A 57,671-nucleotide genomic window follows, 5' to 3' on the forward strand; every position below is an offset into this window, starting at 1 on the left:
TCACATCTACCCAGGGGATGACTATGCTCATGAGACTAATAACACCAATTCGTCCACTGATAATGCAGGTCTGTTTTTTTATTATCTGGTTAAGCGGTGTGGGAAATAGCTATGCGAAAAATGATGAATTAGTAATAGCGACAACATTTTCACCCGAAGCGACACAAGCGATTGTCACAAATTGGAATGCGCGAGAGGATGCTATACCTATTCGCACGATAAACCGAACCAGTGCGTCATTAGAGCGTTTGTTAGATACCTATGCTTTGGAAAATGTGGATCTGATACTGACCTCCTCACCGATGCTGATGCACCATTTACAGCAGCATAATCGGTTGAGTGCATTGCCGGATATTCCTGAGTATTCCCAGCGCTTAATTCCTGAATCTTTAAAAGGTTCTGTTGCTGCGGTGGCATTTTCTGGATATGGCATTTTGACTAACCGAAAATGGATGGAGCAAAACAAATTGCCCATTCCCAAGACATGGGATGACCTGACAAATAGCCAATATCAAGGCTCATTACTGATAAGCAGTCCATCTCGCTCTGATACTTATCATTTAATGATAGAGTCGCTATTACAGCAGCGAGGGTGGGAAGATGGATGGCGTATTTTACTGGGAATGTCGGGGAATTTAGCCACTGTTTCATCCCGCAGTTTTGGCGTTGCCGATAAAATCAAAGTGGGGCTTGGCGGGGCTGCACCGATTATTGATAACTACGCAAATGTGCTATTAGCCGACCCTGAACTCGAGTTTCATTATCTGCCTGATTCAGCCACATCACCGACGTTTATTGCGATCACTCGCCACAGTTTAGCGCCAGAAAAAGCACGAAAACTGATTGATTTTTTACTCAGTGAACAAGGGCAAAAAGTGTTTGCAGACAGCAGCACAGGAAAATACCCAGTTACTCCTCTTGAGGATGATAACCCTCGAAAAGCGCAGCAAAATCAACTGTTAGATTCACCTAAACCCCTGGATGTTCATTTGGTATTACAGCGTCAGCGGTTAGTTCAGCAACTGTTTGATGCGGCTATTACATTTCGTTTAACGGAATCGAAAGATGCTTGGCGCGCGGTGTATATGGCGGAAGCGAAGTTAAAGCATTCTTTACCCGAGGTTCGAGCGTTACTGACGGCGATGCCAGTCAATGCGAAAGAAAGTGAGGATCCCGCTTACTATTCGCGCTTTGAAGATAATCGCAAAGCGGAAGAGGAATATATGCGCTGGCAGCATTTCTTTCAGGAGCAGCAACGCCAAGCCATCAGTGTATTGGAAGCGATTAAATGAAAACATCGATAGTGAAATTGATGGGGCGCTTCAGCATTACGGCTATTTTACGTGGCGCATTTATTGCAGGAGCCTTGATGACACTGATCGTCAGTTGCGTCAGCTTGTATGCATGGCAAGAGCAAAATAAGCAGATCCGCTACGCTCTTGGGGACTATTTTCCCAAAATGCAGGCTTCATTCTTGATTGAAGGGCAGCTAAATACCTTAGTTAATGAATTAAACGAGTTTTTAAAAGCGCCAAACACAGCAACAAGATTGCAATTACGTAACCAGATCACAGCACATTTAACGCAAATAGCCGCATTTAATCAACAGTTAAATGGGCAAGATCAGCAGCAAATTTCTGCCATTTTGACGCAAAGTCAGGATCTTTTGCAGCGATTGGATAAGGCACTATATGCCCTGTTTTTAGCACGGGAAAAAATTAATACATTATCTTCTCGGATCAACTGGTTACATGACGATTTTAGTACGGAGCTTAACTCGTTATCGCAAGATATCAGCCTACAACAAGGCTCTTTACTGGACAAAATTGAACAAGACCCATTGCAAGCCAAAGGGCTGCAAAGTCGGTTACGTAACGTGCAAGGGGAATTGCAGTTAATTTATACACTGGCACGTTTGGAAGAGCAGATCACTAATATTTTGACGGGACGTTTGAAGGATATACAAGGGGATAATGCTTTTGATGACCCCATCGATATTGGCGGTTATGCCCGTTATTTAGGGTACTTAAAAACAAATTTTGCAGCCAATGAAGAGGCGTTGAATTTATATCCAAGTTCAGTAACGCTGCGTCAAACCATCGATGAGTTATTAGATATCGGCCTTTCTGATAACCAAATGCTTGAAGTCCTACAAAATTATCAAACAGCGCAAAGAGCCTTAAATGAAGCGACGACCAAAAAGGAGAAAATTTTGGCTGATTTTCGCTCTCAGCTTGATTTGCAACTTGGAAGTAGCCACTTTCAGCTACAAACGCTAAACCAGCGTTTAGCGAACATTATGTCGTGGAGTGGCACAATTATTATTATTACTGCAGGTTTGGCATTACTGCTGGTATTGCTGTTCAATATGCTGTTTATTCGTCCTCGCTTAGTCAAACGCTTTACCGCATTAAACCAAGCTGTAGCTCGGATCAGTATTGGGGATTTGACGACCCATATTCCCGTCGAAGGTCGCGATGAGTTAGGGCGGATTGGTACACTGCTACAACGCAGCATTGCTCAAATTAATCAACAAAAAACTCAGTTAGAACAAGAGATTGCAGAGCGTAAGGAAATAGAAGAAAACTTACGAACTACGCAAAATGAGCTGATTCAAACGGCAAAACTTGCCGTAGTGGGACAGACGATGACCACTTTAGCCCACGAAATTAATCAACCGCTAAATGCTCTCTCGATGCACCTGTTTATGGCCAAAAAAGGGTTGCCAGAGCATGGTAATGACACCTCGTTGATAGCGATAAATAAGTCAGAGCAACTTGTGGCTCGAATGGATGGTATTGTGCGTTCACTGCGCCAATTCGCTCGTAAGCGTGATGATAATGAGCAATTACAACCGGTGAGTTTACGTCAATCTATTCAAAGCGCTTGGGATGTTCTGAAGCTTCAACATAAAACCCGCAAAGTGATATTAAGTTATCCCGATATATTGCCTAAGGTACTGGGGGATGAAATTGGCATTCAGCAGGTGTTGGTTAACTTGCTTTCTAACGCGCTTGATGCCAGTCCCACAGAGGCAGAAATCACCGTTGATTACAGCGAAATCGCCGATAAGCTGCTATTGACCTTGTGTGATAACGGAACGGGTTGGCCACTGCATTTAGCGGATACATTAATGAAACCCTTTACGACAAGCAAAGAGATTGGGCTGGGGGTTGGGTTATCCATTAGCCAATCGATTATGCAGCAAATTGGTGGTGAGTTGAGAATCGCTTCTACGTTGCGTGGCAATGGGTGTGTAATTTTAGAATTTAAAAAGGTACTTGAAGATGCTTGATGACAACCATGACATATTGCTGATTGATGATGATAAAGATGTATTGGAAGCGTATTGTCTATTACTCGAACAAGCGGGGTACCGAGTTTATGCGTGTGATAACCCATTGACAGCAAAAGAGTTAGTCCACCGCGATTGGTGCGGCATTGTTCTTAGCGATGTGTGTATGCCGGAATGTTCGGGTATCGAGCTGATGACACTATTTCTCGCCAAAGACAAACATCTCCCTGTGGTATTGATCACTGGGCATGGGGATGTACCAATGGCGGTGGAAGCGGTCAAAATGGGGGCATGGGATTTTCTACAAAAACCGATTAACCCGGAATATCTTTTAGAACAAGTCGCCAAAGCGTTGGTGGCGCGTAAGCAGCGTGTATTGCAGCGTCGGTGGGGCAAAAATCAATTGATGCTCAATTTTGTCGGGAGCAGTGAATGGTCACTGCAAGTTCGCGGGCAGCTTCAAGGTTTATCAGAAACCCTTGCCGCCGTATTCTTACAAGGAGAGTTAGGTAGCGGTCGCACTTATTTAGCTCGCTACCTGCATCAAATCAGTACACCGCAGCATGCGCCATTGGTGATCAAAACATTATTAACTGAGCAAGAAATTCCTGTTGAAACATGGATCTCGGAGGCACACTCAGGAACGTTAGTGATTAAGAATATTGAGTTACTCCCTGTGAACCAACAACGTTATTTAGTTCAGCATTTACAGCAAGACCAACGGGGATTTCGCTTGATTGGGATTTCGGATAAGCCGCTGCTCACATTGACTAAACAGCAGCAAATCATCGCTGAACTTTATTATTATTTTTCATTAACCCAAGTGAATTGCTTGCCACTATCCCAGCGTAAGGCGGATATTTCGGTTTTATTCCAGTACTATTTAGAGCTGGCTTGTGCTCGATTGAATCAACAATTGCCTGAACTGGATGAGTCTTTTGTTAAAAAACTGAGCCGCCGTCATTGGCCAGGAAATGTGACGGAGTTAGCCAACGCAGCGGAGCTATATGCGGTTGGAATTATGCCGATGGGGGAGACCGCGAATCCGTTATTAACGTCGGTAGCGCCAACGGCATTAGATCAGCAAATTGAAAATTATGAACGGCAGATTATTACGGAAGCGCTGAATATTCATCAAGGGCGAATTAACGATGTATCGGAATATCTGCAAATGCCACGGAAAAAACTCTATTTGCGGATGAAAAAATATGGGTTAGACAAGCACCATTATCGGACTTAAATAGAGACAGTTGCAGGAATTAACCTGCAACTTGAAATTTCAGTGAATTACAGAAGGGGAATGGTCTCTTCGATGGCGTTTAACAGTAAGTTTCTATCATGGCGATAAGGAACATCATCCGCCTCTAATATTCGTTGAGTCACTTTGCGCTCTTGGCGGATTGTCGTAACATCGGTACGTGGCCCAACAATCACCGCATCGATTTTTTTGCGTCCAATATAACGCTCCATCATCACTAATTTTTCAGGGAGTGTAAGGCTGGCGGCGGAGGTGCTAATTTCCTTCCCTAAATTACCGATATACACCATCGGCGCTTGGCTCTCTTTCAGGGCGCAGGCAATATCATCGAGTAATAACAGAGGCATTAAGCTGGTAAAAAAACTTCCGGGGCCGATTAAAATCAAATCTGCTCGATGGATAGCCTCAAGGGCTTCGATGGTTGCTTTAACGGGAGGGTATAAACGCAACTCTTGCGGTAACTCCTGCAAAGCATCTACGTTAACTTCACCGTAGACTTCATTGCCCATATCATCAATAGCCATCAGGTCTACTGGCGATTCAGACATCGGAATTAATTGCGCATCCACTTTCAGCATATTGCGGATTAAATTGATAGCTTCAAGTGGGCGAACACTTAAATGATCAAGGGATTTCAGCATTAGGTTACCGAGATTATGCCCTGATAATTCCCCTGTACCCGCAAATCGGTATTCAAACATCTTAGAGGCAATCGATGGCTCAGTAATCAACTGATTCAAGCAATTACGCATATCACCCCAAGCAATTCCCCCTTCAGAACGACGAATTCGCCCTGTAGAGCCACCATTATCCGTGGTGGTGACAATGCCAGTTAAACGGGAGCCTAAAGATGAGAGAGAAGACATCACTCGACCAAGTCCATGTCCACCGCCAAGGGCAACGACGTGATTAAGATTTGTCAAACTACGGTTTGGCATAGTGTTCCTATTTAAACTATCAATCTAGCTAAATTATCAATCTAGAATCAGTGCTAAAACAAAATTGGCGCTAATCTATCATAAAACACCATCTGAAGTTTACTTACTGTGATAAAAAACAATAAAAGAGAAACTTTTGGATTTTTCAGATGTTTGCACCAAAAATACAGGTTGCTAGTTCCCATTTGATGTTAATAATTATAGTATGTAAATAATTCTCATTTACATACTTGGTGTTATGGCTTGATATGTCAGATTCAGAGTTACAATGCCTGTTTGCTCGTCACTCTTCCTCACTATGCCGTTATCTTAATGGTTATCTTAAAGACTATAATTTAAGTATGGATATCATGCAGGAAAGCTTTGTGCGTATGGCGGAGTTAATGAAACATTCCCCCATTCAGGATGTGGATGCTTATCTTTATCGAACCGCTAAAAACTTAATGATTGACTATTTTCGTCAACAGAAACGACACTCAGCCACCTCCATCAGTGAGGTGCAATGGGAATCCGTACCTTCTAAAATTAAAAGCCTTGAAGCCCAGACAATTCGAGAGCAACAAATTCAGCAAATCCAAAATATTATAGGAACATTGCCCCAGCGAACTCAGGAAATTTTCCGGTTACATCGCGAAGATGGAATGACCCAAAATGAAGTGGCGGAAGCGTTAAATATTTCATTAAGTACCGTTGAAAAACATTTAGCCAATGCGTTAGCTATGCTCATCCATAAATGGAGAGATTAATGGAGAGTCAACATTCAAGTAAACCCTCTGAAATTGAGGAAGTCGCCGCTTTCTGGGTTATCAAAACGACACAAAAAAACTTAACCTCCCAAGAAGAGCATGATTTTCAACAATGGGTTACGACATCAGAACAACATCGGAACGCCTATTTTAAAGCTCGGCAACTGTGGGGATTAACCTCTGAGATCGCATTATCCGTTCCAAAAGGATCCAGCCGAAAAACGGGCAATATAAAATTTACGCCTCGTTGGATTGCGATGGCATCGGTCTTCATTTTAAGTGTGTTCTCATTCGCAATTTGGCCGTTTTTAAACCAAGAATCTGTGGATTATCAAGCTAAAAATGGTGAAATCTCACACATTATATTACCCGATGGTAGCCATGTTGATTTAGACAGCGGAGCTGCGATAACGCTCGAATTTAATGAGGGTTATCGGCAAGTTAATTTACTTTCTGGTCGAGCTTACTTTTCAGCATCTCCTATTTCAACTCAAGAACCGCGACCTTTTCGGGTAAAAGCTAAAAATGGAACAGTTCAAGCCTTGGGAACGGAATTTGAGATTGACTCCCAAGAGAAGCAGGTCAATGTTGCTGTCTATGAACATCAGGTACAAATTACCTTATTGTCTGGGGAGACTCAGCGGGTCATCGCGGGAGATAGGGCATCTTATCAGCAGCATATATCGCCAATGGTACCAGCTAACATTCAGCATGGAGTTTCGTGGAGAAAAGGGCTAATTATTTTCCAGCAAAGCAGTGTTGCTAATGTTATCCATGAACTGAGCCGGTATAGAGAAAAACCTATAATTTTATTGGGTGATCCACCCCAAGCCATGATTAGTGGGGTTTTCCAGATTGATTCTGTCGAAAATGCGTTATTGACTGTCACCAGTGCGAAAGGGTTATCAGTCTCTGAATTACCCTTTTTTACTCTAGTTTATTGATATTAAATATTTTAATTATTTTCATAACAAATTATTCAAAATTTATTTACGGGTTTTAGGTTATTTGTCGTCTTAATCTAAGTGATTATGATTTTCATTACCATTATCATTTTTAGGATTGAGAAATGACAAATAACAAGTTTGATTATAAAAAAGCAGTTCTGGGGATTCACCTTGCATTAATGGCGCTACCCGCCATCTCTTTTTCTAGCTATGCGCACGCCAATAAATTGAGCCAGACAGCTTCACTTTCTATTCCTGCTCAACCCCTTGATTCAGCACTGCTCCAATTTGCCCAACAAGCTAATATGGAGATTTTTATTGATAGCCAAGAGATTAATGGACTGAACAGTCAAAAAATACAAGGCAATATGTCGATTCAAAAAGGACTAGACCAGTTAATTGGCTCTAATCCTATTCTGTATCAAATTGATGGAAATCGAATCTCGATTCAACGAATTAATAAAGCAGTGGATGATAATTCAGTCATTGTGCTGGATAAAATTACGGTGACGGCTGCACCTCACCAACAAGGCGATTGGGTTTATAGCTCTCCATCATCCGTCAGTGTAATCAGTAAAAAACAAATTGAAGATAAGCCTCCAAAGCACATCGCTGATTTACTGGAGTTAACGACAGGGGTCTATTCTAGTGTGAGTCAGCAAGATCCCTCACTGTCTGTCAATATTCGTGGGATCCAAGATTATGGACGGGTCAATATGAATATTGATGGAATGCGCCAAAATTTCCAAAAAAGTGGTCATGGGCAGCGTAATGGCACCATGTATATCGATTCAGAACTTCTTTCTGGTGTTGAGATTCAAAAGGGAAATAGTAATGGAATGGGGAGCGGAGGCACATTAGGCGGCGTCGCGACATTCAACACAGTGAGTGCATCCGATTTTTTATCTAAAGATAAAACGTTTGGAGGAAAGATCCATGCAAGTACCGGAACCAACAACACCCATTTTATTGGTAGCACCGCGTTAGCGCTAGGGAATGAACATGCCGATCTTTTATTTGCAGCCAGTGAACGTCGATTAGGTGACTATAAACCTGGTGTACATGGGGATATTGGCGATATTCGGATAAACAATGACACCGGGCATTATGACCAACTGGTTCATGATCTAAAACATAGCCGTATTACGGACAGTAATTATCAAATGACGTCCTACTTGGCAAAAGCCGGTTGGAATTTTAGTGACTCCCAACGCCTACAACTCAATTACCTTGAAACCAAAGTTGCGACACCAAATGCAGGCACACTCACCAACCTATCAGGAACATGGCCATACAAATTAGGTTGGAAAAGTAGTGGGTTTAGTGATGTGACGACAAAAAACTACGCACTGGATTATAGCCAATATAGTGAAAGCCCATGGAGCTTTGAATTAAAAGGAAAAGTGTATTTCGTTGATACCAATGATGACACGCAAACCTACTCAACCAGTAAGGTTTTTAACAATGGCTATCAAATGAATACCCGTGTGAAAACGATAGGATTACAGTTAGAAAATTACTCGGAAATTGAATTTAACTATAACCATGTTTTAAAAGCACATTATGGATTAGAGGCTTTTCAGGATAAGGCCAGCAGTGATTCCACCAAGGTGTCTGCAAATGGGGTGACACCAGACGGTAAGCGTTCCTTAAGTTCACTATTTGCCACATTAACCTATGAACATGATGATTGGCTCACTTTAGAAGGTGGGCTGCGTTATGATTATTATCAGTTAAAAGGGCAGACCAGTATGCGCTATCGAGTTTTTCCTTATACGAAAGACAACCCATGCAAAGCATCAAGCCTACGTAATTGTAAAAGTGTTGAAGTTAATCGCGTATGGGATGTGGATGATGCCCAAGGCGAATTTTCACCTAACATAAAGTTAGCGATTCGACCTAACGTCGAATGGTTGGAACTGTATTCAAGCTATGGGCGTTCTTGGCGTCCACCCGCTATCACGGAAACATTGACGTCGGGAAGTGCGCACAGCTCATCTACTCAATTTCCCAATCCTTATCTAAAACCTGAAAAATCGAATTCTTGGGAGGTTGGCGTCAATGTTAACTATCCAAATTTAGTGCTCGAAGAGGATCGTTTATTAGCCAAAGTTGCCTATTTTGATACGCGGGTTGATAACTATATCAACCTTGCGATTAACCGAACAAAACCGGGAATGGTGAGTCCGAGTATTGGTAATGCGGCGTACAGCAATAATCTTGTAGCGACTCGTTTTAGGGGCTTTGAGTACCAAGTTAATTATGATGCTGGCTTTGCTTACGCGGATTTAACGTTCACCCACATGATCGGCAAAAATGAGTTTTGCGCTCGCCGTGCTTGGTTGGGGGGCGTTCAGACATTTACTAAAGAAAATCGCCCTGGAAATTGGTACGCAGAAGATGATGTTCAACAAAATGATCATGTGAATTGTGATGGCGCGGCAGTGTTTAGTAGTGCTGCAAATTTACCGGGTGATAGAGGCTCCTTCACATTAGGTGGTCGCGCTTTTAATCGAAAACTCGATGGTGGAATGGTTATTCGCTTTACACCGGGATTCCAAGACCATTCTGCACAAAGCAATCAGCCCTATTTGGCCGATTGGCCTAAATACACATTGGTGGATCTGTATGCGAGTTACGCGTTAACCGATGATTTAATTATTCGGGGAAATGTCGAAAACTTAACCAATAGAGCTTATGTTGTGAGCTACGGCGAAAGTCTTTCCAATACGCTAGGGCGTGGAAGAACGATTAGCGGTGGCATTGAATATCGTTTTTAATGCTGATATCAAGGTATGGGGAATTTCTCCATACCGATTTAGGAATGATAATTTGGTGAGTATGATTGATTAAATTAAAAATTATCAGGCACTCATTGTTTTTGAACTCGCTGAAAATTAATTTATCCCGTACCTTCCTCTCCGTTATTTAACATCATTTTTTATTTTACTCTTGGTGTTTATCAGAATTTTAATAGCTCAATGTACGGTATTGATGTCATTGAAATTTGGTTCACGATAAAAGTGATCTACAACAAACAAAGTGCATTGAATTAACGTTGCTTTGACAACAACCTGACACTTAATTTCCGAAAACTTCAGAGAAATAATGAAAAATTATCCATAATAATAAGGACTTCTGAGACTCCGGTTTATAAAACGCAAATCGTTGTATAATAAGGTATATATCGTATTCGAGTTCGCTTTTTACTTTGCAATAGGCTAAAATCCTTACAGAAAATAAGTGAACCTAGTGACTATGATGTTTTTAACTATTTAAATTCAATTTAGTTACCAGGCTCCTGTAAAACTCCTAGCCTTTGCATCTAAGTTCAGTGACTGAATATGATGTCTTGGCCGTGACCTCAGAGTCACCAGGGTGCGAGATAGAAATGTCTGCATCTCCCGTATTTGGAAAGGTGTGAATATGCAGCAACTTGTCGATCAATTTGACCGAAAATTTTACTATCTTCGTTTATCTATCACTGATGTTTGCAACTTCCGTTGCACATATTGCCTACCTGATGGTTACAAACCAAGTGGCCGCCATGAATTTCTGACGCTTGATGAAATCCGTCGAGTGAGCCGCGCTTTTGCTGAGTTAGGGACTGAAAAAGTCCGTATCACTGGCGGTGAGCCAACCATGCGTAAAGACTTCACCGATATCATCGCGGCTATCAAAGAAAATAACTCCATCAAAAAAATCGCCGTAACAACCAATGGTTATCGGATGGCGCGTGATGTGCAAGCATGGCGTGATGCGGGTTTGAATGCCGTGAACGTGAGTGTGGATAGCCTTGATCCTCGCCAATTTGCCGCGATCACAGGGCAAGACAAATTTTTCCAAGTCATGAAAGGGATCGATGCTGCATTTGATGCTGGCTTCGAAAAAGTTAAAGTCAACGCGGTCTTGATGAAAAACGTCAATGATATCGCCCTCAAATCTTTCCTCAATTGGATCAAACATCGTCCAATTCAACTGCGTTTTATTGAACTCATGGAAACAGGGGAAGGCAGTAACCTATTCCAGCGTTACCATGTGTCTGGTGAAACCGTTCGTGATCGCCTCATTGCAGAAGGCTGGTATATGCAGCCACGTTCTCGTAGCGATGGTCCAGCTCAAGTCTTTAGTCACCCTGATTACCAAGGGGAAATTGGGTTGATCATGCCGTATGAGAAGGACTTTTGCCAAAGCTGCAACCGTCTCAGAGTGTCTTCTTTAGGTAATCTGCATTTGTGTTTATTTGGTGAAAATGGCATTCCACTGCGTGATTTACTGGGTGATGAAAATCAGAATGAAGCCCTAAAAGCACGTATCCAAAGTGGCTTAATGTCTAAGCGCGAAACCCATTTCCTTCACCAAGGCGACAGCGGGATCACCCCGAATCTTTCCGTTATCGGCGGTTAATAACTTTTTGATTTTCAGGAGTAATTATGTCCCAACTGACCCACCTCAATGCGTCGGGCGAGGCGCACATGGTTGATGTATCAGCCAAAGTGGAAACGGTCCGTGAAGCACGCGCAGAAGCGTTTGTGACGATGGACCCAGAAACCTTAGCCATGATCGTGGATGGCAGTCACCATAAAGGGGATGTCTTTGCGACAGCTCGTATTGCAGGGATCCAGGCGGCAAAAAATACGTGGCAGTTGATCCCGCTGTGCCATCCTTTGCTACTGACCAAAGTGGAAGTCACCCTTGAAGCTGAGCAAGCCCATAACCGTGTGCGCATCGAAACTTGTTGCCGACTGACTGGGAAAACGGGCGTCGAGATGGAAGCGTTAACGGCGGCCTCTGTTGCGGCATTAACTATCTACGATATGTGCAAAGCGGTACAAAAAGATATGGTTATTGGTCCTGTGCGTTTATTAGAAAAAACGGGTGGAAAATCCGGTCATTTTAAGGTGGAAGCATGATCACAGTCCTCTTTTTTGCTCAAGTTCGTGAATTAGTTGGCACTGACCGTTTAGAGTTAGCGGCACAGTACCCAACGGTAGGATCTCTGCGCGAGGCATTAACTCAAAAAGGTGATCGTTGGGCATTGGCTTTGGAAGATGGAAAATTATTAGCTGCGGTTAATCAATCGTTTGTTTCTGCTGATCATCCCCTGAATGCAGGTGATGAAGTGGCTTTTTTCCCACCAGTCACTGGGGGATGATCATGGACAATACCCATATTGCGGTACAAACTGAGAATTTTAGTGTTGGCGAGCAGTATGCGTGGCTTGCTGAATGTGACAGTGATGGTGCCGTGGTGACATTCACAGGTAAAGTTCGTAATCATAATTTGGGGGACAGCGTAGCGGCACTGACTCTTGAACACTATCCCGGAATGACGGAAAAAGCCTTAGCGGACATTGTGATGCAATCTCGTGAACGCTGGCCACTGCAACGCGTGAGTGTGGTCCACCGTATCGGTACTTTACAACCCGGTGAAGAGATTGTATTTGTGGGTGTGACCAGTGCACATCGTAATGCTGCATTTCAAGCAGCTGAATTTATAATGGATTACCTGAAAACCAAAGCACCATTCTGGAAAAAAGAGTCTCTCCCTGATAATGAACGCTGGGTGGAAGCCAAAGAGAGTGATGAAGCTTCTGCAAACCGTTGGTAGTCTTAAATTGTTAAGCAGAAAATGCGAATAAGCCGAATGGTAATGTCAAAATATTGTGATAAACTTTGGAACAAATTTGTCCGATCACAGTAAGGATTACTCTGTTGGTGGTTTTGCTGGGTCGATTTTTCTTAAAATGGAAGGGTAACCATCATGGGTCAATTTGATCAACGTAATGATTCTCTTGTCCAGAATGCCAGCACTGGCGTTCAGGCATTTATGTCACAAGTCTACGGTTGGATGACCGTCGGATTATTGCTGACGGCTTTTGTTGCTTGGTATTCTTTAAGCAGCGGTTTATTTGTCACTATCGCAACCAATAAAGTATTATTTTTCGGAATGATCATTGCTGAACTTGGTTTAGTTATGGGTCTGTCATTCTTACTGCCGAAAATGAGCGGTGCCATTGCAACGGGTATGTTTATGCTGTACGCGTTGTTAACGGGCTTAACCATCTCCGTGATCCTCGCGGTTTATACTGGTGAGTCTGTTGTTGGAACATTCATCATTACTGCAGTGATGTTCGGTGCTCTAAGTTTCTACGGTTACACGACTAAGCGTAGCTTAACAGGGATGGGTAACTTCCTGTTTATGGCGCTGATTGGTCTGGTTGTCGCTTCTCTGGTTAACATCTGGCTGCAAAGTTCCATGATGTACTGGGTGATCACTTACGGTGGTGTGTTACTGTTCGCTGCATTAACCGCATATGACACTCAAAAGCTGAAAGAAATGGGTGAGCAAATCAACCAAGATGACAGAGAAAATATGCGTAAATACTCCATTATGGGTGCATTATCTCTGTATTTAGACTTCATCAACCTGTTCCTGATGTTACTGCGTATTTTCGGTGATCGCCGTTAATTGTTGATTAAATAGGCGGAATACATCCGTATTATGCCGTTTTTTCTACCTAAATCCCTCGTTTATACACGAGGGATTTTTATTTTATATTTCCCTTATTTTTCATCAACTTTCAAATAAATCCCTTCAAATTAGCAAGTCCTAATCTTCATCAGATATTTATGTTTTGGGTTTAATTCAAATTATTTTCGCTTTTGACAAATGTCATAGGGAAATGGTTTTTTTTCTACTATTTTATGCCTCTAAATGAAAATGATAACCATTACTATTATTGGGGTAAATATATGTCTTATCCACTAAAACAGCATAAATTAGCGCATTGTACTGCTCTGATTTTTGGGTTGAGCTCGTTGACTTTCTCTATAGCTGCACCAGCAGAACGAGATACGCTGATTGTGACCTCGTCAATGGGACACAGCCGTTTAACGCCCACTGAGCAGCAGGAAAAAGAAAAACTTGAGAAAGTGGCAGGGGGAACCAATTTAGTTGTGATCGAAAAAGATACACGCCTTGCTACATTACAAGATGCATTGGATTACCAACCCGGATTGGTGATCCAAAACTTTTTTGGTGGTATTGACCAACCTCGACTAAATATTCGTGGCTCAGGGGTACAAAGTGCGCCATTAGCTCGAGGCGTTTTATTGTTACAAGATGGCCTACCTGCAACAGATGCCGATGGTAGCTTCCATATCAGTACATTGGAAATGCGTGATGCACGGATGGTGAGTGTGCGTCGTGGGGCAAATAGCTTAAATCCGCAAAGTAATAGCCTTGGTGGCGAGCTGGATGTTTTGTCCTATACAGGACGAAATGAGCAGGGACGGCTGCGCTATGAGTATGGATCTTATGGGCGAGAAGGGCTACAAACTGCATTTGGTGGTGTGTCTGATGACGGATCACTTGATGCGCGGGTGAATTTTACTTATGACCACTTTGATGGCTACCGTAAACATTCTGCATCTCAACGAAAAACATTACGTAGCAATTTTGGCTATGTCACAGATAATTTTGAAAACCGCACGTGGTTAAATTGGACGGATTTACGTTTTGATGTTGCAGGTCCTGTTTCTGAAGAGGTACTGAACAATAACCCAACAGATGTTTACCCGATGGTTTGGCTGCGCGATCCACATCGTAATGTAGAGCAGTTTCGAGTCGCTAACCGGTCTGACTGGCAAATTGGTAATCAAGCAATTGGCGCGGGGGTATGGCACATCCGTACACATGATAACTTTACAACGCCAGCATACTACCGTTTTAGCCAGAGCCACAGTGAAGGATTGCAGCTCACTTATAATATAGAAACTGAGCCTGTGACTTATCGCACTGCATTAGCGTGGGATCAAATGACGCTACAAACTGATTTAATGCAAAACCGCAAAGGGACACCAGCAGATAAGAAAAAAATAGGTAAGTATGATGGGCACGCTGAAAATATGTATGGCAGCGTGGGAGTTGATTTACATGTTACACCAACGGTAACTGTCAATTTTGATGTGAAAGCGACTCATGCTCGCCGTGATGTAGAAAAACGCCAAAGTGCCATATCATTAGACCAAAGTTGGACATTTTTGACCCCAAAAGCTGGTATTGTTTGGCGTCCAACGGAAAGCCAGCGCTATTTTGCTAATATCAGTGCGAGTGAGGAACCCGCCACATTTTGGGAAATTATTAATTCCAGCGATGGCAAGTTGACTAAGTTGTCACCACAAAAGTCCATTACTTATGAAATTGGTGGTGAAGGCGATGTGACCGAGGGATTGAAATGGAATCTTGCGCTATATCGTAGCCAAATTAAAGATGAATACATTACAACCTATGATAGTGCTGGCACTGTTGTTGGTGTGTTCAACTATGCGGCTAAAACCCGCCATCAAGGATTTGAAGCTGGGCTTACAGGGCGAATTGGTGCAGGTCCTGGGGATATTAACTACCGTGCATCTTGGACTTACAATGACTTCCGCTTTATGGGCGGAGAATATAAGGGAAACTACATCGCGGGTATTCCTCGTAATATTGTGGCCGCCGAAGTGTTATATGAGCTAGGTGATTGGAGTTTCGGTCCTAATATTCATTGGGCACCAACAGATATGGCTGTTGATCACCAAAACAACCTCGATATTCAAAAACGAAAACATTATGCAGTTTTAGGGGTAAAAGGCAGCTATAAACCCACGGAACAATGGTCAGTTTACGTATCAATGGATAACTTAACGGATGAACGTTATGCAACGACATCGGTGGCTAATCAAACCGTGACAGCCAAGGACAGTACATTATTCCCAGGTATGGGCTTTAATGTTAACGGCGGCGTTACTTTCAATTTCTAACTGATAATTAGCGCATTATATTGAAATAATGCGCTAACCTTAAAAGGGGCGCTGGGCAGAAATAGACAGTTGAGTGAGGTAATTTTCGTTATTAATTCGTACTATGTCTTTTTCGATATCAATAAATCCTTTTTGACGCCAGCCGGAGACTAATCGACTCAAGGTTTCATAACGCATACCCAATTTTGCTGCTAGCTGCCCTCGAGATAACGGTAAAATAATATTCGGCGTTAATTGCTTGTTTTTTAAATCAAGAATGTAAGCCGCAAGCCGTTGTTCTGCTGAGCTCGATGTAAGCCAATCAATATGGTTAATGTTTTCATACAATTTAGTACTAAACCGCATGAGTAATTTTTCCATAATCTGTGGGCAAGCATGGCAAAGCCGCAAAATATCTCGTTTATCCAGTAGAAGTGAGTCCCCGTCTGTTTTTGTGCGTAAACTCATTGGATAACGGTTATGTGGCATAAAAACGGCGGCAATTGCTACAATTTCCCCTTCTGTAAATAACCCAAAGATTTTCTCCTCACCTAAATAAGTGTGTCGATACACTTCCATCTGCCCATTGATAATTAAAGGGCAATATTTAAAAACATCACCTTCATAGTTCACAATTTCGCCACTTTTAAATTGAATATAGCCACAATTTTCAAGTAATAACGCTAATTTTTGCTCTTCAATATCAGAAAATAACGGACATTTTATAAGCGCTTCGATCGATTGAGTGTAGGGAAAAGCATTTTTGACAAATGTCATAGGTCATCCTCTTCGGGCACCTTAGAATAGCTTGAGTATAAATGATAATCATACACATTATCAATTAAGTTATTGGCGGAGAGTTGAATAACCATATGATAAATAATGTTTTTAAAATGACAGTGCCATTTTTGATGCTTGGGTCAATGGTCAATGCGAGTGCATCTCAAGCAGTTGATTTTACGGATATGTCTGGCGATAAAATTCATTTATCTGCCCCTGCAAAACGCATTGTTGTGATCCCCATTCCTGCGGCGTCAATGCTAGTGGGCATGGATGAAAGTAGTGAAAAATTAGTCGGTATGCACCCCTTTGCGAAAGTCGCGGCTCGGGAAGGAATGCTTGGAAAGATGTTTTCGCCTGTGTTGCAGGTTAATTCGAATGTTGTTGGCAATAATTTCACGCCGAATATTGAAGCATTGCTCAATGTTGAGCCTGATCTAGTATGGCAATGGGGGCATCGAGGGGACGATATTATTTCCCCGATGCGAGATGCGGGGCTGACTGTTGCAACACTAGGCTATGGGCAAGAAAGTTATACCCAAGAGTGGATCCGATTAATGGGACAAACTTTAGGGCATAACGAAAAAGCCAATGAGATGATCCTGTGGCGTCAACAAGTGGTGAACTCGCTTTCCGCTACTACGGCGAAAATTCCTGAATCAGAGCAACCTAAAGTTCTTTATCTGTCTCACTTTAATCAAAGTATTCAAACATTTGGTTCGACATCTCACAACAATGCCGATTTTGCACTAGCGGGAGGGGTGAGCTTAAATCGGGATTTAACGGGTCCAAGAACCCTGAATATTGAACAAATCCTACTTTGGGATCCCGATATTATTTTACTCGGTAATTTTGAAGAGGGTTTATCCCCTGCGGATGTATATCGTAACCCAATGTTGAGTGACGTTACCGCAGTTAAAAATCAACGAGTTTATAAACTGCCGATTGGCGGTTTTATTTGGGATGCACCAAATCAAGAAACCCCATTATATTGGCAATGGTTATCAATGGTATTTCACCCTGAAGCTGCCAATATTCCTTTACGTGAAGAAATTCGTCAACGTTATCAGCAGCTTTATGGTTATCACGTCACGGAAGAACAAATTGATGGAATTTTACAGATTGAGCTAAATAAAAATAGCCAGCATTACCTTTCTCTCATGGGGAAGCCAAATGCGTAGCCCTTATATGCTATGGATGACGTTTGGGATTTGTTTCCTTTTTATGTTTTTGTTGGCATTGAGCCTTGGGCGTTATCCGGTCTCATTTTCTTCTGTATTTCATATTCTTTATGATGCCATTTTAGGGAACGAAAGCGGGGGAATTTATAGCCGTACAGAACAAAATGTGGTGCTGAGTGTTCGATTACCTCGAGTTTTGATTGCCGGTATTGCGGGGGCTGGTCTTGCCGTTGCAGGAGCCGCTTTGCAAGGTATCTTCCGTAACCCTCTAGTCGGACCGCAAATTATTGGTGTTTCTTCTGGCGCTGCGTTAGGCGGAGCTTTAGCTATTTTATTGTTTTCCTCACTGTTGATAACTATCTCATTTGCTTTTATTGGTGGGCTGGTGGCGATTATGTTGGTTTTTTTATTAGGTATGAATCGTCAAGGGAGCCCGCTACTGATGCTGATCCTTGCTGGTGTCATTATCAATGCTTTTTTTGCGGCACTTATTTCATTGATTACCTATTTTGCAGACCCTAATAACACGCTACAAACCATTGTTTTTTGGTTGATGGGGAGCTTTGCGAGTGCTTCTTATCTAAAGTTGGTGATTGTACTGCCAGTCGTTTTATTTTCAGTATTGATTATTTTTGCTCTGCGTTTTCGCATTAATGTGCTGTCACTCGGAGAAGAAAATGCACAGGCTTTAGGAATGAAAATCAATCGGACGCGTTGGGCGGTGTTACTCAGTGTCACATTGATCACCAGTGCTACCGTTGCAGTGTCTGGCACTATTGGGTGGGTAGGGTTAATTGTTCCGCATATTGCGCGGATTGTCGTGGGGCATGATCACCGTATTTTGCTGCCTGCCAGTGCGGTGATTGGTGGGATTTATATGATTGGTGTGGATACCTTTGCTCGAAGTATTACCAATGCAGAAATTCCACTCAGCGTCATCACGGCTTTAATTGGCGCGCCTATTTTTGCGATTTTAATTCATGCACTTAATAAAAAGGTGGCTGATTTATGATTGACGTAAAACACCTCAATTTTTCAATAGGTCAGCGTCAGTTATTCACTGATTTAAGTTTCAATCAGCCGAAAGGGAGTATTGGCGCTATTTTAGGCCCTAATGGCAGAGGGAAAACCACTTTATTGCGGTTATTGTTGGGGCTACAAAAGGGCATGCAAGGTCAGGTATCTCTAAATGCTCCTGTTGCGTATGTGCCACAACTTACAGGTTCATTATTTCATTATTCTGTGCGTACCATGGTGAGCTTAGGGCGTATTCGCCACCTGCCTTGGTATGCATCACCCAGTGAACGCGATAATCAAATTGTTGAGCAATGCTTGGATTATTTAGGTCTACGTCGTTTTGCCAGCCAGCAATTTAATCGATTGAGTGGCGGTGAAAAGCAAATGGTTATGATAGCCAGAGCACTTGCCAGCGAGCCTCAAATTTTAATTTTGGATGAGCCCACCTCTGCATTGGATTTAGCCAATCAAGATAATGTTCTTAGTACGTTACGCGATTTAGCCCAACACCGTGAAATGACCATTTTATTTACCAGCCACTATCCACAGCATGCTCTGCATATTGCGGATCATTCATTATTACTGTTTAACGAAGGACGCTGTTTATTTGGTGAATCCCAACACATTTTAACGGAACAAAACCTTTCTCAGCTCTACCAATTGCCGGTGTCAATTATGCCCATTCATGGGCAAAGCAGGGAAATACAAGGGGTTGTTCCTCTGTTTAGATAATTTTTGAATGAATACAAACAATCAATAGCATTAAGGAATGTGAAATTATGAGCGATAACACAATAACACCTGCTGAAGCTTTAACTATCAGCACACTAATTAACTATACCGAACAAGGGATTGCCAGCCGAGTTTTAGCTAAAAATGGTGGGGGAAATATTACCTTATTTGCCTTTGATAAAGGTCAGGCATTATCTGAGCATAGTGCTCCTTTTGATGCCATCGTAATGGTTGCTGAAGGCAGTTTATTACTAACGATTGACGGTGAATTGGTGACTGCTAAACCGGGAACAATCGTCAGAATGCCAGCAAATATTCCTCATGCTGTTGATGCGCCTGAGCCTGCTAAAATGCTGTTGGTTATGCTTCGCGAACCTAGTCATGAGTGTAACCATTAGTTTGGAGAGTATTTATGGAACAATCATTTACTGCTCATGAGGCAGGGCATAAATTTTTAGCTCGTCTTGGAAAAAAACGCTTACGTCCCGGCGGAAAAATTGCCACTCAGTGGTTGCTTAGCCAATCTGGCTTACATAAAGATAGTCAAGTACTTGAAATTGCATGCAATATGGGAACGACTGCCATTGAAATTGCTTCACAATATCATTGTCATATCACCGGTATAGACATGGATAAACACGCTTTGGAGAAGGCTCAAAAAAATGTAGACCAGCATGGTTTAACGGATTTAATCACTATCCAAATGGCTGATGCATCAAAATTACCCTTTGCTGATAATAGTTTTGATGTAGTGATTAATGAAGCGATGCTAACAATGTACGGAGATAAAGCGAAAGCAAAATTATTGCAAGAATACTATCGTGTATTAAAACCCGGTGGTTGCTTATTAACCCATGATATTGCATTTAAAGATGCGCAGGATCCACAAGATATTGCGGCCAAAATGCACCAAGCTATTCATGTAAAAGCACAGCCACTACCTCAAGCTGAATGGATTGATTTATTTAAGCAAGCCGGTTTTCAGAGTGTACTGTCTAGCACAGGACCGATGACCTTATTGTCACCAAAGGGGCTGATTTATGATGAAGGTTTATTTGGTACGATAAAAATTATTCGTAATGCATTAAAAAAAGAGAATCGACCTCAATTCTTACGGATGTTCCGACACTTTCGACAAAACCGTGGAAAGTTAAATTATATTGCCGTTGCTAGTGTGAAATAAGGAAGCCCAAAAATATGCGCAAGGAGGCGCTAAATTGCATTGAGTCTCCGTACTTTGAATAGAGCCCCAAAAACGTCAATCTAAGGGCAATTAACGGCTTTCAACAGGCAATTTTTAACCGATAAGATTAAGCAATTTTTTTGCGAAATAAGTAATAAGCCAGAGAGCTGGTTATCAGGAAGATAATCAGAAGAGGCCATAAGCTGTGAAATACCACGAAAAAATCAGCATCTTTAAGGTAAATCTGCTTAGTGATATCCGTAAAGTGGCGGATGGGGTTGACCCACGTAATATCCTGTAGCCAAACAGGCATATTCTCGACGGGGGAGATATAACCGGATAGCAACACCGCGGGCATCATAAACACAAACACGCCAATAAAAGCTTGTTGCTGAGTCGAGCAGAGCGCAGAAATTAATAACCCAAATCCCACCAACGATAATCCGTAAAATACCATTGTGCCGTAGAACAGTAACAGAGAACCGGCGAATGGGATTTTGTAGCAAAAAATCCCAATCACTAACACCAATGTGGCTTGTGCAGTGGCGACGACTAAGGCAGGAATCGCTTTGCCAATAAAGATTTGCCATGTGGTTAGTGGCGAAACTAATAGTTGGTCGAGGGTTCCTTGTTCTCGTTCTCTTGCAATAGACAACGAGGTGACGATCAGTACCCCAATCGTCGTAATCAATGCCACTAATGACGGCACAATAAACCATTTATAATCCAAGTTTGGGTTGTACCAGTTTCGGACAATCAGCTCGCTGTTATTGGGCTGTACTTGGGCTTGTGTGAGCTCCTGCTGATATTGCATGACTATCTGTTCAATGTAATTAGCCGCTATTTGGGCGCTATTCGAGTTTCGTCCATCCAATAGCAACATCATATTCGCGGTATGATGGCTGGCGATATCAGCACTGAAATTTTGATTAAAGCGGACGACTAACAAGGCTTTACGGTTATCTAACGTTTCTCGAATCTCAGGTTCATTTTTCAGTAACAGCACATGGGAAAATGCGCTGGCTTTTGCTAAGCGTTGAGTGAGTTCAATGGAATGCTCGCCATTATCTTGGTCAAAAATGGCAATGGTGGTATTAGTGACTTCTAAGGTCGCCGCCAGTGGGAAGAGGATCATTTGGAAAATGACGGGCATGATCAAAATAATTCGCGTCTGTTTCTCCTGCAATAATGATTGCAACTCTTTCATAATTAAGGTGTAAAGACGATAAAACATATTTCACCTCAATCCAAACGGCGACGCGTTTTCAGCGCCGTTAAGCCAATGAATAATATCGCTGAAGCAATCAGCAATAAGAAATCGGTGAGCAATACCAGATAGATATCTCCCGCCAAAAACAGGGTTTGTAGGCTACTGACAAAATAACGAGCAGGAATAAAGTAAGTCACGACTTGAATGAATGCAGGCATGCTATCAATTTCGAAGATGAACCCCGATAACATGATCGCAGGTAAAAACGCAGCATTTAGCGCAACCATTGCGGCATTAAACTGATTACGAGTGATGGTAGAAATTAATAATCCCATCCCTAAGGCAGTGGCAAGATACAAACTGGTGATCACAAATAACACCAATAAAGATCCCCGATAAGGAATATTGAGTACAAAGGTTGTCACCAACATACACAAAATCATCACAAAGGAGCCAAGCACTTGGTAAGGCAATAATTTGGATAGCAATAATTCAGTGCGTGTTATTTGTGTGGAGAGTAATGCTTCCATCGTCCCTCGTTCCCATTCTCGTGCAATCACCAGTGAAGTTAAAATGGCACCCACGACGGTCATAATGATGCTAATAGCACCTGGAATAATAAAATGTTGGCTGAGTGCCGCTTCGTTAAACCAATAGCGCATATTGAGTTCGATAAGCGGGTCGGTGGGATAACCTTGATTTTCACCTTGTTGGATAAGCCAAGTATGCCAAACCCCCTTGGTATAGGCTTGTACAAAATTGGCGGTATTCGGTTCACTCCCATCAGTGATCACTTGGATTGCGGCATGCCCATCAGGGCGAGAAAATTGTTCAGCAAAATTGACGGGGATCACCACAATGCCGCGAATTTCTCCCGCTTGCATTTTATTAATCAATAAATTGCGATTATCGCTAATAGTGGCATCAATAAAAGGGGAGCCAGTAAATGTATCGACCAATTCACGAGCCGGCTGGCTTTGTTGATCCATCAGAATACCGACCCGCAATTTACTGGAGTCTAGATTGATCCCATAACCGAAAATAAACAGCAGCATCAGCGGGATGACTATGGCAATTAAAGCGCTGCTTGGGTCGCGAACTATTTGTTTGCTTTCTTTCCAACAGAGGGCTTTAAGCCTGCGCCATGAAAAACCTGAGGCGGTTGTCTTCATTGTGCCTCCTGCTGTTTATCGTAGTTGAAAATCAATTCAATAAAGGCATCTTCCATCGATGGATTAGGATTTTCTGTGCTGACTACCAATTGTTTTAGCTCGTCAGGCGTACCGGCTGCAATAATTTTTCCGTGGTAAACCAATCCGATACGATCGCAATATTCAGCTTCATCCATAAAGTGGGTGGTGACCATAACGGTGACGCCTTTGTCTACCATGCCATTAATATGCAGCCAGAATTCTCGTCGAGTTAGCGGGTCAACCCCTGAAGTCGGTTCATCTAAAAAGAGGATATCCGGCTCATGCATCAATGAGCAGGCGAGAGCAAGGCGCTGCTTATAACCCAGCGGGAGTGAATCAGTAATCTGGCTGATAATGGGTGTAAAATTAAACGCGTTAATCATCTCCTGCATTTTGGTTGCTTGCTGTTTATGATGCAATCCGTATACACCGGAGAAAAATTTTAAGTTTTGCCCAACTTTGAGGTTGCCATAGAGGGAAAATTTTTGCGCCATATACCCAAGGTGCTGGCGGGCTTTGTTTGAGCTGGTTTTTAAATCCATACCAAGCACTAGCGCCTGCCCATCAGTTGGTTTCATTAATCCACACATCATTTTAAATGTGGTGGATTTTCCTGCGCCGTTAGGCCCTAATAGCCCAAAAATTTCACCACGTTTTACCTGAAAGTTGACGGTATCCGTCGCGGCAAAATCCCCAAATTTTTTGGTTAGGTTACGGGCTTCAATGACGGTTTCATTGGGGGCGGGTGGAATTTGTGGCACGATAGCGGCGAGTTCAGAACGATGAGATGGCCCACCGCCTAAAAGGTCAATAAAGGCATCTTCAAAGCGCGGCTGGGCTTCAATCAGCGTTTGATTTCCCATATTTAAGGCATTAAGTAAATTCTCTTGGGATGCGTGAGGTTTTAAAATTAAGCGAATATAGCGGCCTTGGATCACGCCATCGGTGGTTTCAGGTAACACTAAGGCATTTTGTAGAATAGTGCGTTTTTGCGTTGCGGGCACTTCGAGTAAAAATGAGCGTCCAGCCATCTTTTGGGTGAGCAGCTCGGGTTTGCCGCTGTACAGTAACTTGCCTTCATTGAGTAGCAGCACCTCTTTGCACTGCTCAGCTTCATCCAGATACGATGTGCTCCAGAGGATTAACATCCCATCGTCAGCAAGGGTGTGCACCATTTGCCACAGCTCTCGTCTGGCAATAGGATCCACGCCGACACCCGGCTCATCCAGCAGTAAAACTTTCGGTTTACCTAATAGGGTACAGGCGAGTCCCAATTTCTGTTTCATTCCCCCAGAAAGCTTACCGGCAAGGCGAGTAGTAAATGGGGCTAGGCTAGTAAATGCGAGTAGTTGTTCATAGGTTTGTTGGCGCTCTTCACCAACAACACCACGCAGATCTGCATATAAATCAAGATTTTCTTGAACCGTTAAATCTTCATATAGACCGAATTTTTGCGGCATATAACCGAGGTTTGCCCGCACTTCGATACTGTCTTTAATCGGGTCTAATCCCATTAAGCGGATTTGCCCTGAATCCGGTTTAAGTAGTCCTGCAAGCATGCGCATCAGCGTTGTTTTCCCTGCACCATCGGGACCGACTAACCCCGTCACAGATCCGCCGTGAATTTCGGTCGTTAGGCTTTCAACTGCAGGATTATTTAGCCCAACAAAGCGTTTTTCAACGTTATTTAACGAAATAACGCTGTTCAATGAGTGAGTGTTTTGCTGAGCCATAATGCGCCCTACTGCTGAGGTGCCGTAAATTGAACGGTGACGGGCATTCCTTGACGCAGTTTATCATTAGGATCATCGACAATAATCCGTAATCGATAGACTAAGTCAGTACGTAAATCCGGTGTTTGTACACTTTTGGGGGTAAATTCGGCCGTGGGGGATACAAAACCAATCGTGCCATGGTAAGGGGTATTAGGTTGGCTATCCGTAAAGAGTAAGACTTTACTGCCAGGAACGGCATCACCTAAGTGTGCCTCACTCACATAGGCACGAACCCAAACTGGATTTGTTAATGTGACACTAAATACAGTATTACCCGCACCAATGATGGTACCGGGTTCGATAGCGCGAGTCAGGATTGTACCGTCAGATGGCGCGGTAAGGATAGTATCTGCAAGGTCTAATTCAGCTTGGGCTACAGTGGCTTCTGCTTGTAGCCACTCACCGCGTGCAGCCGCAATTTCTTCTTGGCGAAATCCACTCTGATATTGGTTGAGTTTATCTTGGGACGCTTTGAGAGCTGCAAGAGTTTGATTGCGGTTGTTTTTGGCATTATCTAAATCATTGGCGGAAATCAGTTTTTGGGCTGCTAAACCTTGCTGGCGTTTGTAAAAATTATCCGCATATTGCCAAGCGGCTTGACGTTGAGCTACTTCAGATTCGACTTGCGCAATTTCTTGTGTCCGGTAGCCTTTTTCTTTGAGAGCTAACTGGGCTTTGGCGCTGTCACGCAGGCCTTTGGCTTTATTTAATGCGTTGATGTAAGGCGCATCATCCAATTTCCCGAGTAATTGTCCAGCAGTGACTTTCGCCCCTTCATCAACATCTAAAGAGGCGAGTTTACCATTGACTCGAAAACTAAGGTTAACGGTGCGTACATCCACATTCCCGTATAAGGCGAATGTCTTATCCTTAAGAGACTGATAATAGAAGCCCCCAGCAATAGCGGCAATCAGCATGATAATCAGTAAAATAACCAGTGCACGGCGTTTTGTGTTCATAGCTAACCTTAGTGACGGATAAAAACATTACTCAAGATTATGATTTAATTTTATCCATATATCATATCACTTTTCTGCTTGTTGGCGATGACGTAACCCCAATAATAAAATGTCAATGTGCTCAATAAGAACCTGATTAATAATTTTAAATTCGTTTTCGTTGATGTGCTTCCAACCTGTTTGTCTGAGTAATGTTTCTCGCGCAATGCGAAAAGAGAGGGTTTCACCCAAAATGGCGTGCGTGTGGATTAAGGTCGCTAGATTATTGGGGTCAGCGCCAATGTAGATGGAAATTAAGCGATTGAGCCGTGAGTGAATGGGGCCCAACGCTTGTTCATGTATCAATCCATATGCTTCGGTTGGGTTTAGTTGTTCACGAGCTAGGATACGTGAAAAGCTTAAGTTTTCTTTTTTAAGCTGGAAAAAATTGTATGAAATAATCGTTTTTTTCAGTAATTCGAGCGCTTCTTCTGGAATTTGTAACTCTGCGGGCTGATTAATAAAGTTATCTATTTGAGTGATACTTTCAGCGAAGCTTTCTTTGATATTGTTAGCAATTTGCTGAGCAACAGCGAGATATAACCCTTCTTTAGACCCGAAATAATAGGAAATGGCTGCGATGTTTTGCCCAGATGCTTGGGCAATTTGGCGGGTGGTTGCCCCATCGATGCCTTGTTCTCCATAAACATCGGCGGCGGCGAGAAGAAGTTGGAGTTTGGCGTTCTCTCCACGTAATGTTGGCGACGAATTTGTGTTCATAAACATTCCTTTTGATTCAGGATTAAATAATTTTTAGCATGCTCTTAGTTGGCATTTATTCATTGTGCAGGATGAAAACGGATGTATCTTTAGTTTTGTATACGTATATATACTATATAAAGCAGATTTTGTATTAGTTTATTCATCAATCTAAATTAATATATTTATCACGGTCAAATGATGGTAGAATTTTTGCGCGTCGCATGGCAGTTTGCGCTTTCTTCTATTGAATATCGAATCTTCCCCCCTAGAGCTGCCCAGTAAATTGAAGTGGTGGAGCCCGGAGTAATTAATTTGACTAGTTTTTCTGACCTCGCGTTAAACGAGGAAATCTTGCGTGCCATTAATGAATTAGGCTATGAAAGCCCTACGCCGATTCAACAACAAGCTATTCCTGCTGTTTTAGCGGGCAAAGACCTATTAGCTAGCGCCCAAACAGGGACGGGTAAAACAGCCGGTTTTACTTTACCTATTTTGCAAAAGCTGGTGGACAATCCTCGCGGCAATAACCGTCGTCCTGTTCGTGCATTAATTTTAACCCCGACCCGTGAACTTGCAGCTCAGGTGGCTGAAAACGTAAAAGAATATAGCCGCCATTTGAGAATTCGTTCATTTGTTGTGTTTGGTGGCGTCAGTATCAATCCGCAAATGATGAAATTGCGTAGTGGTGTGGATGTGTTGATTGCAACCCCAGGACGTTTGTTAGATTTAGAACATCAAAATGCAGTGGATTTATCGCAGGTCGAAGTTTTCGTCTTGGATGAAGCTGACCGTATGTTGGATATGGGCTTTATTCACGATATTCGCCGAGTGATCACAAAGTTACCTAAAAAGCGCCAAAATCTTCTGTTCTCAGCAACGTTTTCTGATGAGATCAAACAGCTGGCGAGCAAGTTGTTGAATAACCCAGTTTCTATTGAAGTGGCTCCGCGTAACTCGGCTTCTGAGCAAATAACGCAGCACGTCCATTTAGTGGATAAAAAACGTAAAGCCGAATTACTGTCGTTTATGATTGGGCGTGAAAACTGGCAGCAAGTTCTGGTGTTTACGCGTACCAAACATGGCGCTAACCGCTTAGCTGAGCATTTAAACAAAGATGGTGTCAAAGCGGCGGCGATTCATGGTAATAAGAGCCAAGGCGCTCGTACCCGTGCTTTAGCTGATTTTAAATCAGGGGATATCCGTGTATTAGTGGCGACAGATATTGCGGCTCGCGGCTTAGATATCGAACAACTGCCTTATGTGGTTAACTTTGAGCTACCGAATGTGGCGGAAGATTATGTTCACCGTATTGGTCGTACTGGACGTGCGGAAGCCACTGGTATGGCGGTATCTTTAGTGTGTATCGATGAAGCTAAGCTGCTTAAAGATATCGAGAAATTACTGAAGAAATCCATCCCGCAGATGGAAATTGAAGGCTACGAGCCAGACCCATCAATTAAAGCTGAGCCGATCCAAAAGCCTAATGATCGTCGTGGTTCTGATAACCGTCGTGGTTCAGATAGCCGTCGCGGGTCTGATAATCGCCGTAGCTCTGAGGATAGCCGTGGTGAGCGCAGCAATCATTCAGGCCATAATAGCAATAAAGGTCCGAGCCGCCCTCGTCGCCAAAATGCGAATTCCGAGAAAGGCCAATCTGAATCGACTTCAGGTTCACCGTGGAAAAATGCCCAGAAGCGCGTTAGACAAGGGCGTAGTGATAGCTAATGCGTGTGCTGCTCGCCCCGATGGAAGGGGTGCTCGATTCTCTGGTTCGCCGTTTATTGAGTGAGGTGAACGACTACGACTTGTGCATCACTGAGTTTGTGCGAGTCGTTGATACCTTGTTGCCAGCAAAAACGTTTTATCGGTTATGCCCAGAATTGCAACAGGGTAGTCGAACGCCATCGGGAACGTTAGTGCGGGTGCAGCTGCTAGGGCAGCATCCTGAGTGGTTGGCTGAAAATGCCAACCGCGCGATTGAACTAGGCTCTTGGGGCGTCGATCTCAATTGCGGTTGTCCATCAAAAACGGTGAATGGCAGCGGTGGCGGTGCGACGTTATTGAAGCAGCCGGAGCTTATTTATCACGCTGCTAAAGCTATGCGGGCGGCGGTACCGAAGGAATTACCCGTTTCGGTAAAAGTTCGTTTGGGCTGGGATAGTAGCCAGTTTGCTCACGAAATTGCGGATGCTGTACAGCAAGCGGGAGCGACTGAATTGACGGTTCACGGGCGCACAAAGGAAGATGGCTATAAAGCGGAATGCATTAACTGGCAGGCGATTGGTGAGCTTCGTCAGAAACTGTCGATTCCAGTGATTGCCAATGGTGAAATCTGGGATTATGAAAGTGCTAAACGCTGTATGGAAATCACCGGGTGCGATTCGATTATGATCGGCCGAGGTGCTTTAAATACGCCGAATTTGAGTCGTGTGATCAAACATAATGTCACGAAGATGCCTTGGGAACAGGTCGGGAAAATACTCTTTAAATATACGGAGCTAGAAAAACTGGGCGATACCGGGCATTACCATGCTGCTCGTATCAAACAGTGGCTGAGTTATTTGCGTAAAGAGTATCAGCAGGCGGATGAACTGTTTTCTCAAGTGAGGGCTTTGAAAACGGCAGAGCAAATAGCGGATGTTATTGCGCTGCATGTGGAGCAGCTTTCTGTCGCATTATCTTAACATGATGAAATTTGCCAAAATTTGAGATTAGGTCTTTAATTACTATGTATGGTGGTGATTAATTCAAAATACTGTCATCACCGTATGAAATGATTAAAGAGTCTATATTGTGTAATAAAGTTATCGTGCTAGGAAATTTAGAGCAACAGAGATATTGGAGGCCTCAAATGGGCGTTATTGCTTGGATTATCTTTGGTTTAATCGCAGGTGTTTTAGCTAAATGGCTAATGCCTGGAACCTATCAAATGGGTTTTATCATGACGACCGTATTGGGGATCGTCGGGGCGGTTGTCGGGGGATACATCAGCACATTCTTTGGTAAAGGCAAGGTGGATGGCTTTAACTTCGGTAGTTTTGTTGTTGCCGTGATCGGCGCTATTGTCGTGCTATTCCTTGCGGGAATGTTTATTAAGTAACATTTCTTGGGTCATTTTCATCAAGGGTAGGTTTTTTCACTACCACATAATTTGCTATTTATTAAAGCCACTTATTATGACGTTCGCTAAATAATGAGTGGCTTTAATTTTTTAATTTTCACATGGTTCCAGAGTCATAAATTTATGAATGGATGACATCTGAGACGTCATCAGCTCAAGGAGTTTTTGAATGAGGAATCCATTTTTTGAATAGCTCCAAGTAATATAATTATTTTCAACTAAAGATAATTCGATTTTATCGATATTAATATGATAATTAAATATAGGATCTAAATCTAAAGCTCGGTAAGTGTATAAATAAAAAGTTATATCGTCTAAATTAGTTGTATTAAAGCAACTTGTAATGAATTTCTCCGAATTTTTATGAAGTACAGGATGTATTTCCTGTGTTTGTTGCCATAGTATTTTTTTATGCAAGCTTTTCATTAGGATATTACAGATTATTCTATTCTCATTAAATTCCATGATAAACCTCATATTTTTCTTTCTGATATACTAAGTGTATTATTTACATAGTCGAGTAAGATAATTGTCTCATTAAAAAAGTGAAGATAGTGATTATAATTTAGGTCTTCATGATTATTAATGGCTAAAATCTTCTTAGTGTTAATGGTGTATTTCTTTATATATGCATTGAATTTTTTGTCTTTTAATTCCATAAATAAAAAGTAATTATGTAGGGATAGCATCTTTCTTTGCAATAGAATTTTATCTTTACTACTCATGTTTACACTGGATATTTCTGATATGTGTATGTAATAGTTATTAAAAAGAGTATTTAACTTCTCTTTATGAAAATAAATAGAAGCTTTACGATTAAATTTAATCGTTAATCTTGATGTTTGTAATAGAACCCATAAAGTTGCTGCTGTACCGACAAAGGTAGATAGAGTCCCTAGGTTTATTACCCAGAGTTCCCATAATGTATTCATTAGTTATTAGCTCCATAAAAATAGAGTAATAGAAAACGTAATTAATTAGATTAATTTTTTATAATATTAGATTTAAATAGAAAAAATAAATTCCCTCATAATTAACGCTTGTTTATGAGGGAATAAAAAATGATTAAGGTTCGATTGGTAACCCGTTGTCTTGTCCCCATTGTGCCCATGAACCATCATAGAGGCGCACATGTGGATTTCCTAATAAGACCAATGCCAGTAAGACAACGGCAGCCGTCATACCTGATCCACAGGTTGTAACTGTTGGCGCGAGAATATCGACGCCTTGCTCGGCAAAAATAGCTTTTAACTGCTCGGGGGATTTATATTCCCCATTATCCACTAATAGATCCCAAGGCACATTTTTACTGCCAGGAATATGGCCCATTCTTAAACCTGGACGAGGTTCAGGGGCTTGAGCCAGAAAACGGGCAGCCGCACGCGCATCGATAATTTGAATTTTACCTTCAGTGGCAACCTCCAACATTTGCTGTTGATTCAGTGCATTGGCATTTTGTCTATCAGCAATAAAGGTTTGTGCAGCTGGTGGGGTGACTTTACCTGATTGGGTTGCGAAACCAGCTGCTTTCCATGCGTTAATTCCGCCCGCTAAAATTTTAACGTGTTTGCAGCCTAAAGTACGGAAAGTCCACCATGCACGCGGGGATGAAAATAAGTTATTTTGTGCGTAAATAATGACTTGGGTTTGATTATTAATACCCATCGCTCCAACAGCTTGACTAAATGTGGTTGCGTCAGGGAGCATATGCGGTAAGTCGCAGCTTTTATCGGCGACTTCATCTTGATTAAAAAATTGAGCTTGGGGAATGTGCTCATCGAGGTAGCTTTGGTAGCAATCATAAGGGGCGGTAGGTGGTGGTGTAGAGACATCAAGCACAATAATATTACTGTCTGAAAGATGTGAATTTAACCACTCTGGTGTTACAAAATAATCGTTGTACATCATAACTCACCGTCCCGTTTGATTAATAATGGATGATTACTGGATCTGATTAGGTGCAGGAAATATCGATGGCGATTGAGCCTGGTTTTGCTCTATAGGTGTTGTGGATCGGGTATAAATATTCATCCCGGCAAGCATAATCCCCCCAATAGAACTCAATGCGCATAATGCACATAGTGCGATGACGACTTTTTTCATTTTTATTAGCCTGATTTGACACGAAGATGCCAAAGTATAACTGGATGGTGATAGCAAACAAGTTTTACGGGGTATTTTCTTGGCTCGATTTGGTGTTTTGCGAAAGGCTTTCCAGAATTTGTGTATAATGGAAATTAATACAGTAGTTTTGCGAAGGGTTTCGCAAAAGAGAAACAGGGGCTTTCCAGCCTCTTTTTTGATTGGTTATCATCTCCTTTTTACTTGGTCTTCTGCGCATCTATGTCTCTGTCAAATAAAATAAAAGAACAAATAACTCAATGGTATAAGGGGTTATCTAATCAAATCGAGGGGTTCGTCTCTCGGGCTCCTCAGCGGCAGATGATAGCTGAAGTGGCGAAAAATTTGTCGGATACAGAAGGGCGTCATTTAGTTATTGAAGCACCAACAGGGGTGGGAAAAACCTTATCCTATTTGATACCAGGCATTGCGGTTGGGCGCGAAGAAGGCAAAACGTTGGTCGTGAGTACCGCCAACGTTGCTCTACAAGATCAAATATTCAGTAAGGATTTGCCATTACTGAGCAAAATTATCCCTGACTTAAAATATACAGGCGCATTTGGGCGAGCGCGTTATGTGTGTCCCCGAAACTTAGAAGCGATTTGTGCCGCGGAAGGGGAGCAAATTGATTTAATGTTGTTGGTGGAAGACAAAACTGAAATTGCCAACAGTGAAGAGAGAGCTCAATGCCAGCAATTACGCAATGATTTTCATGGCTTTGCTTGGGATGGGCTGCGTGACCACCATAAAAAGGCATTTAGTGATAGTCTATGGCGTAAAGTCAGCACCGATAAAATGAACTGCCTTGGGCGTAATTGCCAGTTTTATCAACGATGCCCTTTTTTTATTGCGCGTCGTGAAATTGAAGATGCAGATGTGGTCGTGGCTAACCACGCTTTAGTGATGGCCGCCATGGAAAGTGAATCGGTATTACCGGATCCCAAGAAATTACTGTTAGTTCTCGATGAAGGGCACCACATTCCCGATGTGGCGAGAGACGCTTTAGAAGTTGAAGGGGAAATTACGTTAGTTCAGCTTACGGCACAGGTGGATAATTTTATTCATCATGTCGCGCAGTATGTTGCGCAGTTTCGCCCTGCAAAGCCGCCTAAGTTGACCAATCCTGATAAGCTACAGCAACATGCCGAAAAATTACGAGAGTGTTTTCGTGATTTTTCACTGTTAGCTAACGGGCTATTACCTGAAACATCCAAAGAGTCGGAATATTTGTTCCCAATGGGGATCTTGCCTGAGGTAATGCAGCAATGTTGCCAAGAGTTATTTAAGCTAACGGATGCATTACGTGGGCTATCAGAGGCGATTCTCAGTGACTTAACGGAACAAACGGCAAAGCAAGATATTGTGCGTTTACATCGCTCCATCTTAGTGACAAGTCGAGCTATGGGCTATTTTGAAAATATGACTAAATTGTGGCGCTTAGCCTCTCTTGATCAAAGCTCGGGTGCACCTGTTTCGAAATGGCTTAGCCGCCGCTATGAGAAAAATCAGTCGCGGATTTTTATGCATTGTGCAGGGATCCGCGTGAGTGAACAGCTACAACATTTGCTATGGAAAAATGTACCTCATATTGTGGTGACATCGGCAACACTTCGCTCTTTGAACAGCTATTCACGTTTTATGGAGTTAACAGGATTATCTGAAAAGAGTGATGACCGTTTTGTGACGCTTACCTCACCGTTTAATCATGTTGAACAGGGCAAGTTGGTTATTCCCAAAATGCAGCATGAGCCAATCATGGCAAATGAAGCTGAACATTTAAAAGAGATGGCAACCTATTTTCGCCATCAATTTACCGAAAGTGACCATCGTGGAGTATTGATCTTATTTAGTAGCCAGCGAGCGATGGAAGGGTTTTTGGAGCATGTGAAGGATTTGCGCCTACAACTATTAGTGCAGGGGGATCAGCCACGCTATAGGTTAGTGGAGACGCACTGTGAACGTATTAAACAAGGGCAAAAAAGCGCGTTAATCGGCTTACAATCATTTGCGGAAGGGTTGGATTTAAAAGGGGAATTTTTAACTCAGGTGCATATTCACAAGATTGCATTTCCACCTGTGACAAACCCGGTGATTATTACTGAAGGGGACTGGCTGAAGTCATTAAAACGCTATCCATTCGAGGTACAAAGTTTACCTAGTGCTTCATTTAATTTGATCCAGCAAGCGGGACGTTTGATTCGAAGTCATGAATGTTATGGAGAAATTATCATTTATGATAAACGCTTATTAACTAAAAACTATGGCAAACGTTTATTAAATTCGTTACCCATTTTCCCTATTGAACAACCTGAAATGCCAACATCAGATAAGTCGGGCGACAAGTAAATAGGGTGATAAAGAAGTAGTGCGATAAATAATTAAGGTGATAAATAATTGAGACCACCGAAGTGGTCTCATGGTCAATATATTGACTCTGTTTTACGACACTACTCAATATTAGCTTCTAATAACCACAGGAATTTATCCAGTGAGCGAGATGCGGCAGTAAACATATCTGCGGTATTTTCATCTTCAACTTCATCGATAGCTTTACGAATATCATTCGCAACAACAGCATATCGTTCCGCTAATGCTTTTAAATGGTCTTGTACAGAATGAATATCCAAAGGATAAGCTTCTAATGATGTGAATTTATTGACTTGTTGTGATGTCCCTGTGGCGACGCCACCTAGCTGAACCGCACGCTCAGCAAACTCATCCAAGTGTTCAACGATGCTATCTCTAAAACCATCTAACATCTCATGCACTGCGATAAAGTTACGACCGCGCATGTTCCAATGTGCTTGTTTTGTGATTAAAGAGAGATCGGTGAAATGGATAACCATCATGTTTAAGATACCGATGGTTTCTAATTTAACACTATCTTCAATATCATTACGGGTATATAAAAGTTCAGTTGAAGAGGTTTTAAATAATTTTGCAGTATTCATAGAATTTCCTCTCTTAAATATAAATTGATTTAGTTATCTTGTCTGATTATAAATATAGAGTGTAAAGCTAAGAATGTCATAAAGTAATTAACTATTACTTTAATAGGTAAAATAGTGGAATTTTTATTGAAGATTTACTTATTTAGGTTTTACCAATTGAATCTATCGTTACGACATTTCAAATAAATGAAGCTTATCTTACTCGCTCATGAAATAAATAAAAAAGGCTAATGGAAATACTTATTAGCCTTTGATTAAAGAAAATAGGACGTAATTATTTACGACACTTTTTCAATCTTTGATTTGGGTATTGACGTTGATGTTGAACCAATAGACGCACATACAATACACAGAAGCGCTAACCACTGTGTCATCGTTAAATGCTCTTGCAGGAAGACAATACCTAAGAAAGCCCCCATACAAGGCTCTAGGCTCATTAGGGTACCGAAGGTTTTTGCGGGTAGCTTGGTTAACGCTATCATCTCCAATGTATACGGAAATGCGGTAGATAAAATGGCCACACCTAGAGCGATAGGTAGAATGGCAGGGTCAAACATCGCTTCAACCCCGGTTTGCATCAACCCAATTGGGAAGAAAATGAGTGCCGAAATCAATGAACCCACAGCAACGGTAGCGGCACCGTAACCCGCACCAGCGCGTTGCCCAAAGATAATATAAATTGCCCAGCAGACACCGGCACCTAAAGCATAAGCGGCACCAACGAGGTCAAGTGAGTCAATGTTATTGCCAATAGGCAGTAAGAACAGCAACCCAGTAATGACAAGCCCAATCCATAGAAAATCGATAGGACGGCGAGAAGAGAACATCGCAACGGCTAATGGGCCCGTAAACTCAAGTGCGACCGCAATCCCTAAAGGGATACGCTCAAGTGCTAAATAAAACAGGTAGTTCATGGTTCCGAGAGATAAACCATAAGCAAGCAGCGGCCCCAGTGAGCTTTTTCTAAAATTTAAACGCCACGGTTTAAAGATCACGCACAAAATAATCGTGGCAAGTAACAAACGTAAACCGGTAACACCCGGTGCGCCGATAAGTGGGAACAATGTTTTAGCTAAAGAGGCACCGCTTTGGATTGACATCATTGCCAGTAATAGCAAGCCTATCGGTAATAGCGGAAAAGCACTCTTTTTAGTATCGGCAGACATGAATAAAAAACCTCAAAAAAACGTTGGTAACGTCGATAAAACCCACACTGTATATACAGATAAAATGGGTAAATCTAAATAATAATGGTGGTTTGTTGGGATATTTACCCTAAGCCAGCAAATTGACGTGAATTATCTCACAGAATTCATGCAGATTATATTGCTTTGTTGAGAGCGAAGAATTCATCATATTATTTAATATTGGATAACGACTAAAAATAAAATATTGTGAGTTGAGCTTCTTTGTGGGTACCGTATAATTTTGTGCTTACAAGAATGATAATAGGAATGAAAATAGAACATGAAAAAAATTAAAAGCGTCGCGGTTTATTGTGGTTCAAGCATGGGTACGAATGAAATTTATCAAAAACAAGCCATTGAGTTTGCAAAAGAGTTGGTAAAACGTGATATCGCTTTAGTCTACGGTGGTGCGAGTGTTGGGTTGATGGGAACGGTGGCTGATACGGTATTATCTTTAGGCGGTAAAGCGATTGGTGTGATCCCATCCCTGCTTGAAGAGCGTGAAATTTCGCATAAAAATCTGACCGAACTGTATAAAGTTGACACCATGCATCAGCGTAAAAGCAAAATGATTGAATTAGCCGACGGTTTTGTCGCAATGCCGGGGGGTTATGGCACTTTAGAAGAATACAGTGAAGTATTCACTTGGAGCCAAATTGGTTTACATACAAAGCCTTGTGCACTGTTCAATATTAATAATTATTGGCAGCCGTTGATTGATATGACTAATAAAATGGCGGATGAAGGTTTTTTACATGAAAAATATCGTCATATGGCGATTGTGGAATCATCCCCAGCCAATTTATTAGACCAGTTTGAAACCTATATTGCACCACCAGTGAAAACTTACGACTAACTTATTCGGGTAGCTTTATGATTAGAAAAGCAAAAAAAGAGGATTTATCAGCAATTCTTGCGCTCTACCAAATTTTATTTGCCGAGATGGCTAAGTTTGATCGTGAAAGATTACAAGCCGCGGAACAATCGAGTGAGTTTGTTGAAAATGCCATTGAGGATAATAAGTTTCATCTTTTAGTGGCTGATTATGAAGGTGAAATAAAAGGTTTTTGTATTGCACAAAAACAAACAGCAGATCCTTATAGTTGCATTGTGCCAAGGGACTTCGGTTATATTTTTGATTTGGTCATCTCTCCCGATTTTCGAGGCGAAAAAGCGGGTAAACAGCTCTTAGATGGAATGAAAGAGTGGGCTAAGTTGCAGAAATTTAGCCACTTAGAACTTTCAGTATTAGCGCAAAACCATCAAGCTATTAAGTTTTATGAGCGCGAAGGATTAGTCGAAGTATCCCGTACCATGGGGATCGCGTTGTAAATTTTAAGCTCCCCGTTATTGGGGTGCTTTTTATGGCATTGCCTCCAAGGCACCATTCAATGATGGGGACAATTGTCATTATGAACAAATCATATATTTTTCAGAAAAAGCGGCTCAAAAATCAGCACAAGATCTAAACGCTGGATTATGGCATAATGCGCGGCTATTTATTCTTATCAGACTTCAAGTCGGCGAGATAAGGGCAATTACGCCAATCTCGGAGCGGCTCTACAAAGATCAATTTAAGGCATCGCAGTGTTAACAACCAACAATATCACTATGCAGTTTGGCAGTAAGCCACTGTTTGAAAACATCTCAGTTAAATTCGGTACAGGTAACCGTTATGGTCTGATCGGCGCGAATGGTGCGGGTAAATCCACCTTTATGAAAATCCTCGGTGGTGATTTAGCACCAAGCGCAGGGAATGTCAGCACCACTGATCCTAATGAACGCCTGGGTAAATTACGCCAAGACCAGTTTGCATTCGAAGAATTTACTGTTCTCGATACCGTTATCATGGGACATGCTGAGCTTTGGGATGTAAAGCAGGAGCGTGACAGAATTTATGCGATGCCAGAAATGAGTGAAGAAGATGGTTATCGGGTTGCGGATCTCGAAGTGGCTTACGGTGAAATGGATGGCTATAGCGCGGAAGCGCGTGCGGGTGAGCTGTTATTAGGCGTCGGTATTCCGGTTGAGCAACATTATGGCCCAATGAGTGAAGTGGCTCCGGGTTGGAAACTGCGTGTGCTATTGGCTCAGGCATTGTTTGCAGACCCAGATATTCTGTTACTTGATGAACCGACGAACAACTTGGATATCGATACCATCCGTTGGTTAGAGCAAGTGCTGAATGATCGTAACTGCACCATGGTCATCATTTCCCATGATAGACACTTCTTAAATACCGTTTGTACACACATGGCGGATTTAGATTACGGTGAGCTGCGTTTATTCCCGGGCAACTATGATGAGTATATGATTGCAGCAACGCAAGCGAGAGAGCGCCTGTTATCTGATAACGCCAAGAAAAAAGCGCAAATTGCTGAATTGCAATCGTTCGTTAGCCGCTTCAGTGCTAACGCATCAAAATCTAAACAAGCGACTTCTCGTGCTCGTCAAATTGATAAAATTCAATTGGATGAAGTTAAAGCCTCTAGTCGCCAAAACCCATTCATTCGTTTTGAACAAGAGAAAAAACTGTTCCGTAACGCTTTAGAATTAGAAGCGGTCACCAACGGTTATGACCAAGGTCCTTTGTTTAAAAATGTGAACCTGTTACTGGAAGTGGGTGAAAAGATGGCGGTTATCGGTGCTAATGGTATCGGTAAAACAACATTCTTAAAAACCTTAGTCGGTGAGCAACCTGCCACAAGTGGAACCGTTAAATGGTCTGAAAACCATAATATTGGTTACTATGCGCAAGATCACGCAGAAGACTTCGATACTGACCTGAACGTTTTTGACTGGATGAGCCAGTGGAAAAGTGAAGGGGATGACGAGCAAGCGGTTCGTAGTATTTTAGGCCGTTTACTGTTCTCTCAAGACGATATTAAGAAAAAAGTATCGGTTTTATCGGGTGGTGAGCAAGGTCGTATGTTATTTGGTAAGCTGATGATGCAACAGCCAAATATCTTGGTTATGGATGAACCGACCAACCACTTAGATATGGAATCCATTGAATCGTTGAACTTAGCATTAGAAATGTATCAAGGAACATTGATCTTCGTTTCTCATGACCGTGAGTTTGTGAGTTCACTAGCAACCCGTATTCTTGAGATTAAAGAAAATAAAGTCATTGATTTTAAAGGTACTTATGACGAATACCTGAAAAGCCAAGGCGTAGTTATCTAATCTTGTTTGAATCAAAAAATAGCCCCGCTGGTGTGATATCCGCGGGGCTATTTTTATTTAGCCGTTTAAAATGGCAAAACAGCCTCAAAATTAGTTTTTCTTCACAAACTCAGATTTCAGTTTCATTTGACCGAAACCATCGATTTTGCAATCGATATTGTGGTCGCCTTCCACTAAACGAATACCTTTAACACGGGTACCGATTTTCAGCATTGAAGAACTACCTTTCACTTTGAGATCTTTGATTACGGTAACGGTATCGCCATCCGCTAATAAGTTGCCATTAGCATCTTTTACGATGAGTTCATCAATGTCAGCAACTGGCTCAGCATCATTCCATTCGTGAGCACATTCAGGGCAGATGTACATATCGTTATCAGTATAGGTGTATTCAGACTGACATTTTGGGCAAGGAGGTAATGACATATTTATATTCTCAGTAATGACTGACACAGTCATAGTTCAAATCAGTAGGGATAACGAGGTTCCCCGAAAGGGGGATAGTATAAGACCAAAGACAAGATAAATGAATTTTTAGGAATATTCCTAATTTTGTATCTTGATAGAAAATGACGAGATAGAAAAAGGGCGAGACTCAGCTCGCCATGGATGATCTTAAGAGCAAACCTCACAATGAGGGTCTTTATTTAGCTTAAATTGGCGAAAATCGAGGGTCATCGCATCAAATAACAGCACTTTCCCGACATTGATTTTGCCATACTGAGCCAGCAATTTGATGGTTTCCATTGCTTCTAATGTGCCAATTGTCCCCACCAGTGGTGCCATCACACCAGCCTCTACACATGTCAGGCTATTTTCTCCAAACAGTCGGCTTAAGCAGTGATAGCAGGGCATTCCTGCTTCGTAGGTAAATACGGAAAGTTGCCCTTCCATACGAATTGCGGCACCCGAAACGAAAGGGATTTTGTGCTTAAAGCAAAGGCGATTGAGCTGCTCGCGGATGGCGACATTGTCTGTGCAATCTAAGATTACATGATGCTGTTGAACTAATTGCTCTAGCTCAGGATCATCCAATTGCGCGTTAACAGTATCAATCTGGATATGAGGATTGATGGCAGCTAGCTGCGTTTTGGCTGAATCCACTTTAGGCTCACCGATAGTGGCGTCGCGGTGCAGGGTTTGACGCTGTAAGTTTGATAGGGATACCTTATCAAAATCCACGAGGGTTAAATGCCCGACACCCGCTGCGGCGAGGTATTGAGTCGCAGCGCAACCAAGTCCACCAAGCCCAACGACCAAGACTTTACCTGCCTTCAGCTTTTCCTGCCCGTCAAAATCGAAGCCGCGTAAGATAATTTGGCGGTTATAACGCAGCATTTCTTGGTCTGTCAGCTCTTGCACAGGATCACTCGCTTTTTAATAAGTAATTGAACATTTCCACATCAACCATTTCACCTGCCGCCACTTTTCCACGCTCACGCTCTAATACAATAAAGCAGTTTGCTTGGCTAAAGGAACTGAAAACATGCGAACCTTGATGCCCTGTGGTTGCAACTTGCAATTGACCTTGTTCATCGATGCTTAAAATTCCTCGTTGGAAATCAAGGCGTCCCGGTGATTTTTTCAGAGGGGTGATGGTAGGCACTTTGAAGCGGACAGGGGCTTTCCATTGGCTATGGCCGCTGAGGCGAGCAATTAATGGCTGAACTAATTGATAGAAAGTCAGTGCTGCTGATACAGGGTTACCCGGTAAGCCACAGAACCACGCTGAACTTAGTTTGCCGAATGCGAAAGGTTTACCTGGTTTAATAGCTAATTTCCAAAAGCCAATCTCACCCAGTTCATCCAGAATTTGTTTGGTGTAATCAGCTTCGCCGACAGAGACTCCGCCACTGCTGATGACTAAATCAGCGCATTGGTTAGCTTCAATAAAGGTTTGTTTGAGTTTTTCGGGTGAATCGGGGATCACGCCTAAATCCATCACTTCGCAATTGAGTTTTTCTAACATTAAGCGAACGGCAAAACGGTTAGTGTCATAAATTTGCCCCTCAGCCAGAGGTTCACCTACCGCTTGAAGCTCATCACCGGTTGAGAACACGGCAACTTTTAAACGGCGCTGGACAGTCACATTCGCAATTCCAAGAGACGCTATCAATGGAAGCTGTGCGGTGGATAATAAGGTTCCTGCTGGGAATACCGCGCTACCTTGGGTAATATCTTCGCCAGCTTTACGGATATTGTTTCCTTGCTTGAAGCTTTCCGTAAAAATAATCCCTTGGTCAGTGTGTTCTGTGGCTTCTTGCATGACAACGGTATCAACACCTTCTGGAATCGGCGCTCCCGTCATGATACGTACGCAGCTACCTGCGGGCAATTTCCCTACCATTGGGTTACCGGCAAAGGACTTTCCAGCGACGGGCATCGGGGTTTTTCCATCCCAATCAGCAAAGCGAAGACCATAACCATCCATCGCGGAGTTATCAAACGGCGGGACATTAATGGGAGAAATGAGGTCTTCGGCAATAATACGTTGGGCAGACTCAGTTAGTGGAATGATTTCAGTGCTAGTGACCGTTGTGGTGTTTGAAAGTAATTTTTCTAATGCAAGCTCTAGTGAAATCAAACCGTTAGTATGACACTGGTCCATAAATCGCTACCCCTTAATCTTGTTATTGGCCTTCGAGGCTTAAAATAAAACTGTTGGCGGTATTATGTCAGATATAGCGGATTGGGTGAATGAATAGAAATTGATTACTGATAGCTTTTGAGTGGATAGTCTGTGGTATTTGAGTACGCATTGCGTTGTTTTAATAAACTCACGATTGAATAACACGGTTTTTGCTAAAACAGATCCATCAAAAAAGCTAAAATAAAGCATGTTATTAATTGCATTTAAATAATGAAATAGTTATTTAAATTGCAAAGAGTATTCTGGATCTAGCCGCGCGATAACCTGCAAATATTTCATGCTGTTGATGGATGTATTACTGGATTATCTGTACTTGCTGCTTTAGAGTACCGCGCACACCTGCATTTTTATAAAAATAGCGTTATACCATCTATGGAGGATCCTATGTCATCTCTAAGTAAAGAGGCCGAATTAGTTCATGCTGCTTTGGAAGCAAGAGGGCTTGAAACCCCGTTACGCATCCAGCCAAAATCCGGTGAAGATCGTAAGCAACTGATTGAAGGGCATATGACCGAAATTATGAAGTTGCTGAATTTAGATTTAACCGATGATAGCTTGGCAGATACTCCGCGCCGTATCGCAAAAATGTATGTGGATGAGATTTTTTCAGGTCTTGATTACGCGAACTTCCCAAAAATCACATTAATTGAAAATAAAATGAATGTTGATGAAATGGTCACTGTGCGTGACATTACTCTGACCAGTACTTGTGAGCACCACTTTGTGACTATCGACGGTAAGGCGATTGTGGCTTATATCCCTAAAGACAAAGTGATTGGATTATCAAAGATCAACCGCATTGTGCAGTTTTTCTCACAGCGTCCACAAGTTCAAGAGCGTTTAACGCAACAAATTTTAGTGGCTCTGCAAACTCTGTTAGGCACCATGAATGTCGCGGTTTCTATTGATGCAGTTCACTACTGTGTGAAAGCCCGTGGTATACGTGATGCGACCAGCGCGACCACCACCACGTCATTAGGTGGGCTGTTCAAATCTAGCCAAAATACACGTCAAGAATTCTTACGTGCGGTTCGCCATCTCTAATTTATGACCTCCACCGTTTCAGTTGCCCCTAAAAGCCGTATCGGGCAACTTGATACAGTACGTGGCATTGCCATCCTCGGTATTTTATTGCTGAATATCTTTGGATTTGCATTGCCACAAGCGGCCTATCTTAATCCCTATTACACCCCCGAAGTCTCATCCTCTGATGCGGCGGTTTGGGTGTTTTTTAATCTTTTCTTTCAAGGGAAGTTTCTGGGAATATTTTCCTTACTTTTTGGTGCTACATTAGGCTTATTAAGCTACCGAACACTATTATGGCAACGTAGCCGACTGATTATTCTAGCGATTATTGGATTGATTCATGGAATTGGTTTTTGGGATGGCGACATTCTGCTTGCCTATTCCTTGACGGGGCTGATTGCGATAATAGTGCTGCCACATTATGCGGCTTCAACATTATTGAAAATTGCTATTTCTATCTATTTGATTGGTTTGGTTATTCTATTGGCGATCGGCAGTAGTGTGGTGGATACCAGTTTTTGGCAGATCACTGCAGACCAAGCATTTCTTGATGCTTGGCAACATCGGATTGGCGGAATGACAGGAATTGTTTATCGCGCCGGTGAAGTGGCTATGATGGTTGAGTTGCTGGTGATCCAGTATGGTTGGCAACTGGTTGCAATGATGATCCTAGGAGCGCTGTTACTGAAAAATGGTTGGCTAAAAGGGCAGTTTACTGAACAACATTACCGCCAAATGGCCATTGGATTAATTCTCCCACCCGTGGCTCTCCAGTCTGTGGCTCTTTATGTTCAAAGCTATTTCGGTTGGCGTTATTTTGATACCTCGATTGTTGGCTATATCATTAATGAGCTATCGGTGCCGTTTCAGTCTTTGGGCTACATTGCGTTAGTGTATGGTTTTTGGAGGACATTTAGCAGAAGTGTGCTTGCGAAAGCATTGCAAAATGTTGGGCGGATGGCTCTGAGTAATTACTTACTTCAAACATTGATTTGTACCACTATCTTTTACCATTTGGGCTATTTTTATCACTTTACCCGAGTGGAGTTGTTAGCGTTCATTCCACCCATTTGGTGCGCCAATTTACTGTTTTCTTACGGCTGGTTGCGCATCTTTAAGCAAGGACCAGTGGAATGGTGTTGGCGACAATTGACAGACAAACTGTTCTATCTTTTAAATCGCCATTCACCATCCGAGCATTAATTGAGTTTATTTAGCTCATCGGGGGTCACTGCAGGGTAGCCCTTTGTGCCATCAGGCATTTTTATTGGAGCAGGAATGGATTCTTGTTCCCCTAAAAATTTAGGTTCACGCTGGAGAATATAGAGATCAGCAAGCGCACCTAAACGGGCAAACACTTCACGTATCCGCACTTTAAACATGCCTTCTGGCGTCGGTACTGCTAAACATTGGGCATCAATCCCTTTGTGCTTAGCAATAAATAGCGCTCTTTCACAATGAAAACGCTGGGTGATAATGGTGAAGTTATCGGTATCAAACACTTTTTTTGTACGAACGACGGAGTCTAAGGTTCTAAATCCAGCAAAGTCGAGCACAATTTTTGAGGCAGGAACACCTGCTTTGATGAGGTCTTTGCGCATGGCGATAGGCTCATTGTAATTGTGCGCGCCGTTGTCGCCGCTCAGGAGTAAATACTTCACTTTCCCGCTATGATAGGCATCTGCAGCGCCTTTAATTCGATATGTGTAATAGAGGTTAGTGGCACCGGAGGCATAATATTTAGATGTGCCGAGAACCATCCCAACATCGCGGGCAGGCAGTTGCTCTACATCTTCATAGATATAGGGTTCGGTATCCCAACTGATCCAGCGGTCGAGTAAAATAACAGTGGCGAAAGCTATCCCTGCCAGTATTAATAGACCATAAAGCAGACGTTTCCTCATGTCCTCGCCTTGAATAATTAATGCCTATAATAATTAGTGATAATAATTAATAGGCTACTTGACTTAATTTCGTGACGCAAGTCGCGCAACGTAAAATCGTGTCAATATACCTCATAATGTTTCGGTTGACGGCATTATGCAAGATGGCGGCATCAGATAGAAAAAACAATAAGATGCCGCATGTTTGTTTATTCGTTTGGTGTTCCACCAAAACAGATCAATGGGCTGATAGTGTTTCTATTAACAGTTTTTTGTTTATCAACCACATAAAATGATTTTGGATAAGTCACCACCCAAGCATTATCAGTTTCAGCGACCCCTTGAATATATTCACCGTTTGTTGGGATCGGTAGAACATTTTGGATATTTAATGTCTTGAGACTGGTGCTGACTAGCGGAACCTGAGCTTCACTAGGGTATTGTGGCAAATAGTAGGCTTGGGTTAATGCTGTATTGATGCCATATCGACCATACTGTATATCGCTATTATTTCCACACCAATGATATTCCGTGATAGGTGAGGTTGGTGCATTGACATGAGCGAAAACAAAGCGAGTATCTGTCACCATCCATATGGATTGGCTATCTGGTGTGAAATAAAACTCTCTAACAGAGTCATAATAATTCTTTACCGTAAACCAAGGTTTTTTACTAAACGTGAGTGTTTGAGTATCTAACAAATAGGCGGCTTGGGTGACATTATCATACAGCGCTAGATGTTTTTCATCGGGGGAAAGTGCAGCTGGCATTTGAACACCAAAAGCACCTTGATACTCTTGGCTATCAGGGAAGGTAAGCTTTTTCTCGACGGTATTATTTGAAAGGTTAATCACCGTGATACTGTTTTCTACGCCGCTTGTGACAAATGCACGCGGGCTATTTTTCATCACATAAATTTGGCGTGGGAAAAAGCTGGTTTCAATGTTGGCCTCTACTTTTTGCGTGTCGATATCAATCACACTCACACTGTTTGGTTGAAGCGAAGCAACATACAGTTTTTTTCCATCGTGACTGAGCGCTGCGCCATAGGCTCCCATCCCACGGCAGCGATTAGAGCTACAACCCGTTTCATTTTTAGGTAATGGAAGCTCGATAGTAAACAGCAGCTTCCAATTACCATTAGCAGAAGAGTAAGCGCTAACTAGGTTTGCTTCTTCATCCGTGATAAAGATTCGCTGGTGGGCATCATCACTGAGAATAAAGCTGGGTTCAATTAATTCAGGGGCTTGAACTTGAATACCGGCAACTTGCTCTTCAGACTGCGCGGCAGGGAGTGAAGCTAGCTCCTCTTCGGCAGCTTTTTCCATCACTCGCTTAGCTTGCTCTGCTTTGGCTGAATTAAGCTCTTTGTCCAGTTCTTGGTAGATAAACTCACGCTCAGCAACAAGATCTTCATCGGTCGAGAATGATTGCTGGTGGATGACGAAAGCTAAAACTCCCCCCATGATTAACACGATGAGTAAATCTAACACATATTTTTTGGCAGGAATGAGAACGAAAGCAAAGCCGATTACGGCACCAGCAAGCGCGCCACCAATATGAGCAGCATTATCAACCCCCGATTGCATCCCATTAATTAAGGTTAATGCAATCATGGCAATAATATTATAGAGCGGACGTTTAAGGGTATCGCGAGCGTCTTTAGTGAGGTCAGGATTATTGAGCTGCTTTAAGAGCTCAATTACCGAGGCGGCGGCGAGACCCATAATCGCCCCAGAAGCGCCCAGACTGACGGTGATATAGACGGTATTATCATTCTGCAGCAGGCTGCTCCATGACATCATGTCAAAGCGGCGCATTGCACTGTTTAAGGCTTCTTGATATTGCCAAGCTGCACTGACAAACGACCCTACAATCCCAGCAAATAGGTAGATTGCAAGGTAACGGAATTTACCAAAAGCGCGTTCACATTCAATACCAATAACGAGCAAGGCAAGGGTATTTAACCCTAAATGTATCCACCCAGAATGTAGCACCATGCTAATAGGATAACGCCACCAATCACCGGTGAGAGAGAGTTGATAGACGCTGGCTCCGAAGAGCAATAAATTGTATTCCTGAGATTCGAGTGGGGCTGCAAAGTTAAGCTGATAAAAATAGACACCAATATTAAGAATCGCAATAAACAGCGTGAGTGCTATCGCCCATAGGGAAAATTTTCGAGTGTTTTTTTTCGGCGCAGATTCAGACGGTGTTGATTCAGGTATGGTTGGCTCTGACATGAGCGAGTCCTATGTAAACAGGTTATGTTTGCATCTTAAATAACTCTGGCGGCTATCTCAATCGCAAGTTATAGAAACTGGATACTTTCAGACAATGTTGAAATACAGAAAACAGAGAAAATAAAAAAAGAGCACCGAAGTGCTCTTTAGTTTAACGAAAACAATTGGTTAGAATGAGGTGCGTTTGTAGATACGATATTCTGGTTTCCAGAAATTGTGCTCAATCGCTTCATCTAATGCGCTATCTGATGTCATGGTAGCCACACCTTGAACTTGTGCTTCTTTAGCCACTTGTTTTGCTATCACACGGGAAACATCTTGGATCTCAGATAGCAGTGGTAACAGTGGACCTTCACCCTTTTGTGCCAGTGGTGAGCAGCTAGCTAATGCACGGCTTGCCGCCATCAACATGCCATCAGTCACACGTTTTGCACCGGATGCAATCACGCCTAAACCAATACCAGGGAAGATATAAGAGTTGTTGCATTGTGCAATAGCAAAGACTTTATCTTTATAAGCCACTGGTGGGAATGGGCTACCTGTTGCCACTAATGCCTGACCTTCAGTCCAGTTGATAATATCTTCTGGGCGCGCTTCAACACGAGATGTCGGGTTAGATAATGGCATCACGATTGGACGAGGGCAGTGCTTGTGCATCTCTTTGATGATCTCTTCGGTGAATAGGCCTGCTTGACCAGAAACACCAATAAGCACTGTTGGCTTCGCATTGCGTACAACATCTAACAGTGAAATAGCGTCACTGTTGACATCCCAATCTTGTAAGTTAGCGCTGTTTTGCGTTAATTTGCTTTGGAAATCCAGTAAGTTTGGCAGTTTGTCTGTCAGTAACCCGAAACGGTCAACCATATAGATGCGAGCACGCGCTTCTTCATCACTCAAACCTTCTGATTTCATCTGGGCAATAATTTGCTCTGCAATACCACAGCCCGCGGAACCTGCACCTAAGAATGTCACTCGTTGGTCGCTCAGTTTGCTACCCGCAGCATGGCTAGCGGCAATTAAACTACCTAGAGTAACGGAAGCGGTGCCTTGGATATCATCGTTAAAGCAGCAAAGTTCATCGCGATAGCGGTTCAATAATGGCATCGCATTTTTCTGTGCAAAGTCTTCAAATTGCAGCAGCACATTTGGCCAACGGCGTTTTACGGCTTGGATAAATTCTTCAAGGAACTCATCATATTCTTCGCCAGTAATACGCGGATGACGCCATCCCATGTACAGTGGGTCATTCAGGCGTTGTGGGTTATTAGTACCCACATCAATAACAACTGGTAAGGTATACGCAGGGCTAATACCACCACAGGCGGTATACAGGGATAATTTACCGATTGGAATACCCATACCACCGATACCTTGGTCACCTAAACCAAGAATACGTTCGCCATCTGTCACAACGATGACTTTTACGTTTTGCTTAGTTGCGTTTTGCAGCATGTCATCGATGTATTCACGGTTTGGATAAGAGATAAACAAACCACGCGCACGGCGATAGATATCAGAGAAATGTTCGCAAGCTTCACCCACAGTCGGGGTGTAAATGAGCGGCATCACTTCGGTTAAGTGTGCATCAATCAGGCGATAAAATAGGGTTTCGTTGGTGTCTTGAATATTACGCAGGTAGATATGCTTATCAATATCTGTTTTAAAATCAATTAATTGGCGATAAGCACGTTCAACTTGTTCTTCAATAGTTTCAACTTGTTCAGGCAGTAAGCCATACAGGTTAAAATTAGCGCGTTCTTCTTCTGTAAAGGCGCTTCCTTTATTCAGTAAAGGAAATTCGAGTAAGATTGGACCAGCGTAAGGAATGTATAGGGGACGTTTTGTTTCGTGTTCATGTTCCATGAAATATCACTCTTCGGACGATTAGTAAGCAACAGTCAGGTTAGATCCTAAGCTAAACAAAAAATATGTACAGTAAATAATGCTACAAAACAGTTAAATTTTTTACTGAATATTATGGTTTATATGATAAGGAAATTATCTACAGAAGGGAATTTTAGGCTGGATTTGTTTTGTCATTACAACGAGTGGATCACGCTTATTTAAGTTCTCCGATGCTTTTATCAGGATATCAATTTTTTCAACACAGTATGTGATTTTGTTATAGGTTAAATTAATTTAACTGTTCAGTGGAAAATCAGTGCTTATGGTGTGGTAAGTCAGTAGATGTTGATCCTGCTAAATATATTTTTATATATCATATATTGCCGCATTTTTTTAATTCATTTAGTTTTAATTTTCTTTTTATAAAATTATAAGGCTGCGATTTTTATGATAAGGAATTTCATATTAATTATTTCCATGATCTTTCTATGTGCTTGTCATGGTTCAAATGATAAAAATAAAAACTATGTTATTGAACATGGTAATACCTATGGCGAATATCAAAATAAAGAGCCTTCTAGGTTTCTTATTGCATTACAATTTATGTATCTTGCTGAATTTAAAAAAAGTTCAAGTGTAATGAAAAATCATGATTACAATAAGCAGACTTATGGAAAGATTGTTTATGATTTTATTAGTTTAAATAAGAAGTGTTTTGATGAAGGAATTGGTTATAAAGAAGCAAGTAAACTTTACTATGATGTACTGGATAGGTCTAACATACCTCATGATGCATGGTTTTTTAATCATATTTTTAATTCGTTGGATGAGAAAGATAGTGAAGTAATATGGAAAGGATATTTATATGCAATAAATAAAGGCGGGAGAAATGAAGAAACAGCAGTATTAATGAAAATATGGTATTCAATGATTAGAGAAGCGACAATTTCATCATCCGAGAAACAAAAGGAAAGTATAGCTTGGTTATCTATAGTGAGAAAAATGCCAGTGATGAATAGTATCGAAAACACAATTAGTGAGATATGGACTAACGCTGTTCTTGCTAACATTATGGAGAGAGACTAGTGGGGGTAATATGGTGTCAAAATAAAAAATTATTGTTATGTTTTATTTTGTTATTTTTCTCCTTTCAATCTATAGGTTCGGAGCCTAAGAAAGATAGTGTATCTATTTTTAACATAATTATCCTTGAATATATAAGAGTGACTATGGATGAGTATAACCAACCATTGTCAAAAGAAAAAATGGATAAAGTCCATTATGAATCTGCATTGGCATATGTGAACTACTTAAAGTCTTGGTTTAAATTAAATAAAGGTGTAGAGGTTAGAACGGAAAGAATTAATTTTAACGAGGCTAAAATTATCAATGAAAATGGATTTAAAGCAGCGAAGTTACCCTACGATGCATGGTTTTTTGCTGATATTTATGATGTTTTTGATGAAAACGAACGAAACAAATTTTGGAGGGAAATGAACTCTAATTCCGAAAGGGAATCCGAGGAGAAAATATTTGTTGATTTATGGTTTAAAATGAGGACTGAGGCAGAAAGCTCTTCAATTGAAAAACGTAAAAAAAGCCAACGCTGGTTAAAGAGAATGAGGAAAATCCCCCTAGTTATTGAAATTGAGAAAACCATGACGATGGTTGAAGATAGTTTTCGTTATAAAAAATAAGTTTTTGAAAAATTTGGAGACGTAATATGCCAATGAAATTTATTTTTTCTATATTTATATTATTAATTTCAACTCTATCAATAGCAGATAATCGCCCCGGTTTTGTGTGTGGTCGGTTTAACGATACAGTCATTGAAGTGCCTAGCAACTATGTCTACTCCTTCGCGGAATATGAAGGTTATAGTTATTTCGATCCAAGATTCTTAGAAAATAAAAAAGGTTGCGATGCAAATTTTCGAGTTTTGCCATTAGTAATGAGTTGGCCTGAAATGAAGCCTTTTAATAAAAGTGAAAATGGAAAAAATAAAAAATTTAGATTTTCTATAGAACCACTCGATGGTGATCCTAAAGGTTATCTTGAGTATAAACGATATATTTATATTGAAAGAGGAGAGGAAAAGATTAAAGGGGATGTTTCATATGATGAAAAGCTAAATCTATATCTCAATGAAGTAAAGATAAAGGAGATGAATAAGTATATTGATCCTGAAAATGACAAGTATGGTTATTATTGGCGAGTAAGTAATGATGAGATAAGTGATTTTTTTGATTGTTTATGGATACCTTTAGATGGCAGATATAGTCAATGTGATGGATCTTTCCTGATTCCAAAACTAGGAATTAAAGTTGAAGTCATTATAAAAATTGAAGATTTAGTTATTTGGAATGAAATAAAGAGTGATGTTATTCACTTTATTTACAAGCATATAAAACGATAGGGGTTTGCATATGAATAATGAAGTCAATAGACAAGGAAGTGTAACATTAACGTGGACTGATACATCCAAAGCTTTAAAAATTTTAATTTTAACTAAAAGACCTGAATTAATGTATGAGTACTTTGCTAGTAAAGGTGACCGATATGCATTACTAGCAAATAGTGTTGTCAAAGGTGATTCTTTTAGATAGGTCGAACCGTTGATAACTTAAGAGACCCATGTCCTCCATAAATCACTCATCAAGCTCTTTTGATAGGGATTTTAGCGTGCCGCAAGCACCAAGTATGCCTGAATTTAACTACAGTGGTGGCTATAGCAGCTCATCATCCAGATTCTCATTTTAATTTTATTAACACTCAATAACGTTTTAATAAAAAACGGCGGTTATTGAAGTTGATAAACTCACAATAACCGCCGTCTTAATTTTGAATATTTAATTTGTTTTCAATTAAATATGGTTTAAATGAAATAACATTTAAATGGACTCATTCAAATAAACACGTTCCACTTTTTGGCAACCTAACGCATGCAAGGTATTTTCTGTTGTACACCACTGCTGCACAGTTGCATCTTGTTTTTCCACTAACACAGCTTGCTCGATAGCATGAATATCTTTACCCGCTAAATTCACCATAATCAGCGCCGCTTGCAATGGCGGTAAGCTTGGGTTAAACGCAGCATTTTCCGCGTAACGACCTGTAAACAGAGAGCCATCTTTTAACTGCACGGCTATACCCGAGTGAGATTCGCTGTATGGTGCGTGAGATTGGTTCGCAGCTTCAACCGCAGCAGATAATAATCTATCGCGGCTTTGATTTTGATAGCCATGGTTCACATTATCGAGAAGTAAAGTAGTGATATTCAGGTCTGATGGGCCAAACGAATCGGGCAAATATTCATGGAGCGTTGCAGCTTGGCGTTTTGGTAAATGCACCATGATCTTACCGCCTTCACGCAGCTCATTCATAAATTGTCGGCAGTGACCGCAAGGCGTGTAGTTAACGGTAATGGAGGTTAATTGCTTTTCACCTTTTAACCACGCATGGGTAATGGCACATTGTTCAGCATGGATAGTTTGACCAATCGAAACATGGTTAAATTCCATATTTGCGCCGAAATAGAGATTACCACTGATACCGCAAGCGATTGCGCCTACATTAAAGCGAGAAATTGGTGTAACAGCGTAAGCCGCTGCGAAAGGTAATAATGAAAAAGCGAGTTCACTGTCAGTGCATCCACTCTCAGCTTTAATTTGCTTTACTTGCTCAGCGGTTAACATGGCTGAGAAATCAGGTTTGTCCATAATAGGTTTTAGGACAGACTGTAACTTTTCTGGAAGTTCGGCCCAAGCGGCCTTGAATCTTGAATGCATAAGTAACCCTCCCTATTTAATTGTTTTCATTCTATTCAATTAATAGGGGGATTGGATGTGATCGTGATCACTTCATGAATGCAATCAATGAAACAAATTCATTAAATGAGAGATGTATCTCAAGTTTTTACACTGAAATTTGCATAAGAGAGGTAAATAACCTCTCTTATTGATTCAGTTTAGCTAAATAAGTGAAGAATGACAGGAAAGATAAAAGGCGCAATCAGCGAGGTGATCACCCCGCAGGTCATTAACGCTAATGAACTGTAAGCCCCTTCAATATAGTTAACTTCTGCACAACGTGCCGTTCCCAAGGCGTGAGAAGCGGTACCCATCGCCAAACCTCGCGATGCGTGGGTGCGAATACGCAAAACATCAAATAGGCTATGACCGAACATCGCCCCTAAAATTCCGACAAAAAGGACGCAAGCGGCGCTGATAGCGGGGATGCCTCCGACTGAATCGGCGACTGCCATCGCTATCGGTGTTGTCACTGATTTAGGTAATATTGAACCTGCAATATCCGGTGTTGCTCCTAGCCACAGAGCAATAGTCGCGCCCGTAAACATCGCCACAATACTGCCAGCAAAACAGATACTAAATAGGGATTTCCATTGCGCTCTAATCTGGTGCATTTGCTCGTAGAGCGGAAAGGCGAGGGCGACGACGGCTGGCTGTAATAAATCATTGAGTATTTTACTGCCCGCAAAATAGTGCTCATAAGAGGTGTTCGTCAGGATCAGTAGCGGAATAATGATCGCGATAGTGAGTAATAATGGATTCAGAATCGGCAATTTGCACTTGATTGATAGCGCTCTTGCTAAATAGAAGACAACGATAGTTAACGGCAGTGACCACCAAATATGTTCTAACATCACTCTTTCCCCTTGGTTTTATCATTATTGATGGTTGAAGAAATGGGTTCTTCAGGAGGAAGAGGAACTTCATCAGGCTTTACACCCACAATCGGGCGTTCTTTATGGATATAGTTTGAGCTGACCGCGACAACAATCATGACAATTAACGTACTGGCAATGCAAGAGACGACAATCGGGATCATCTGTTGGCTGAGTAAATCATAATAATTCATAATTCCCACACCGATGGGAACGAATAAAATCGTCATGTTTTTCAGTAGGATGCTACAGCCGGGTTTAGCCCAGTGAGCAGGGACGACCTGCAATGCTAGCAAGACAAACAGCAGCAACATACCGACAATACTACCGGGAATGGAAAAAGGAAGCAGTTTGGAAATCACATTTCCGATGATCAGGCAGAGGTAAAGTATTGCGAAGGCTCGCAAATATTGCCATCCGGTGTTCAATACTTGTTTTAATGACATGGGACTTGTCCTATTACTCGACAGGCATTCATCATACAATTAACTTGAAAATTGTGCCAGAGATCACAAATAAAAACCCATAAAAAAACGGAGCTCACTAAAGTGGCTCCGTTTTGTACTGATATTGGCTAAGTTTGTTGCTCAGTTACCCGAGCGACAATCAATGGCTTATTTAACTTGCATACCCGGTTGTGCACCATTATCTGGGCTAAGTAGGTAAATGTCTTTACCACCAGGGCCTGCAGCCATCACCATACCTTCGGAGATACCAAAGCGCATTTTACGTGGTGCAAGGTTTGCCACCATTACGGTTAAACGACCTTCCAAGACTTTTGGATCTGGATAAGCGCTACGGATACCAGAGAATACTTGGCGAGTTTCACCACCGATATCTAACTGTAACTTCAGTAGCTTATCAGAGCCTTCAACGAAATCAGCTTGTTTGATCAGCGCAATGCGCATATCAATTTTCGCGAAATCATCGAATGTGATGGCCTCTTGAATAGGATCATCCGCCAGAGGGCCGGTCAGCTGTTTAACTGGCTGAGCACTTTGCTTTGACGCTTCGACCATTGCTTCCGCTTTCGCTAATTCAATACGGTTGAATAGCGCTTTAAATGGTGCTACGTCGTGGTTCAGTAATGGCGTATTGATGGAATCCCACGTTAATTCAACTTTCAGGAACTCTTCCACGCGCTTGGTTAAGCTTGGCAGAATTGGTTTCAAGTAAGTCATTAATACGCGGAATAAGTTGATACCCATTGAGCAGATATCTTGCAGTTCTTGGTCTTTACCTTCTTGTTTCGCAACGACCCAAGGCGCTTTCTCATCCACATAGCGGTTTGCAATATCCGCTAATGCCATAATTTCACGCACGGCTTTGCTATATTCACGGTTAGTGAAATCGTCACCGATCACTTTTGCTGCATCAACAAATTGTTGGTATAGCGCGGGTTCTGCTAAGTTTGCAGATAACTTACCAGCAAAACGTTTAGCAATAAAACCTGCGTTACGGGAAGCTAAGTTCACCACTTTGTTAACGATATCGCTGTTCACACGCTGTACGAAATCTTCTAAATTCAAGTCGATATCGTCGATGCGTGAAGAGAGTTTCGCGGCATAGTAATAACGTAGGCAGTCAGCATCGAAATGATCTAAATAAGAGCGAGCGGTAATAAATGTGCCGCGAGACTTAGACATTTTTGCACCATTAACGGTGACATAACCGTGAACAAACAGGTTAGTTGGTTTACGGTAGTTGCTGCCTTCTAACATGGCTGGCCAGAATAGGCTGTGGAAATAGACGATATCTTTACCGATAAAGTGGTAAAGATCCGCTTTGGAATCTTTATGCCAAAATTCATCAAAGTTTAAATCGCTGCGTTTGTCGCACAGGTTTTTAAAAGAGCCCATATAGCCGATTGGCGCATCCAGCCAAACGTAGAAATATTTACCCGGTGCATCTGGAATTTCAAAGCCGAAATACGGGGAATCACGGGTGATATCCCACTGTTGCAAACCAGATTCAAACCATTCTTGCATTTTGTTAGCCACTTGCTCTTGCAGTGCGCCAGAGCGAGTCCATGCTTGCAGCATGTCGCTAAATGCAGGTAAATCAAAGAAAAAATGTTCAGTTTCACGGATAACTGGTGTCGCACCTGAAACCACTGAACGTGGGTTGATCAGGTCAGTTGGGCTATAGGTTGCGCTACAGACTTCACAGTTATCGCCGTATTGATCTTCCGCTTTACATTTTGGGCAAGTGCCTTTTACGAAACGGTCAGGCAGGAACATGCCTTTTTCTGGGTCGTATAGCTGTGAAATGGTTTTATTCTTAATAAAACCATTATTCTTTAACTTGCCATAAATCATTTCAGATAACTGTTTGTTTTCTTCACTGTGGGTTGAGTGGTAGTTATCGTAGCTAATCTGGAAGCCTGCAAAATCGTCCTGATGCTCTTGGTTCATTGCAGCGATCATTTCTTCAGGCGTAATACATAATTGCTGAGCTTTTAGCATGATCGGTGTTCCGTGCGCGTCGTCAGCACAGATGAAATGAACCTCTTTGCCGCGCATTCGCTGATAACGGACCCAAATATCAGCCTGAATGTGCTCCAGAATATGACCGAGATGGATTGAACCGTTAGCATATGGTAACGCACAGGTTACCAGTAATTTATTCGCGACTTGAGACATAGTAACTTTCTTACTTCCATTATTAATAAAGGGTCTTTGATGGTAACCGATCAATAAAAATGTCGCTAGGGCAATAAAATATTAATCGGCAATTATTAGGAAAAAACACTAGGTGGAAACAAATTTTTACTGTTTGTGGTTTTTCATTCGCTAGGCGGTCACTATTTTTTTCGTTCTCTGCTATCATGCAACGTAGTCAAAAATGTGTAGTTACAAAAAAGAAAATAAAGGAGCCGGGATGAACGATAAATCCCCCGAGCAGAACAAACCAGAACTGCTGACTGAACAAGTCTCCACTGTTTTGGCTTCATTTACACACCCAACTCTCAAGCGCAATCTGATTTCAATCAAAGCATTGCATCGTTGTGCGCTGTTGGACAATGTGTTGCATGTCGAATTAGTTATGCCATTTGTCTGGAAAGGCCCATTCCAAACGCTGATCAGCGAAAAAACGGCTGAATTAAAGCAATTGACGGGTGCTCACGCCGTAGAATGGAAATTACGCCATGATATTACCACTCTGAAGCGTGCCAACGATTTACCGGGCATAAACGGTGTGCGTAATATTCTTGCGGTGAGTTCTGGTAAAGGTGGTGTGGGTAAATCCAGTACTTCCGTGAACTTAGCGTTAGCATTGGCACAAGAAGGCGCAAAAGTCGGTATCCTCGATGCGGATATCTACGGTCCTTCAATTCCGAATATGCTGGGTACTACACTGGAGCGCCCAACGTCTCCAGATGGTCAGCACATGGCACCAATTATGGCATATGGCTTAGCCACTAACTCCATTGGTTACTTAGTCACTGACGACAACGCGATGGTATGGCGTGGTCCAATGGCGAGTAAAGCTTTGATGCAGATGCTGCAAGATACACTATGGCCAGATCTGGATTACCTCGTTATCGATATGCCACCGGGAACGGGTGATATCCAACTGACTCTGTCACAAAATATTCCAGTGACAGGCGCAGTGGTTGTGACCACGCCGCAAGATATTGCTTTAGTGGATGCGATGAAAGGAATTGTCATGTTCAAAAAAGTGAACGTGCCAGTGCTGGGTGTTGTTGAAAACATGAGCGCACATATCTGCAGTAACTGTGGTCATGTGGAGCCTATTTTCGGTACCGGTGGTGCAGAAAAACTGGCTGAGAAATACAATACCAAACTGCTAGGTCAGGTTCCGCTGCATATTTCATTACGTGAAGACTTAGACCGTGGTCAGCCGACCGTAATGCGCGACCCTGAAGGCGAGTTCGCCGATATCTATCGCGAAATTGCGTCTAACATCTCTGCATTGATGTATTGGGAAGGGGATAAGATCCCGACGGAAATCTCTTTCCGCGCCGTGTAATTAAATGGCATCGATAAAGGCTATTTGGTCAGTAATGACT

52 protein-coding genes, 1 pseudogene and 1 riboswitch are annotated in these 57,671 nt (G+C 42.0%); of the genes and pseudogenes, 31 read left to right on the top strand and 22 right to left on the bottom strand.

Annotation, left to right across the window (positions count from 1 at the left end; genetic code table 11):
• Positions 1 to 62: 62 nt before the first annotated feature.
• The 3 genes from LDO73_RS05135 to pgtA are packed head-to-tail and all read left to right on the top strand — an operon-like array spanning position 63 to position 4,535.
• Positions 63 to 1,292, top strand: a complete 1,230-nt coding sequence (locus LDO73_RS05135) for an ABC transporter substrate-binding protein (protein WP_224061135.1) — start codon at positions 63 to 65, stop codon at positions 1,290 to 1,292.
• Complete coding sequence (gene pgtB / locus LDO73_RS05140) at positions 1,289 to 3,295, top strand: two-component system sensor histidine kinase PgtB (protein ID WP_224060483.1); 2,007 nt, start codon at positions 1,289 to 1,291, stop codon at positions 3,293 to 3,295. The genes LDO73_RS05135 and pgtB overlap by 4 nt, the downstream gene beginning before the upstream one ends.
• A complete protein-coding gene (gene pgtA / locus LDO73_RS05145) occupies positions 3,288 to 4,535 on the top strand; it encodes a two-component system response regulator PgtA (protein WP_224060484.1) in 1,248 nt (415 codons plus the stop codon). The genes pgtB and pgtA overlap by 8 nt, the downstream gene beginning before the upstream one ends.
• A gap of 47 nt (positions 4,536 to 4,582) precedes the next feature.
• Here the strand turns inward: pgtA and yvcK are convergent, their stop codons facing one another.
• Positions 4,583 to 5,491 (bottom strand): uridine diphosphate-N-acetylglucosamine-binding protein YvcK, encoded by a 909-nt coding sequence (yvcK, locus tag LDO73_RS05150; RefSeq protein WP_224060485.1) that lies wholly within the window; start codon positions 5,489 to 5,491, stop codon positions 4,583 to 4,585.
• Between the two features lie 248 nt (positions 5,492 to 5,739).
• Here yvcK and LDO73_RS05155 point away from each other — a divergent pair, with 248 nt between their 5' ends.
• The 9 genes from LDO73_RS05155 to LDO73_RS05195 all read left to right on the top strand — a co-directional run bounded on the left by LDO73_RS05155 (position 5,740) and on the right by LDO73_RS05195 (position 15,988).
• Positions 5,740 to 6,237: an RNA polymerase sigma factor gene (locus LDO73_RS05155; RefSeq protein WP_224060486.1), complete on the top strand. Its 498-nt coding sequence runs from the start codon at positions 5,740 to 5,742 to the stop codon at positions 6,235 to 6,237.
• Positions 6,237 to 7,181 (top strand): FecR family protein, encoded by a 945-nt coding sequence (locus LDO73_RS05160; protein WP_224060487.1) that lies wholly within the window; start codon positions 6,237 to 6,239, stop codon positions 7,179 to 7,181. The genes LDO73_RS05155 and LDO73_RS05160 overlap by 1 nt, the downstream gene beginning before the upstream one ends.
• 125 nt (positions 7,182 to 7,306) lie before the next feature.
• The gene (locus tag LDO73_RS05165) at positions 7,307 to 9,964 is read left to right on the top strand and encodes a TonB-dependent hemoglobin/transferrin/lactoferrin family receptor (RefSeq protein WP_224060488.1); all 2,658 of its coding nucleotides are present in this window, start codon (positions 7,307 to 7,309) and stop codon (positions 9,962 to 9,964) included.
• Between the two features lie 517 nt (positions 9,965 to 10,481).
• Positions 10,482 to 10,621, top strand: a riboswitch (molybdenum cofactor riboswitch).
• Positions 10,611 to 11,591, top strand: a complete 981-nt coding sequence (gene moaA, locus LDO73_RS05170; RefSeq protein WP_154604380.1) for a GTP 3',8-cyclase MoaA — start codon at positions 10,611 to 10,613, stop codon at positions 11,589 to 11,591. It overlaps the preceding riboswitch by 11 nt.
• A 26-nt stretch (positions 11,592 to 11,617) precedes the next feature.
• Positions 11,618 to 12,097 (top strand): cyclic pyranopterin monophosphate synthase MoaC, encoded by a 480-nt coding sequence (gene moaC / locus LDO73_RS05175; RefSeq protein WP_224060489.1) that lies wholly within the window; start codon positions 11,618 to 11,620, stop codon positions 12,095 to 12,097.
• Positions 12,094 to 12,339, top strand: coding sequence for a molybdopterin synthase sulfur carrier subunit (moaD, locus tag LDO73_RS05180; protein WP_224060490.1), 246 nt, complete (start codon positions 12,094 to 12,096; stop codon positions 12,337 to 12,339). The genes moaC and moaD overlap by 4 nt, the downstream gene beginning before the upstream one ends.
• 2 nt (positions 12,340 to 12,341) lie before the next feature.
• Positions 12,342 to 12,794, top strand: a complete 453-nt coding sequence (gene moaE, locus LDO73_RS05185; protein ID WP_224060491.1) for a molybdopterin synthase catalytic subunit MoaE — start codon at positions 12,342 to 12,344, stop codon at positions 12,792 to 12,794.
• Between the two features lie 153 nt (positions 12,795 to 12,947).
• Positions 12,948 to 13,655, top strand: coding sequence for a Bax inhibitor-1/YccA family protein (locus LDO73_RS05190; RefSeq protein ID WP_006812719.1), 708 nt, complete (start codon positions 12,948 to 12,950; stop codon positions 13,653 to 13,655).
• Between the two features lie 284 nt (positions 13,656 to 13,939).
• Positions 13,940 to 15,988: a TonB-dependent receptor family protein gene (locus LDO73_RS05195; RefSeq protein ID WP_224060492.1), complete on the top strand. Its 2,049-nt coding sequence runs from the start codon at positions 13,940 to 13,942 to the stop codon at positions 15,986 to 15,988.
• A gap of 39 nt (positions 15,989 to 16,027) precedes the next feature.
• Here the strand turns inward: LDO73_RS05195 and LDO73_RS05200 are convergent, their stop codons facing one another.
• On the bottom strand, positions 16,028 to 16,744 hold the full coding sequence (locus tag LDO73_RS05200) for a Crp/Fnr family transcriptional regulator (protein WP_224060493.1): 717 nt from the start codon (positions 16,742 to 16,744) through the stop codon (positions 16,028 to 16,030).
• Positions 16,745 to 16,839: 95 nt separating this feature from the next.
• Here LDO73_RS05200 and LDO73_RS05205 point away from each other — a divergent pair, with 95 nt between their 5' ends.
• From LDO73_RS05205 to LDO73_RS05225, 5 genes are read left to right on the top strand one after another with little or no spacing between them, the layout of a single operon-like run.
• Positions 16,840 to 17,928, top strand: a complete 1,089-nt coding sequence (locus LDO73_RS05205; RefSeq protein WP_423810875.1) for an ABC transporter substrate-binding protein — start codon at positions 16,840 to 16,842, stop codon at positions 17,926 to 17,928.
• Entirely contained in the window at positions 17,921 to 18,940 is a 1,020-nt protein-coding gene (locus LDO73_RS05210; protein ID WP_224060495.1) for a FecCD family ABC transporter permease, read from the top strand. Before LDO73_RS05205 ends, LDO73_RS05210 begins: the two co-directional genes overlap by 8 nt.
• Entirely contained in the window at positions 18,937 to 19,677 is a 741-nt protein-coding gene (locus tag LDO73_RS05215) for an ABC transporter ATP-binding protein (protein WP_224060496.1), read from the top strand. Before LDO73_RS05210 ends, LDO73_RS05215 begins: the two co-directional genes overlap by 4 nt.
• A 47-nt stretch (positions 19,678 to 19,724) precedes the next feature.
• The gene (locus LDO73_RS05220) at positions 19,725 to 20,075 is read left to right on the top strand and encodes a cupin domain-containing protein (RefSeq protein WP_224060497.1); all 351 of its coding nucleotides are present in this window, start codon (positions 19,725 to 19,727) and stop codon (positions 20,073 to 20,075) included.
• A gap of 14 nt (positions 20,076 to 20,089) precedes the next feature.
• Complete coding sequence (locus tag LDO73_RS05225; protein ID WP_224060498.1) at positions 20,090 to 20,860, top strand: class I SAM-dependent methyltransferase; 771 nt, start codon at positions 20,090 to 20,092, stop codon at positions 20,858 to 20,860.
• Between the two features lie 127 nt (positions 20,861 to 20,987).
• Here the strand turns inward: LDO73_RS05225 and LDO73_RS05230 are convergent, their stop codons facing one another.
• The 5 genes from LDO73_RS05230 to cecR form a co-directional block, all read right to left on the bottom strand.
• Entirely contained in the window at positions 20,988 to 22,094 is a 1,107-nt protein-coding gene (locus LDO73_RS05230; RefSeq protein ID WP_224060499.1) for an ABC transporter permease, read from the bottom strand.
• Positions 22,095 to 22,102: 8 nt separating this feature from the next.
• On the bottom strand, positions 22,103 to 23,242 hold the full coding sequence (locus LDO73_RS05235) for an ABC transporter permease (protein ID WP_224060500.1): 1,140 nt from the start codon (positions 23,240 to 23,242) through the stop codon (positions 22,103 to 22,105).
• A complete protein-coding gene (locus LDO73_RS05240; RefSeq protein WP_224060501.1) occupies positions 23,239 to 24,996 on the bottom strand; it encodes an ATP-binding cassette domain-containing protein in 1,758 nt (585 codons plus the stop codon). Before LDO73_RS05240 ends, LDO73_RS05235 begins: the two co-directional genes overlap by 4 nt.
• Positions 24,997 to 25,004: 8 nt before the next feature.
• Positions 25,005 to 25,997: a secretion protein HlyD gene (gene hlyD, locus LDO73_RS05245; RefSeq protein WP_224060502.1), complete on the bottom strand. Its 993-nt coding sequence runs from the start codon at positions 25,995 to 25,997 to the stop codon at positions 25,005 to 25,007.
• 66 nt (positions 25,998 to 26,063) lie between these two features.
• A complete protein-coding gene (cecR, locus tag LDO73_RS05250; protein ID WP_224060503.1) occupies positions 26,064 to 26,762 on the bottom strand; it encodes a transcriptional regulator CecR in 699 nt (232 codons plus the stop codon).
• A gap of 288 nt (positions 26,763 to 27,050) precedes the next feature.
• Here cecR and rhlE point away from each other — a divergent pair, with 288 nt between their 5' ends.
• The 3 genes from rhlE to LDO73_RS05265 all read left to right on the top strand — a co-directional run bounded on the left by rhlE (position 27,051) and on the right by LDO73_RS05265 (position 29,838).
• Positions 27,051 to 28,463 carry an ATP-dependent RNA helicase RhlE gene (rhlE, locus tag LDO73_RS05255; RefSeq protein WP_224060504.1) on the top strand — a complete coding sequence of 471 codons (1,413 nt, stop codon included), beginning with the start codon at positions 27,051 to 27,053 and terminating at the stop codon, positions 28,461 to 28,463.
• Positions 28,463 to 29,422, top strand: coding sequence for a tRNA dihydrouridine(16) synthase DusC (gene dusC, locus LDO73_RS05260; protein ID WP_224060505.1), 960 nt, complete (start codon positions 28,463 to 28,465; stop codon positions 29,420 to 29,422). The genes rhlE and dusC overlap by 1 nt, the downstream gene beginning before the upstream one ends.
• Positions 29,423 to 29,589: 167 nt before the next feature.
• Positions 29,590 to 29,838 carry a GlsB/YeaQ/YmgE family stress response membrane protein gene (locus tag LDO73_RS05265; RefSeq protein WP_036949742.1) on the top strand — a complete coding sequence of 83 codons (249 nt, stop codon included), beginning with the start codon at positions 29,590 to 29,592 and terminating at the stop codon, positions 29,836 to 29,838.
• A 494-nt stretch (positions 29,839 to 30,332) separates the two neighbouring features.
• Here LDO73_RS05265 and LDO73_RS18090 read toward each other — a convergent pair whose 3' ends face one another.
• On the bottom strand, positions 30,333 to 30,791 hold the full coding sequence (locus tag LDO73_RS18090) for a hypothetical protein (RefSeq protein WP_224060506.1): 459 nt from the start codon (positions 30,789 to 30,791) through the stop codon (positions 30,333 to 30,335).
• Between the two features lie 133 nt (positions 30,792 to 30,924).
• Positions 30,925 to 31,764 (bottom strand): 3-mercaptopyruvate sulfurtransferase, encoded by an 840-nt coding sequence (sseA, locus tag LDO73_RS05275; RefSeq protein ID WP_224061136.1) that lies wholly within the window; start codon positions 31,762 to 31,764, stop codon positions 30,925 to 30,927.
• Between the two features lie 438 nt (positions 31,765 to 32,202).
• On the opposite strand from sseA, the gene dinG reads away from it, so the two are divergent.
• The gene (dinG, locus tag LDO73_RS05280) at positions 32,203 to 34,326 is read left to right on the top strand and encodes an ATP-dependent DNA helicase DinG (protein ID WP_224060507.1); all 2,124 of its coding nucleotides are present in this window, start codon (positions 32,203 to 32,205) and stop codon (positions 34,324 to 34,326) included.
• Positions 34,327 to 34,427: 101 nt separating this feature from the next.
• On the opposite strand, the gene dps is transcribed toward dinG, so the two are convergent.
• Together dps and rhtA are read right to left on the bottom strand one after the other, a co-directional pair.
• Positions 34,428 to 34,931 (bottom strand): DNA starvation/stationary phase protection protein Dps, encoded by a 504-nt coding sequence (dps, locus tag LDO73_RS05285; RefSeq protein WP_224060508.1) that lies wholly within the window; start codon positions 34,929 to 34,931, stop codon positions 34,428 to 34,430.
• 278 nt (positions 34,932 to 35,209) lie between these two features.
• Positions 35,210 to 36,097 carry a threonine/homoserine exporter RhtA gene (gene rhtA, locus LDO73_RS05290; RefSeq protein ID WP_224060509.1) on the bottom strand — a complete coding sequence of 296 codons (888 nt, stop codon included), beginning with the start codon at positions 36,095 to 36,097 and terminating at the stop codon, positions 35,210 to 35,212.
• A 301-nt stretch (positions 36,098 to 36,398) separates the two neighbouring features.
• On the opposite strand from rhtA, the gene LDO73_RS05295 reads away from it, so the two are divergent.
• The 3 genes from LDO73_RS05295 (at position 36,399) to LDO73_RS05305 (ending at position 39,304) form a co-directional block, all read left to right on the top strand.
• Complete coding sequence (locus LDO73_RS05295; RefSeq protein ID WP_224060510.1) at positions 36,399 to 36,974, top strand: TIGR00730 family Rossman fold protein; 576 nt, start codon at positions 36,399 to 36,401, stop codon at positions 36,972 to 36,974.
• A gap of 17 nt (positions 36,975 to 36,991) precedes the next feature.
• Positions 36,992 to 37,450 carry a GNAT family N-acetyltransferase gene (locus tag LDO73_RS05300; RefSeq protein WP_224060511.1) on the top strand — a complete coding sequence of 153 codons (459 nt, stop codon included), beginning with the start codon at positions 36,992 to 36,994 and terminating at the stop codon, positions 37,448 to 37,450.
• A gap of 279 nt (positions 37,451 to 37,729) precedes the next feature.
• Positions 37,730 to 39,304 carry an ABC-F family ATPase gene (locus tag LDO73_RS05305; RefSeq protein WP_423810885.1) on the top strand — a complete coding sequence of 525 codons (1,575 nt, stop codon included), beginning with the start codon at positions 37,730 to 37,732 and terminating at the stop codon, positions 39,302 to 39,304.
• A 90-nt stretch (positions 39,305 to 39,394) separates the two neighbouring features.
• Here the strand turns inward: LDO73_RS05305 and LDO73_RS05310 are convergent, their stop codons facing one another.
• The 3 genes from LDO73_RS05310 to moeA all read right to left on the bottom strand — a co-directional run bounded on the left by LDO73_RS05310 (position 39,395) and on the right by moeA (position 41,912).
• Complete coding sequence (locus LDO73_RS05310) at positions 39,395 to 39,730, bottom strand: zinc ribbon domain-containing protein YjdM (protein WP_006662278.1); 336 nt, start codon at positions 39,728 to 39,730, stop codon at positions 39,395 to 39,397.
• A 189-nt stretch (positions 39,731 to 39,919) separates the two neighbouring features.
• Complete coding sequence (gene moeB / locus LDO73_RS05315) at positions 39,920 to 40,666, bottom strand: molybdopterin-synthase adenylyltransferase MoeB (protein WP_224060513.1); 747 nt, start codon at positions 40,664 to 40,666, stop codon at positions 39,920 to 39,922.
• A gap of 4 nt (positions 40,667 to 40,670) precedes the next feature.
• Positions 40,671 to 41,912 (bottom strand): molybdopterin molybdotransferase MoeA, encoded by a 1,242-nt coding sequence (moeA, locus tag LDO73_RS05320; RefSeq protein ID WP_224060514.1) that lies wholly within the window; start codon positions 41,910 to 41,912, stop codon positions 40,671 to 40,673.
• A 426-nt stretch (positions 41,913 to 42,338) separates the two neighbouring features.
• Here moeA and folE point away from each other — a divergent pair, with 426 nt between their 5' ends.
• Positions 42,339 to 42,998: a GTP cyclohydrolase I FolE gene (gene folE / locus LDO73_RS05325; RefSeq protein ID WP_036949713.1), complete on the top strand. Its 660-nt coding sequence runs from the start codon at positions 42,339 to 42,341 to the stop codon at positions 42,996 to 42,998.
• Between the two features lie 3 nt (positions 42,999 to 43,001).
• Complete coding sequence (yeiB, locus tag LDO73_RS05330; protein ID WP_224060515.1) at positions 43,002 to 44,183, top strand: DUF418 domain-containing protein YeiB; 1,182 nt, start codon at positions 43,002 to 43,004, stop codon at positions 44,181 to 44,183.
• On the opposite strand, the gene sanA is transcribed toward yeiB, so the two are convergent.
• The 4 genes and pseudogenes from sanA to LDO73_RS05350 all read right to left on the bottom strand — a co-directional run bounded on the left by sanA (position 44,180) and on the right by LDO73_RS05350 (position 48,972).
• Positions 44,180 to 44,884: an outer membrane permeability protein SanA gene (gene sanA, locus LDO73_RS05335; protein WP_224060516.1), complete on the bottom strand. Its 705-nt coding sequence runs from the start codon at positions 44,882 to 44,884 to the stop codon at positions 44,180 to 44,182. The genes yeiB and sanA overlap by 4 nt on opposite strands.
• A gap of 188 nt (positions 44,885 to 45,072) precedes the next feature.
• On the bottom strand, positions 45,073 to 46,191 hold the full coding sequence (locus LDO73_RS18185) for a YncE family protein (protein ID WP_423810886.1): 1,119 nt from the start codon (positions 46,189 to 46,191) through the stop codon (positions 45,073 to 45,075).
• A 24-nt stretch (positions 46,192 to 46,215) separates the two neighbouring features.
• Positions 46,216 to 47,106 (bottom strand): annotated as a pseudogene (locus tag LDO73_RS05345) (rhomboid family intramembrane serine protease); the annotation flags it as partial.
• 168 nt (positions 47,107 to 47,274) lie between these two features.
• Positions 47,275 to 48,972, bottom strand: coding sequence for an NAD-dependent malic enzyme (locus LDO73_RS05350; protein ID WP_224060517.1), 1,698 nt, complete (start codon positions 48,970 to 48,972; stop codon positions 47,275 to 47,277).
• Positions 48,973 to 49,401: 429 nt separating this feature from the next.
• Between LDO73_RS05350 and LDO73_RS05355 the strand changes: the two genes are divergently transcribed.
• The 4 genes from LDO73_RS05355 (at position 49,402) to LDO73_RS05370 (ending at position 51,560) form a co-directional block, all read left to right on the top strand.
• Complete coding sequence (locus LDO73_RS05355) at positions 49,402 to 50,040, top strand: hypothetical protein (RefSeq protein WP_224060518.1); 639 nt, start codon at positions 49,402 to 49,404, stop codon at positions 50,038 to 50,040.
• 143 nt (positions 50,041 to 50,183) lie between these two features.
• Positions 50,184 to 50,651, top strand: a complete 468-nt coding sequence (locus tag LDO73_RS05360) for a hypothetical protein (RefSeq protein ID WP_224060519.1) — start codon at positions 50,184 to 50,186, stop codon at positions 50,649 to 50,651.
• A gap of 26 nt (positions 50,652 to 50,677) precedes the next feature.
• Positions 50,678 to 51,370 (top strand): hypothetical protein, encoded by a 693-nt coding sequence (locus tag LDO73_RS05365; protein ID WP_224060520.1) that lies wholly within the window; start codon positions 50,678 to 50,680, stop codon positions 51,368 to 51,370.
• A gap of 10 nt (positions 51,371 to 51,380) precedes the next feature.
• Complete coding sequence (locus tag LDO73_RS05370) at positions 51,381 to 51,560, top strand: hypothetical protein (RefSeq protein WP_224060521.1); 180 nt, start codon at positions 51,381 to 51,383, stop codon at positions 51,558 to 51,560.
• A 285-nt stretch (positions 51,561 to 51,845) separates the two neighbouring features.
• Here LDO73_RS05370 and cdd read toward each other — a convergent pair whose 3' ends face one another.
• The 4 genes from cdd to metG all read right to left on the bottom strand — a co-directional run bounded on the left by cdd (position 51,846) and on the right by metG (position 56,280).
• Positions 51,846 to 52,742, bottom strand: a complete 897-nt coding sequence (cdd, locus tag LDO73_RS05375) for a cytidine deaminase (protein WP_224060522.1) — start codon at positions 52,740 to 52,742, stop codon at positions 51,846 to 51,848.
• Between the two features lie 179 nt (positions 52,743 to 52,921).
• A complete protein-coding gene (locus LDO73_RS05380) occupies positions 52,922 to 53,617 on the bottom strand; it encodes a CidB/LrgB family autolysis modulator (RefSeq protein WP_036949690.1) in 696 nt (231 codons plus the stop codon).
• On the bottom strand, positions 53,617 to 54,084 hold the full coding sequence (locus LDO73_RS05385; RefSeq protein ID WP_224060523.1) for a CidA/LrgA family protein: 468 nt from the start codon (positions 54,082 to 54,084) through the stop codon (positions 53,617 to 53,619). The genes LDO73_RS05380 and LDO73_RS05385 overlap by 1 nt, the downstream gene beginning before the upstream one ends.
• 168 nt (positions 54,085 to 54,252) lie before the next feature.
• Positions 54,253 to 56,280, bottom strand: a complete 2,028-nt coding sequence (gene metG / locus LDO73_RS05390) for a methionine--tRNA ligase (protein WP_224060524.1) — start codon at positions 56,278 to 56,280, stop codon at positions 54,253 to 54,255.
• 238 nt (positions 56,281 to 56,518) lie between these two features.
• Between metG and apbC the strand changes: the two genes are divergently transcribed.
• Entirely contained in the window at positions 56,519 to 57,631 is a 1,113-nt protein-coding gene (gene apbC / locus LDO73_RS05395; protein ID WP_006662269.1) for an iron-sulfur cluster carrier protein ApbC, read from the top strand.
• Positions 57,632 to 57,671 lie beyond the last annotated feature (40 nt).

Origin of the sequence: Providencia alcalifaciens (assembly GCF_915403165.1) — a bacterium.
GTDB classification, from domain to species: domain Bacteria; phylum Pseudomonadota; class Gammaproteobacteria; order Enterobacterales; family Enterobacteriaceae; genus Providencia; species Providencia alcalifaciens_C.

Coding starts and splice junctions, on each gene's coding strand:
- LDO73_RS05210 (WP_224060495.1), top strand. CDS start 17,921: ATGCGTAGCCCTTATATGCTATGGATGACGTTTGGGATTTGTTTCCTT.
- LDO73_RS05135 (WP_224061135.1), top strand. CDS start 63: ATGCAGGTCTGTTTTTTTATTATCTGGTTAAGCGGTGTGGGAAATAGC.
- LDO73_RS05355 (WP_224060518.1), top strand. CDS start 49,402: ATGATAAGGAATTTCATATTAATTATTTCCATGATCTTTCTATGTGCT.
- LDO73_RS05350 (WP_224060517.1), bottom strand. CDS start 48,972: ATGGAACATGAACACGAAACAAAACGTCCCCTATACATTCCTTACGCT.
- LDO73_RS05365 (WP_224060520.1), top strand. CDS start 50,678: ATGCCAATGAAATTTATTTTTTCTATATTTATATTATTAATTTCAACT.
- LDO73_RS05195 (WP_224060492.1), top strand. CDS start 13,940: ATGTCTTATCCACTAAAACAGCATAAATTAGCGCATTGTACTGCTCTG.
- sanA (WP_224060516.1), bottom strand. CDS start 44,884: ATGAGGAAACGTCTGCTTTATGGTCTATTAATACTGGCAGGGATAGCT.
- apbC (WP_006662269.1), top strand. CDS start 56,519: ATGAACGATAAATCCCCCGAGCAGAACAAACCAGAACTGCTGACTGAA.
- LDO73_RS05230 (WP_224060499.1), bottom strand. CDS start 22,094: ATGTTTTATCGTCTTTACACCTTAATTATGAAAGAGTTGCAATCATTA.
- LDO73_RS05205 (WP_423810875.1), top strand. CDS start 16,840: ATGATAAATAATGTTTTTAAAATGACAGTGCCATTTTTGATGCTTGGG.
- moaD (WP_224060490.1), top strand. CDS start 12,094: ATGATCACAGTCCTCTTTTTTGCTCAAGTTCGTGAATTAGTTGGCACT.
- cecR (WP_224060503.1), bottom strand. CDS start 26,762: ATGTTTATGAACACAAATTCGTCGCCAACATTACGTGGAGAGAACGCC.
- LDO73_RS05200 (WP_224060493.1), bottom strand. CDS start 16,744: ATGACATTTGTCAAAAATGCTTTTCCCTACACTCAATCGATCGAAGCG.
- moeA (WP_224060514.1), bottom strand. CDS start 41,912: ATGGACCAGTGTCATACTAACGGTTTGATTTCACTAGAGCTTGCATTA.
- rhtA (WP_224060509.1), bottom strand. CDS start 36,097: ATGTCTGCCGATACTAAAAAGAGTGCTTTTCCGCTATTACCGATAGGC.
- LDO73_RS05220 (WP_224060497.1), top strand. CDS start 19,725: ATGAGCGATAACACAATAACACCTGCTGAAGCTTTAACTATCAGCACA.
- LDO73_RS05310 (WP_006662278.1), bottom strand. CDS start 39,730: ATGTCATTACCTCCTTGCCCAAAATGTCAGTCTGAATACACCTATACT.
- LDO73_RS05265 (WP_036949742.1), top strand. CDS start 29,590: ATGGGCGTTATTGCTTGGATTATCTTTGGTTTAATCGCAGGTGTTTTA.
- cdd (WP_224060522.1), bottom strand. CDS start 52,742: ATGCATTCAAGATTCAAGGCCGCTTGGGCCGAACTTCCAGAAAAGTTA.
- pgtB (WP_224060483.1), top strand. CDS start 1,289: ATGAAAACATCGATAGTGAAATTGATGGGGCGCTTCAGCATTACGGCT.
- folE (WP_036949713.1), top strand. CDS start 42,339: ATGTCATCTCTAAGTAAAGAGGCCGAATTAGTTCATGCTGCTTTGGAA.
- LDO73_RS05300 (WP_224060511.1), top strand. CDS start 36,992: ATGATTAGAAAAGCAAAAAAAGAGGATTTATCAGCAATTCTTGCGCTC.
- hlyD (WP_224060502.1), bottom strand. CDS start 25,997: ATGAACACAAAACGCCGTGCACTGGTTATTTTACTGATTATCATGCTG.
- moaA (WP_154604380.1), top strand. CDS start 10,611: ATGCAGCAACTTGTCGATCAATTTGACCGAAAATTTTACTATCTTCGT.
- dinG (WP_224060507.1), top strand. CDS start 32,203: ATGTCTCTGTCAAATAAAATAAAAGAACAAATAACTCAATGGTATAAG.
- LDO73_RS05235 (WP_224060500.1), bottom strand. CDS start 23,242: ATGAAGACAACCGCCTCAGGTTTTTCATGGCGCAGGCTTAAAGCCCTC.
- LDO73_RS05385 (WP_224060523.1), bottom strand. CDS start 54,084: ATGTCATTAAAACAAGTATTGAACACCGGATGGCAATATTTGCGAGCC.
- yvcK (WP_224060485.1), bottom strand. CDS start 5,491: ATGCCAAACCGTAGTTTGACAAATCTTAATCACGTCGTTGCCCTTGGC.
- LDO73_RS05380 (WP_036949690.1), bottom strand. CDS start 53,617: ATGTTAGAACATATTTGGTGGTCACTGCCGTTAACTATCGTTGTCTTC.
- LDO73_RS05240 (WP_224060501.1), bottom strand. CDS start 24,996: ATGGCTCAGCAAAACACTCACTCATTGAACAGCGTTATTTCGTTAAAT.
- LDO73_RS05295 (WP_224060510.1), top strand. CDS start 36,399: ATGAAAAAAATTAAAAGCGTCGCGGTTTATTGTGGTTCAAGCATGGGT.
- LDO73_RS05165 (WP_224060488.1), top strand. CDS start 7,307: ATGACAAATAACAAGTTTGATTATAAAAAAGCAGTTCTGGGGATTCAC.
- sseA (WP_224061136.1), bottom strand. CDS start 31,764: ATGTACAACGATTATTTTGTAACACCAGAGTGGTTAAATTCACATCTT.
- LDO73_RS05305 (WP_423810885.1), top strand. CDS start 37,730: ATGCAGTTTGGCAGTAAGCCACTGTTTGAAAACATCTCAGTTAAATTC.
- dps (WP_224060508.1), bottom strand. CDS start 34,931: ATGAATACTGCAAAATTATTTAAAACCTCTTCAACTGAACTTTTATAT.
- LDO73_RS05160 (WP_224060487.1), top strand. CDS start 6,237: ATGGAGAGTCAACATTCAAGTAAACCCTCTGAAATTGAGGAAGTCGCC.
- LDO73_RS05225 (WP_224060498.1), top strand. CDS start 20,090: ATGGAACAATCATTTACTGCTCATGAGGCAGGGCATAAATTTTTAGCT.
- LDO73_RS05155 (WP_224060486.1), top strand. CDS start 5,740: ATGTCAGATTCAGAGTTACAATGCCTGTTTGCTCGTCACTCTTCCTCA.
- LDO73_RS18090 (WP_224060506.1), bottom strand. CDS start 30,791: ATGAATACATTATGGGAACTCTGGGTAATAAACCTAGGGACTCTATCT.
- yeiB (WP_224060515.1), top strand. CDS start 43,002: ATGACCTCCACCGTTTCAGTTGCCCCTAAAAGCCGTATCGGGCAACTT.
- LDO73_RS05360 (WP_224060519.1), top strand. CDS start 50,184: ATGGATGAGTATAACCAACCATTGTCAAAAGAAAAAATGGATAAAGTC.
- LDO73_RS18185 (WP_423810886.1), bottom strand. CDS start 46,191: ATGGAAAAAGCTGCCGAAGAGGAGCTAGCTTCACTCCCTGCCGCGCAG.
- pgtA (WP_224060484.1), top strand. CDS start 3,288: ATGCTTGATGACAACCATGACATATTGCTGATTGATGATGATAAAGAT.
- moaE (WP_224060491.1), top strand. CDS start 12,342: ATGGACAATACCCATATTGCGGTACAAACTGAGAATTTTAGTGTTGGC.
- LDO73_RS05190 (WP_006812719.1), top strand. CDS start 12,948: ATGGGTCAATTTGATCAACGTAATGATTCTCTTGTCCAGAATGCCAGC.
- metG (WP_224060524.1), bottom strand. CDS start 56,280: ATGTCTCAAGTCGCGAATAAATTACTGGTAACCTGTGCGTTACCATAT.
- LDO73_RS05370 (WP_224060521.1), top strand. CDS start 51,381: ATGAATAATGAAGTCAATAGACAAGGAAGTGTAACATTAACGTGGACT.
- dusC (WP_224060505.1), top strand. CDS start 28,463: ATGCGTGTGCTGCTCGCCCCGATGGAAGGGGTGCTCGATTCTCTGGTT.
- moaC (WP_224060489.1), top strand. CDS start 11,618: ATGTCCCAACTGACCCACCTCAATGCGTCGGGCGAGGCGCACATGGTT.
- LDO73_RS05215 (WP_224060496.1), top strand. CDS start 18,937: ATGATTGACGTAAAACACCTCAATTTTTCAATAGGTCAGCGTCAGTTA.